40 protein-coding genes, 1 tRNA gene, 1 other RNA gene and 4 pseudogenes (2 of these 46 running past the window's edge) are annotated in these 57671 nt (G+C 61.9%); 29 read left to right on the forward strand and 17 right to left on the reverse strand.

Going from position 1 to position 57671, the window contains the following annotated elements:
• A protein-coding gene (locus tag ACUCCZ_RS09825) for an HAD hydrolase family protein (RefSeq protein ID WP_435917343.1) crosses the window boundary here: on the reverse strand, nt 1-654 show its 5' portion. The gene continues 147 nt to the left of window position 1, outside the view; only the first 654 of its 801 coding nucleotides appear in the window; the start codon lies at nt 652-654; its stop codon lies off the left edge, out of view.
• Nucleotides 655-1112: 458 nt separating this feature from the next.
• On the opposite strand from ACUCCZ_RS09825, the gene ACUCCZ_RS09830 reads away from it, so the two are divergent.
• On the forward strand, nt 1113-2579 hold the full coding sequence (locus ACUCCZ_RS09830) for a threonine/serine exporter family protein (RefSeq protein ID WP_435917404.1): 1467 nt from the start codon (nt 1113-1115) through the stop codon (nt 2577-2579).
• 21 nt (nt 2580-2600) lie between these two features.
• Here ACUCCZ_RS09830 and ACUCCZ_RS09835 read toward each other — a convergent pair whose 3' ends face one another.
• The 8 genes from ACUCCZ_RS09835 to ffs all read right to left on the reverse strand — a co-directional run bounded on the left by ACUCCZ_RS09835 (nt 2601) and on the right by ffs (nt 11059).
• Nucleotides 2601-5234 (reverse strand): ABC transporter permease, encoded by a 2634-nt coding sequence (locus ACUCCZ_RS09835; protein ID WP_435917344.1) that lies wholly within the window; start codon nt 5232-5234, stop codon nt 2601-2603.
• Entirely contained in the window at nt 5234-6016 is a 783-nt protein-coding gene (locus ACUCCZ_RS09840; protein ID WP_435917345.1) for an ABC transporter ATP-binding protein, read from the reverse strand. The genes ACUCCZ_RS09835 and ACUCCZ_RS09840 overlap by 1 nt, the downstream gene beginning before the upstream one ends.
• Before the next feature lie 5 nt (nt 6017-6021).
• The gene (locus ACUCCZ_RS09845; RefSeq protein ID WP_016666833.1) at nt 6022-6597 is read right to left on the reverse strand and encodes a PadR family transcriptional regulator; all 576 of its coding nucleotides are present in this window, start codon (nt 6595-6597) and stop codon (nt 6022-6024) included.
• Nucleotides 6598-6702: 105 nt separating this feature from the next.
• Nucleotides 6703-7302 (reverse strand): recombination mediator RecR, encoded by a 600-nt coding sequence (gene recR, locus ACUCCZ_RS09850; RefSeq protein WP_016666832.1) that lies wholly within the window; start codon nt 7300-7302, stop codon nt 6703-6705.
• A gap of 30 nt (nt 7303-7332) precedes the next feature.
• On the reverse strand, nt 7333-7656 hold the full coding sequence (locus ACUCCZ_RS09855; RefSeq protein WP_016666831.1) for a YbaB/EbfC family nucleoid-associated protein: 324 nt from the start codon (nt 7654-7656) through the stop codon (nt 7333-7335).
• Nucleotides 7657-7768: 112 nt separating this feature from the next.
• On the reverse strand, nt 7769-10441 hold the full coding sequence (locus tag ACUCCZ_RS09860; RefSeq protein WP_435917405.1) for a DNA polymerase III subunit gamma and tau: 2673 nt from the start codon (nt 10439-10441) through the stop codon (nt 7769-7771).
• A 106-nt stretch (nt 10442-10547) separates the two neighbouring features.
• Nucleotides 10548-10904: a hypothetical protein gene (locus tag ACUCCZ_RS09865; protein WP_435917346.1), complete on the reverse strand. Its 357-nt coding sequence runs from the start codon at nt 10902-10904 to the stop codon at nt 10548-10550.
• Between the two features lie 58 nt (nt 10905-10962).
• Nucleotides 10963-11059: signal recognition particle sRNA small type (gene ffs / locus ACUCCZ_RS09870), an RNA gene on the reverse strand.
• 127 nt (nt 11060-11186) lie between these two features.
• Here ffs and ACUCCZ_RS09875 point away from each other — a divergent pair.
• On the forward strand, nt 11187-11552 hold the full coding sequence (locus ACUCCZ_RS09875; protein WP_002549519.1) for an RNA-binding S4 domain-containing protein: 366 nt from the start codon (nt 11187-11189) through the stop codon (nt 11550-11552).
• Nucleotides 11553-11628: 76 nt separating this feature from the next.
• Nucleotides 11629-11713: transfer RNA gene (locus ACUCCZ_RS09880), tRNA-Ser, on the forward strand.
• Between the two features lie 239 nt (nt 11714-11952).
• Here ACUCCZ_RS09880 and ACUCCZ_RS09885 read toward each other — a convergent pair.
• On the reverse strand, nt 11953-12207 hold the full coding sequence (locus ACUCCZ_RS09885) for a hypothetical protein (RefSeq protein WP_042842900.1): 255 nt from the start codon (nt 12205-12207) through the stop codon (nt 11953-11955).
• Between the two features lie 114 nt (nt 12208-12321).
• Between ACUCCZ_RS09885 and ACUCCZ_RS09890 the strand changes: the two are divergent.
• From ACUCCZ_RS09890 to ACUCCZ_RS09905, 4 genes and pseudogenes are all read left to right on the forward strand, one after another.
• Nucleotides 12322-17515: pseudogene (locus tag ACUCCZ_RS09890) on the forward strand (DUF6531 domain-containing protein).
• Complete coding sequence (locus ACUCCZ_RS09895; protein ID WP_082863957.1) at nt 17497-17943, forward strand: hypothetical protein; 447 nt, start codon at nt 17497-17499, stop codon at nt 17941-17943. Before ACUCCZ_RS09890 ends, ACUCCZ_RS09895 begins: the two are co-directional and overlap by 19 nt.
• A gap of 54 nt (nt 17944-17997) precedes the next feature.
• Nucleotides 17998-18787: pseudogene (locus ACUCCZ_RS09900) on the forward strand (hypothetical protein); the annotation flags it as partial.
• Nucleotides 18769-19216 (forward strand): annotated as a pseudogene (locus ACUCCZ_RS09905) (hypothetical protein). The pseudogenes ACUCCZ_RS09900 and ACUCCZ_RS09905, both read left to right, overlap by 19 nt.
• A gap of 239 nt (nt 19217-19455) precedes the next feature.
• Here the strand turns inward: ACUCCZ_RS09905 and ACUCCZ_RS09910 are convergent.
• The 3 genes and pseudogenes from ACUCCZ_RS09910 to ACUCCZ_RS09920 all read right to left on the reverse strand — a co-directional run.
• Nucleotides 19456-20352 (reverse strand): LppM family (lipo)protein, encoded by an 897-nt coding sequence (locus tag ACUCCZ_RS09910; RefSeq protein WP_435933267.1) that lies wholly within the window; start codon nt 20350-20352, stop codon nt 19456-19458.
• 375 nt (nt 20353-20727) lie between these two features.
• Nucleotides 20728-21468 carry a hypothetical protein gene (locus tag ACUCCZ_RS09915; RefSeq protein ID WP_260320468.1) on the reverse strand — a complete coding sequence of 247 codons (741 nt, stop codon included), beginning with the start codon at nt 21466-21468 and terminating at the stop codon, nt 20728-20730.
• 507 nt (nt 21469-21975) lie between these two features.
• Nucleotides 21976-22392: pseudogene (locus tag ACUCCZ_RS09920) on the reverse strand (serine/threonine-protein kinase); the annotation flags it as partial.
• Between the two features lie 403 nt (nt 22393-22795).
• Here ACUCCZ_RS09920 and ACUCCZ_RS09925 point away from each other — a divergent pair.
• On the forward strand, nt 22796-26809 hold the full coding sequence (locus ACUCCZ_RS09925) for a DUF6531 domain-containing protein (protein ID WP_435917348.1): 4014 nt from the start codon (nt 22796-22798) through the stop codon (nt 26807-26809).
• A 93-nt stretch (nt 26810-26902) separates the two neighbouring features.
• Here ACUCCZ_RS09925 and ACUCCZ_RS09930 read toward each other — a convergent pair whose 3' ends face one another.
• On the reverse strand, nt 26903-27193 hold the full coding sequence (locus ACUCCZ_RS09930; RefSeq protein ID WP_435917408.1) for a hypothetical protein: 291 nt from the start codon (nt 27191-27193) through the stop codon (nt 26903-26905).
• Between ACUCCZ_RS09930 and ACUCCZ_RS09935 the strand changes: the two genes are divergently transcribed.
• From ACUCCZ_RS09935 to treZ, 6 genes are all read left to right on the forward strand, one after another.
• Nucleotides 27176-28303, forward strand: a complete 1128-nt coding sequence (locus ACUCCZ_RS09935; RefSeq protein ID WP_435917406.1) for an RHS repeat-associated core domain-containing protein — start codon at nt 27176-27178, stop codon at nt 28301-28303. The genes ACUCCZ_RS09930 and ACUCCZ_RS09935 overlap by 18 nt on opposite strands.
• A 2-nt stretch (nt 28304-28305) precedes the next feature.
• Nucleotides 28306-28995, forward strand: coding sequence for a hypothetical protein (locus ACUCCZ_RS09940; protein WP_435917349.1), 690 nt, complete (start codon nt 28306-28308; stop codon nt 28993-28995).
• Nucleotides 28996-29111: 116 nt separating this feature from the next.
• Nucleotides 29112-29714 (forward strand): hypothetical protein, encoded by a 603-nt coding sequence (locus ACUCCZ_RS09945; RefSeq protein WP_435917350.1) that lies wholly within the window; start codon nt 29112-29114, stop codon nt 29712-29714.
• Between the two features lie 184 nt (nt 29715-29898).
• Nucleotides 29899-30861: a phosphotransferase gene (locus tag ACUCCZ_RS09950; RefSeq protein ID WP_435917351.1), complete on the forward strand. Its 963-nt coding sequence runs from the start codon at nt 29899-29901 to the stop codon at nt 30859-30861.
• Between the two features lie 71 nt (nt 30862-30932).
• Entirely contained in the window at nt 30933-33464 is a 2532-nt protein-coding gene (gene treY / locus ACUCCZ_RS09955; protein WP_435917352.1) for a malto-oligosyltrehalose synthase, read from the forward strand.
• A complete protein-coding gene (gene treZ, locus ACUCCZ_RS09960) occupies nt 33461-35215 on the forward strand; it encodes a malto-oligosyltrehalose trehalohydrolase (protein ID WP_435917353.1) in 1755 nt (584 codons plus the stop codon). The genes treY and treZ overlap by 4 nt, the downstream gene beginning before the upstream one ends.
• A 209-nt stretch (nt 35216-35424) precedes the next feature.
• Here the strand turns inward: treZ and ACUCCZ_RS09965 are convergent, their stop codons facing one another.
• Nucleotides 35425-36171 (reverse strand): twin-arginine translocation signal domain-containing protein, encoded by a 747-nt coding sequence (locus ACUCCZ_RS09965; protein ID WP_435917354.1) that lies wholly within the window; start codon nt 36169-36171, stop codon nt 35425-35427.
• A 437-nt stretch (nt 36172-36608) separates the two neighbouring features.
• On the opposite strand from ACUCCZ_RS09965, the gene ACUCCZ_RS09970 reads away from it, so the two are divergent.
• From ACUCCZ_RS09970 to ACUCCZ_RS10025, 12 genes are all read left to right on the forward strand, one after another.
• On the forward strand, nt 36609-38102 hold the full coding sequence (locus ACUCCZ_RS09970) for a sugar transferase (RefSeq protein WP_435917355.1): 1494 nt from the start codon (nt 36609-36611) through the stop codon (nt 38100-38102).
• A 493-nt stretch (nt 38103-38595) separates the two neighbouring features.
• Nucleotides 38596-39669, forward strand: a complete 1074-nt coding sequence (locus ACUCCZ_RS09975) for an NAD-dependent epimerase/dehydratase family protein (RefSeq protein ID WP_435917356.1) — start codon at nt 38596-38598, stop codon at nt 39667-39669.
• Entirely contained in the window at nt 39666-40394 is a 729-nt protein-coding gene (locus ACUCCZ_RS09980; protein WP_435917357.1) for an acylneuraminate cytidylyltransferase family protein, read from the forward strand. The genes ACUCCZ_RS09975 and ACUCCZ_RS09980 overlap by 4 nt, the downstream gene beginning before the upstream one ends.
• On the forward strand, nt 40391-42655 hold the full coding sequence (locus ACUCCZ_RS09985; RefSeq protein ID WP_445439672.1) for an N-acetylneuraminate synthase family protein: 2265 nt from the start codon (nt 40391-40393) through the stop codon (nt 42653-42655). Before ACUCCZ_RS09980 ends, ACUCCZ_RS09985 begins: the two co-directional genes overlap by 4 nt.
• A gap of 155 nt (nt 42656-42810) precedes the next feature.
• Entirely contained in the window at nt 42811-43689 is an 879-nt protein-coding gene (locus ACUCCZ_RS09990) for a glycosyltransferase (protein WP_435918528.1), read from the forward strand.
• A complete protein-coding gene (locus ACUCCZ_RS09995; RefSeq protein ID WP_445439673.1) occupies nt 43682-44761 on the forward strand; it encodes a glycosyltransferase family 4 protein in 1080 nt (359 codons plus the stop codon). The genes ACUCCZ_RS09990 and ACUCCZ_RS09995 overlap by 8 nt, the downstream gene beginning before the upstream one ends.
• A gap of 1 nt (nt 44762) precedes the next feature.
• Complete coding sequence (locus ACUCCZ_RS10000) at nt 44763-46685, forward strand: hypothetical protein (protein WP_435918525.1); 1923 nt, start codon at nt 44763-44765, stop codon at nt 46683-46685.
• 134 nt (nt 46686-46819) lie between these two features.
• Nucleotides 46820-48970: a glycosyltransferase family 4 protein gene (locus tag ACUCCZ_RS10005; protein ID WP_445439674.1), complete on the forward strand. Its 2151-nt coding sequence runs from the start codon at nt 46820-46822 to the stop codon at nt 48968-48970.
• Nucleotide 48971: 1 nt separating this feature from the next.
• On the forward strand, nt 48972-49901 hold the full coding sequence (locus tag ACUCCZ_RS10010) for a glycosyltransferase family 2 protein (RefSeq protein WP_435918517.1): 930 nt from the start codon (nt 48972-48974) through the stop codon (nt 49899-49901).
• Nucleotides 49902-50132 carry a hypothetical protein gene (locus tag ACUCCZ_RS10015; protein WP_435918518.1) on the forward strand — a complete coding sequence of 77 codons (231 nt, stop codon included), beginning with the start codon at nt 49902-49904 and terminating at the stop codon, nt 50130-50132. It abuts the gene before it with no gap.
• Nucleotides 50129-51712, forward strand: coding sequence for an ABC transporter ATP-binding protein (locus ACUCCZ_RS10020; RefSeq protein ID WP_435918519.1), 1584 nt, complete (start codon nt 50129-50131; stop codon nt 51710-51712). Before ACUCCZ_RS10015 ends, ACUCCZ_RS10020 begins: the two co-directional genes overlap by 4 nt.
• On the forward strand, nt 51709-53394 hold the full coding sequence (locus tag ACUCCZ_RS10025; RefSeq protein ID WP_435918520.1) for a glycosyltransferase: 1686 nt from the start codon (nt 51709-51711) through the stop codon (nt 53392-53394). Before ACUCCZ_RS10020 ends, ACUCCZ_RS10025 begins: the two co-directional genes overlap by 4 nt.
• Here ACUCCZ_RS10025 and ACUCCZ_RS10030 read toward each other — a convergent pair.
• Nucleotides 53363-54220 (reverse strand): polysaccharide pyruvyl transferase family protein, encoded by an 858-nt coding sequence (locus ACUCCZ_RS10030; protein ID WP_435918521.1) that lies wholly within the window; start codon nt 54218-54220, stop codon nt 53363-53365. The genes ACUCCZ_RS10025 and ACUCCZ_RS10030 overlap by 32 nt on opposite strands.
• 16 nt (nt 54221-54236) lie before the next feature.
• The gene (locus tag ACUCCZ_RS10035) at nt 54237-54548 is read right to left on the reverse strand and encodes a glycosyltransferase (protein ID WP_435918522.1); all 312 of its coding nucleotides are present in this window, start codon (nt 54546-54548) and stop codon (nt 54237-54239) included.
• On the opposite strand from ACUCCZ_RS10035, the gene ACUCCZ_RS10040 reads away from it, so the two are divergent.
• The 3 genes in view from ACUCCZ_RS10040 to ACUCCZ_RS10050 are tightly spaced (at most 32 nt apart) and all read left to right on the forward strand, a layout consistent with a single transcriptional unit that may run on beyond the window.
• Nucleotides 54547-55185, forward strand: coding sequence for a sugar phosphate isomerase/epimerase family protein (locus ACUCCZ_RS10040; protein WP_445439675.1), 639 nt, complete (start codon nt 54547-54549; stop codon nt 55183-55185). The two genes, ACUCCZ_RS10035 and ACUCCZ_RS10040, sit on opposite strands and share 2 nt — an antisense overlap.
• A gap of 32 nt (nt 55186-55217) precedes the next feature.
• Complete coding sequence (locus ACUCCZ_RS10045; RefSeq protein ID WP_445439677.1) at nt 55218-56234, forward strand: glycosyltransferase family 4 protein; 1017 nt, start codon at nt 55218-55220, stop codon at nt 56232-56234.
• Nucleotides 56231-57671: the 5' portion of a glycosyltransferase family 4 protein gene (locus ACUCCZ_RS10050; protein WP_445439678.1), read on the forward strand. Its footprint extends 728 nt past the window's final position; 1441 of the gene's 2169 nt are visible here — the first part of the coding sequence; its start codon is at nt 56231-56233; the stop codon falls past the right edge of the window. The genes ACUCCZ_RS10045 and ACUCCZ_RS10050 overlap by 4 nt, the downstream gene beginning before the upstream one ends.

A 57671-nucleotide genomic window follows, 5' to 3' on the forward strand; every position in this document is an offset into this window, starting at 1 on the left:
ATTGGCGCCATCCCCCAAGGCGACAACGTCTGCGCGATCCTCCCCGAGGAGGTGGCAGATACGTTCGAGACCGCTCGCCTTCGTCACACCTGCCGGCCCGGCCTCAGCCACTGTGAACCCGGACCAGGTAGCATGAACTCCGGGTACCTGCAGACGCTGGGATGCCTGGTAGATGTCTTGAGCAGGCACTGTCGGGTGCACGACCATGAGTTTGACAGCCTCGGTGGAACATAGTTCCTCGCGACTGACGCGGACGTGCTCGGCAGGATCATTCTCGGACTCGAAGGCGGGGACGATGTCGTCGTACCCCTTCTCAACGAGAAACACCGACGAGTCCCCCACTTCCGCACAAAACACCGTCCCTGGAAGCTCGGCGGTCACCTGGTCGACGTAGGACTTCACGGTGTGGACCGGCATCGTCGCTGTGAAGAGTGTCTCGCCAGTGGACATGTCTACCCCGACGGCACCGTTACAGACCAAGGAATGCTGGTGAAAGACCGGCCCAATTATCCGCAGCCCGCCAATGGCACGCCCCGTCACCGGAACGACGCGAATACCCGCTGCCTCAGCGGCTTCTACAGCGACCCGGTTTCGAGGGGACACCGTGGCATCGAGGCTGAGGAACGTTCCGTCGAGATCGGTCGCAATGAGCACGCCGCCACCCTACCGAGAAGTCCAGAATCCGTCCTCGTTTGGGTACCGTCGGTGCGGGCGACCACAATGGTGTTGCAGGGCAATCCTGCGCGACGTGAGGAGGGTGTCAGATGGCGGAGAAGCGATCGGGTGCTCGTGGTGGACTCACGTCCCGAAACCATCCGCGCCCCTGGCGCAACGACGATCCCATCCCGCGAACTGCTGACGGGATCGACGCCCGGATCTTCCGCCCGGGCCAGCCTTCTGCGCAGCCCGCTACCCCTCCCGAACCCCCGGTCGAGGAGGACAACGCGACGCGTATGGCCTCATTACGCCACGCGTCGACGTCATGGCCGCTGACCCGCGCTGGTACGGTCACTCCACGAAACAGCAAGGCGAAATCCCACCATTCCAGGCCGCCCAAAGCACACCGGGCACGACACGTGCCGCTGGAGAAATTGTTCCGGGCCAAGACGCCGGTGGAGCCCACCCTGGCCCTCAATCTGGGCAACGCCGAGATGGCGGCCATGCAGGCCCGTCGTGTCGTCGACCTCGTCACCCGGATCGCAGTCATGGCGATCTCGGTGGGAGAATCCGCTTCTGAGGCCGTCGCAATGGCCCTCCGCATCACCGCAACCTACGGGGTGACCGTCCACATCGACATCACCAACACGTCGGTCATCGTCACCCAGCATCGCGGACTCGACGAGGACCCCATCACTGGGCTGCGGGTGGTCCGCTCCCGCAGCAGCGATTACCAGCGCCTCGGCGAGCTACAGCTACTCGTTGACGACATTTGCGACAAGACCGTTGACCTTGAGGAGGCCACTGACCGCCTGGCTGCCATTACGCGCAGCCCACGGCTGTACCGTCAGTGGTTTGTCACGATGAACATCGGTCTCATGGGGGCGGGACTGTCCACCCTGTTTGGCGGTAGTGCGCTGGACGGTGTGCTGAGCTTCTTCTCGACGTGCCTTGTCGACGCGACCGTCCAGGCGATGGCGCGCAAGAGGATCGCAAATTTCTTCGCCCAGGCAGCCGGTGGTGCTATCGCTACCGCATTCGCCCTTGTCGTCATGGTGTACATGGCAGCTGCCGATCACCCGCTGTCACTGTCTCCGTCTCTCATCGTCGCCGCTGGAATCGTCTCGTTGCTGGCAGGCGGTTCCTTCGTCGCGGCCTCCCAGGACGCCCTCGACGGCTACGTCGTCACAAGTTCCGGCCGATTCCTGGAGGGGTTTGTTCAAACCGGAGGCATCATTCTTGGCGTCATTACGGCGATGTGGATCGGGCTGAGACTCGGGGTGCCCGGGTACATCTCACCCTCCCTGGGATTCTCCACCAACCCGATCCTCCAGATGGTCGCTGCCGCAGTCATCGCTGTGACCTTCGGCATTTCCTCCCATGCCGGATACCGTACTCTGGCCATTTGCGCTGCCCTTGGCGCGATCGCCTGGGCAGGCTACCTGCTGGGGATGCACCTGACGACGTCGGTAGCGGCAGCCTCGGGGCTCGGCGCCATGGTTGCTGGCATCATCGCCGCCCTGGGGGCCCGACGTTGGAAGGTGCCGCAACTCGGTCTGGTGACGATCGCCATCGTCCCCCTGATGCCCGGTGTCATGATGTACCGAGCGCTGTACATGATCGTCAACGCCCGCAACGAGACCGGCGTCACCACGGACAACGGCTGGGCCCTCTTTCTGGAGGCCCTACTGGTGGGAGTGGCGCTGGCCGTGGGCGGCAGCTTCGGAGCCCTCATCACTCGCCCGTTCACCTTGCCGAAGGATCTGCGCTCCCGGCTGGCAACCCTGGCTTCCTGGGGTGCCGGCCAGGCCGTTCCGCGCGAACGGCGTCGCCGTCGGTCCCAGCCCCCGGCTGATCCGCGTCATCCGGCTCTCAACAATCCCGACAACGACCCGTCCATGACGGGAACCTGGGCGAGGTAGCGCGCCTGGCCGACGCCGTCCTCAGTCCACCCGGGTCATCCGGGCCTTGGGCACCGGGACACACCACCTGGCCACGAGCCCCAGCAGGACCGGCGGGACGACCACGATGAGTGCCAGCCAGCCGAGTGGCCATGCGACAGGCTGCACCGTGTCGGCACACGCAATCATGATGACGATGGGCACGAATCCCACGATCAACCCGAGCACCTGGCCGATACCTGTCGTGACGAAGGCCTGTGCCGCAACCATGCGTCGCAGCGTCGCGGTGGAGGCTCCCACCGATGCGATGGCAGTACGCGAGGCGTTAGAGTCCGACAAGGTCAGGGCAAGTACCACGGCTCCCACAAAGGTGGCCAGGAGCGCCCCGATGATCGCTGCCCAGCGCACGACGGTTCCCGAGATGTCCGCGTATCCCTCTTCCCAGAAAAAGTCGGAGGTGCTTCCGGTGATGTCCATCAGGGAGCGCTGCAGACGGTCCCCCTCCTCCGAGGTCGGGGGGTGTGGCAGACGAAGCCACGTGTCCGTCGTCTGGGTCTTCATGTCGTCGGGACTGACTCCCAGCACCTTGGCAGCAGTGTTGCGTCCGATGAGGGCTGGCATCTGGAGGCCGAGAGAGTTCTCGGGGGCCCTGATCGCCGTCACCTCGAGGTCATGGGCCCCATTCGGTCCACCGTCCTGGAAGACTGATTCCCGGGATCGTTCTCGCGCATCGGGTTGGAAGAGGATGATGCCCTCGTCAAGGGCCTTCATGACCTCATCATCGGCATCCTGCCCAGTCAGCAACTCGTAGAGGGTGCCATCGTCAATGACCACCGATGGGATGTACAGATTGCTCACATTCATATCGAGACTGTTGCTGCAGTTCTGTCCGTCCTTGTCGCAGGTGACAGGTTCCACCGCACGCTGGTACTTCACGGATGGCCCGAAGACTGCCTCAACCTGCTTGATCTCCTTGCTCATGCGTTTTCCAGAAACATGATGCCCACCGGTGTCGTCCCCAGCCAACACCGCCACGTTGGCGGCATAAGTCGGCTGGTAGTTGTTTCGCTCCTGGATGGCGATGCCGTCCGCCAACGTCACGAAGGCACATGCCAGGACGGTGATGGCCATCGACGCCGCTGCTCCGGCAACCGCCCTTCCCCGATTCCGGTTGAGATCGCGCAGCGCAAAGCGGAGCGACAGTCGCGAGGACGGCCGCCCAGACAGCCTGTCAACAAGCCGCGGCAGAGCCAAGATCGCGGCCAGATACAAGATGACGATGGTGACGACGATCCCGATGTTGAGAGGGATGACGTCGTCGGAGCCCGACACGTGGACGAGATCGTAGACGACGACACCGATCCCAACGAGCACTCCAACGATCGCCACGACGGTCGCTGCGATCGGACGACGTGCTGGAGGGGCAGCTGCCTCAGCATGTTGAACCCCCATGAGGACGTCCTGCCGAGCCACCTCCCGCGCCGGGAACCAACAGGCGACCACCGCTGCCAACAGACCGATGACCAGGCCGATGATTGCGTACTCCCAGTCGACGCTGTAGGTCAGGAGGTATCCGGGATTGGCTCGGCGTCCGATGGCCACGAACGCATTGGCCACTCCGATGCCGAGCACTACTCCGAGCACCGCGCCCATCGAGCCGAGCAACAGTCCTTGGCCGATCATCACACCCATGAGGTCTCGTCGGGCTGCACCGGTGGTTCCCAACAGAGCGAGCATGCGACGCTGCTGGCGAGCCCCGATGGAGAAGGCAGCAGCAGCGATGGTGGCGGTGACGATCGAGGAGAGAACGGCGGCAGCCAGGACCAGGGCGAAGATCTGGCCGGCGACGAGGCCGTCATCGTCAGAGGCACTGTCGGATTTCCGGTCCTCGACGCCCAGGCCCGACGCGTTGAGTTTCGCGATCTGTTCCTTGGCGAGCTGCGGACCTCTGACGTAATAGATGAGATCCCCATTCATGACGAGTGGATCCTCGGGTCCCACCCAGAAAGTCGGTTCGTAGCTGGACCGGTCCCGCGTCAGCCCTGTGATGGTACGTTGACGACCCTCGATGGTGACGTGTGAGCCGATGGACCAGCCATACGTCTTCGCGGCGTCCCCGGAGACCCAGACGCTGTTGCCACGAGGCATCGGGCCACTCGGGAACTCCATGCGATCAGGACGCATGGCGGTCACGTCCATCCCCTTGACGATGACCTCGAAGGTGGCAGATCGCCATGCCACGTCGACAGTCTGGGTCCGCAACGGATACAGCTCGTGGCCCGCGACGTGAAGGTTCTCCATCGCCTGCCTTTGACGAGCGTGCAACTCGGGAGTCGGCGATCCCTGGACGCCACAGTGAGCGGAATCCGGACCGTACTGGGAGCAATGACCATCCCAGTCCTCAATCGGCATGATGAGCATGTCGGCGTCGCCATACTTCGAGACGGCCTGGCCCTCCGTGGTGGTTCCATCGGCCTCGAAGATCGTGCCCAGCCCGGACATGATGGCCACGGGCAGGGCTATCAGCAGCACGATGAGCAGGGAACGCGCCTTGTGCTTGCGGATGTCCCGGACGGCCAACCGGGTGATGAGACGGCGGTGGGATCGTCCACGTGCGACGACCTCTCCGGAGAGTCGGACGGTGGCGCCGCTGTCGGGGGTGTTCTCGGTTCCCATCACCACTCCCCGCGCTTCGGGTTGTGGCTGAGGAGTTCCATGGGGTCGCTGACGACCTGGGACTCATCGACGAGTTGGCCGTCACGCAGGAAGACCACGCGGTCTGCCCAGGCTGCGTGGCGTGCCTCGTGGGTCACCAGGACGACGGCAACCCCCTCGTCGGCAAGCGCCCGGATGAGGGCCATGATGTCGTCACCCGTCGCAGAATCAAGGGCACCGGTGGGCTCGTCGGCGAGGAGTACCCGGCGGTCCCCGACAATGCCGCGCGCGATGGCGACCCGCTGGCGCTGTCCACCCGACATCTCCTCGATGTGACGATCAGCAAGGTCGGGCAGACCGACACGTTCCAGGGCGATCTCAGCCGCATTGCGGGCACGCTTGGCCGATGCCCCGTCGAGTTCAAGGGGCAGGGAGACATTCTCGACCGCGGTGAGGGTGGGGACGAGGTTGTAATCCTGGAAGACGAAGCCGAGCTGACGGCGTCGCACCCGTGCCAGGTCGTCACGGGACATGCCCCCCAGCGGCTCTCCACATACGGAAACCGTGCCGGAGGTGGGCTGATCCAGTCCGCCGGCGAGGCCGAGCAGGGTGGACTTGCCCGAGCCTGATGGCCCCATGACGGCTGCGAAGGTACCGGGATTGATGCCCAGACTGACGTCGATGATGGCGTCGACCCGTTGCTCGCCCTCACCGAAGGAACGACTCACGTGGTCCAGGGACAAGACGGTGCGAGGCGCCGGAAGGGTGATCTCGTCAGCGGCGCGCGGCGGGGTCGACGTCATGCGGTTCAGGCCTCCTGGGTGACCTTGGGCTCTTCGGTCACGGCCTCGACGGGCTCGTCATGGCGGCAGCGGGAGGTCTGGATGGCCTTGGATTCACAGTGGTCAAGCCAGCGGATCTCGGCCTCGGCGACGAAGATCATTCCGTCAACGAGGAGCTGGCCGGCGAGGTCTTCCTCGGCGACACCGCGGCGGGCCTGGCGGTATTCCTGCAACTGGTGCATGGTGGCGCGGCGCTGATCCTGGATGAGGGCAGCGACGTCGACCTCCTTCGAGGTGGCCGCAAGGGCAATCTTGATGGCCAGCTCGTTACGCGGCGGATTTGCCGGGGTGATCGGGGTGGCGAACCACTTGCGCACCTCTTCGCGACCCTCCGGGGTGATGGTGGCAATGACCCGGCCATCGGGGGTCTCGTCGCCCCGGAAGCACAGCCGATCACGCTCGAGGCGGTCCAAGGTTGTGTAAACCTGTCCAATATTGAGGGGCCAGGTGTGATTTGTACGGCGATCAAACTCATTTTTGATCTCATAGCCGTGACGGGGCTTCTCAGCCAGTAAAGCGAGGATGGCGAACCTGATGGACATGTGACCTCCGGGTGACGTGATGCAATCTTGGTCAAGAGTCGCATACGCGGTATCCATTAGTCAAGGAATCGCCGCTCCTGACCACTTGGTGAGACACATCGCGGATCAGGCGCCGACATGGAGACGTCCTTCGAAGGCACGCCCCAAGGTCACCTCATCAGCGTACTCCAGATCGCCGCCGACGGGCAGGCCGGAAGCCAGACGCGACACCGTCACACCCATGGGGCTGATGAGACGAGACAGGTAGGTCGCCGTCGCCTCCCCCTCGAGGTTCGGGTTCATGGCCAGGATGACCTCGGTCACCGTCTCGTCGGCCAGGCGCTGGCACAGCTCACGGATGTGAAGGTCAGCAGGACCCTTGCCATCCAGCGGGGAGATGGCCCCACCCAGGACGTGGTAGAGGCCACGAAACTGACGGGTGCGCTCCACGGCGATGACGTCCTTGGACTCCTCGACGACGCAGATCATTGACCGGTCCCGACGCGGGTCGCGGCAGTACTGGCACACCTCGTCGGAGGAGACGTTGAAGCAGATCTTGCAGAACTTAGCCTTCTCCTTGACCTCGCGCAGGGCGTCGGCCAGTTCGTTGACCTCCTCTGCCGGGGCGTCGAGGATGTGGAAGGCGATCCGCTGTGCACCCTTCGGCCCGATCCCGGGTAGCCGGGAAAGGGCGTCAATGAGTTCCTGCAGCGGACCGTCGTACATCAATTCTCCTGTCTGACGTGTGGGGGTGGATCAGAGCCCGAGGCCCGGCATCTGTGGCATGAGGGACTGCTGCATGGTGTGGGCCTGCTCGGTGGCGTCCTTGACGGCAGCCACGACGAGATCGGCGAGGATCTCGGCATCGGTGCCCTCGAGGGCCTCGGGAGTGATCGTCAGGGCATCGAGATCGCCAGTTCCGGTGACGGTGGCACGGACAAGTCCGCCGCCGGCAGTACCCTCGAAGCTGCTCTCCGCGAGCTGGTTCTGGGCCGCCTCGAGCTGGCCCTGGACGGACTGAGCCTGGGCGAGCAAGGCGCCCATGTCGATTCCGCTGAGGTCGAATCCTCCAGTGGTCATGGTGTCTCCCGTATGTGTGTGGCCCCTGGTCCTCGCTGGTGGGGCGGTGTCGTGACCCACAGTAGCCGTCCGGCGACGACAAGATCGCGAGCCGAAGCTGTTCGACCGCCATTCATCCAGCCGTCTCGCCGTCAGTGTCGATGACGACCCCGCCTAGCTCGCGCATGATGAGGTCAATAGGGCTTTCGGCGGACTCCTCCAACACGGTGTCGTCCCAATCCCCGTCGTCATCAGGCGGTTCTTCCATCTGGACCGGTTGCGACGTCGTCTCCAGGGACCGCACGCTTCCCTTGGCGCGCTCACTCCACCTAAGGGCGCCAGTCACGGGCCCCGATTCGACGACGTCATCGCGAACATCTCCGGACTGGTCCTCGGTCGTGGTGTCGGGGGCAGAGCCGTCCTCCCCTTGCTCGCTGGGATGGGAGCTGGTTCCCGGCGCCTCCCCAGGCGCGTCGTCAGAACTCGGCTGACGGTTGCCCTGTCGGCCCTGGGAATCCCGACCGGGACGGGTAGGGTCCGGCGGGCCATCGCCCCGATTCGGTCCTTGGCGGTGCGGCCCTTGCTCCCAGGGGCCATCATCGGGTGGTTCCTGAGCAACTGGCGGGACCTCCTGCAGATGGGCCTCGCCACGTTGCGGCTCGGGCCGGACGGCTGCCGGAGGCTCCCCGACGACTGCGGTGAAGGTCAAGTCCACACCCAATACCTTCACGACGGCGTCGTGCAAAATCTTCGGGTAATTACCGGAAGCGAAGTTTTCCCGGGCGCCCGTGTTGTTGAATCCCAACGTGGCTTGGTTACCGTGGACCTCGAGCACCTGAGCGTACCTGCTGAGGACCATCCATGCGACGCGCCCGCCATCCTTGACAGCCTCAAGTACCTGCGGCCACTCGCGACGCAGCATCGTGATGTCGATGGCGTTGTCAGCGCCACTTTCAGCCTGCTGGGGCTGAACTGGCGAGGAACCCTGGTGGTCGGCGAGTTGATGATCGGAGGGCTGATGGTCCTGCGCCTGAGGCTGCTGCTGACTAGGTGAGGGGCCAGTCTGCTGCTCTGGCCTCTGTGGCACCTGATTCTGCTGGCCTCGGTAGTGCTGCGGGGACGGCGGCTGATCCGTCGAGTGATTGCTGGGCCGGTAATCCTTACGGCTGGGTCGCGGACGCCCGGACTGACGCCTTCCAACCGCCGGGACGTCGCGGTGTTCCGGCTCGGACCGGCGCTCGGGGGTTGACGGGTTCTCCGCTTGTCGGTGCTGCGGAGAATCGTCCTGCAGCGACGTGTCCCGAGAGGCAGACTGGGCCGTGGTCTCGGCGGCTTCGGCAGTGTCGACGGGGCCAGAGACACCAATTCTCCGCTCCAACCGTTCCAACCGTGCATGGATGCCCCGACCATCGGTGTCGGCTCCCGGCAGCAGGATCCGCGAGCACATCAGCTCCAGGTGGAGCCTCGGGGCCGTGGTGCCTCGCATATGTGTCAGCCCCGTCGCCAGCACCTCAGCCGCGCGGGTGAGCTCGCCTGGGCCGAATCCGGCCACCTGATGGGTAAGTCGGGTGGCTTGCTCTGGTGACACGTCGATGAGTCCGCTCCGGCAGGCGTCGGGCACCGCGGAGATGATGACGAGGTCACGCATCCGCCGCAGCAGGTCCTCGCCGAAACGGCGGGGATCTTGACCCACCTCGATGACCTTGTCGATGGTCGCAAAGACCTGGTGGGCGTCCCCCGCGGCGAAAGCGTCGACGATCTCGTCGAGGAGAGCATCTGGGGTGTAGCCGAGTAGCGCCGCGGCTTGCTCGTAGCTGACATGGCCATCAGCGGCACCGCCGAGAAGCTGGTCAAGCACGGAAAGGCTGTCTCTCACGGACCCGCCGCCGGCGCGCACCACCAGCGGCAGGACGGCGTGGTCGACGTCGATGTCCTCCTTGCTGCACAGCCCAGCCAGATAATCGACGAGAACCTTCGGAGGCACCAGGCGGAACGGGTAATGGTGAGTCCGGGAGCGAATTGTCCCGATGACTTTTTCTGGTTCTGTCGTCGCAAAGATGAACTTAACGTGCGGCGGGGGCTCCTCAACGAGTTTCAGCAAGGCATTGAAGCCCTGCGGGGTGACCATGTGGGCCTCGTCGATGATGTAGATCTTGTAGCGCGAATGCACTGGGGCGAAAAAGGCGCGCTCCCTCAGGTCCCGAGCGTCATCCACGCCACCGTGAGAGGCCGCGTCAATCTCGATGACGTCAATGGATCCGGGGCCGCCGCAGGCCAGGTCGCGACAGGACTGACACTTTCCGCAAGGAGTCGGCGTCGGACCTTGTTCACAGTTCAGCGCTCGTGCAAGGATGCGAGCGGTGGTTGTCTTGCCACAGCCACGCGGTCCTGAGAACAGGTAGGCGTGATTGACACGATTGTTGGCGATGGCACGTTTGAGGGGCTCAATGACGTGGTCCTCACCGATGACCTCGTCGAAGACCTCGGGACGGTAACGCCGGTAGAGGGCCAGGGGAGGCTCTGGCAGATCGTCATCAACGATGGTCTCGGGGTCTTCCACCATGAGTTCCCGGACTCGCTCGTTGACGTCTACGCCATCCTCCTCATCCTCGTCGGTCTCGAGACCATCGGGTTCCTCAGGGGTCTCGGGACCGTCCAGCAACCCAGGGTCACGCGGGTCAGAGGGCAGGTCGTCGTCAGGGGTGGCTTCGTCAGGGGGCATGACGGGACGCGGCGACTCCTCGTCGCCGAAAAGATCGGGACCGTCTTGTTCGAAGGCCTCAGGCTCGACGGCCTCATCCTCCATGCCCGGCTCAGGCACCGTCTCATCCACAGGGGAAACCCTAGTTGACGACCACGACACAGCCTCATCGGTCCTGCGGGGAGGGCGCGAAACAGCCTCAGACAGCGACTCAACCAAAGAAGACCAGCACGAAACTCACCACTGCCACAACCGCAAAGGTGGTCCATGCGATCTGGACCGCAGAACGCACCGGGTGGCCGAGGCGCTTGGCTTTACGAGCGCATGACGTTGTCACCAGCGGGGGGATGAAGAAAGCTACGACGTCTATGCCGACGACTGTCCATGTGAGCCACATTGGCACCCCACTGTCGTGGAGTTGGGGGTAACCGAGATTGGCCGGAAGCATCGTCTGGGCCATCATTCCCAGGATGCCGGCGACGGCAAAGAGCAGCAGCGAGCACCAGGTGATGCCTGCCCATATCGAACCGGCACGATCGGTGGTGATGATGCGTCGCTGATCGTCCATGGCGACCCTCCTCCCGAGCCTTGATCGAAACCGTATGAGGCACGGCTGCCGCGGACATGAAAAGGGCTCCCCGCGCACCCGGTAGAGCCAACCTACCCTTGCTACCTCTCGGTCCTGGGGGAGTTCAGTCAGGTGCCGCCGCACGGGGAACCGAGTCCCACTCTAACCGACGCCCTATCCAGGGAACAACCCGTGGTAATGCTGCGCGCATCATCATCGGCTGCAACAACGCGTGGCTCGCCATAGCATTGCTGACACGTTTTCCACAGCAAGGGAGGCATGATGACGAGGATCGACGTGTGGCTATGGTCGGTGCGCGCTTACAAGTCCCGATCGTTGGCCACCGACGCCGTCAAAGGCGGCCATATTCGCCTCAATGGGGATCCAGTCAAGCCCTCCCACGACGTAAAACCCGGCGATACCGTCACCATTCACACCCCGGGATGGGACCGGGTTCTCAAGGTTGTCAACCCGATCGCCAAGCGGGTCGGCGCCAAACTCGCGGTCGAGGCCTACGAGGACCTGTCGGCTCCCCGACCCGCCTATCTGTCGGCTCCCCTTGCTCGCCGCGACCGTGGGGCTGGACGACCGACCAAGAAGGACCGTCGCGAGATTGATCGGCTCCGTGGTCGGGACTCCCATTACTAAGAGTCCATCGTCGGTCCCGGAGCACAACCCGCAGGCAAATTGGCGCCGCGCGCCGAACCCATGTATCTTACTCGGCGGAGGATTCGCCTAGAGGCCTATGGCGCTCGCTTGGAAAGCGGGTTGGGTTCACGCCCTCACGAGTTCGAATCTCGTATCCTCCGCGGTTAGCCCGCCCCTCGGTTCGCCAGGGGCGGGCTCGTTTTGTTTCGGGTTGGTGCGATGGGCGTGCGCACGGCCTGCTCGTCTTGGCTGGTGGTAATCTTTCGCCATCAGCTAAAGGACTTTTCGGATCAGCAAGGATCATGACGTGGTCGATTTCAGTATTTTCGGCGACTATCAGAATCCGGTGGAATTCAACTTCTCAACCGCCGAGGGGTTCTCGTCCCAGCTACGGTGGACTTCACAGCGGATAAATATCTTCCACGCGCGTACACCTCGTGTCGAATCCATTGCTGCAAGAGAATTCCGAGGTTTCTTCGCGACTGTCTTCGCGCAGAACATGCAGGTGTGCTCGGCGGATGCCGAGGCGTTGTCGGAGGCATTGACTGCCGCCGCTGACATAGTGGACTATCTTACCGAGCAGGCTCGACTCGAGAACGAGCGACGACAAAAGGTCCGCGACTTCGCGGCGCAGCATGACGATTTTGGCGATCATGTGCGGGATTTCTTCACAGGTGTGGATGTCCCGCCCAATCTCACGCCCGCCGAGCCTCCGCCGCCCCAGTTGCTCCGCCTGCCTTTGACACGCCAGCGTCAGCAAGATCGGTCGATCCGAGGCTCATCGGGTGGAGTATCTGCGGCGGACCCCAAGGATCTCACCAGTGCCGCACAGGTGTTGGGGGAAGCCGCAGCACAGGTACCCTCGGGATCAGTCCTGGCGGGCTGGTTCGACGACTTCACCTCCCAGTGCAAGTACGGCACCGTGGAGGTCGGGGATCTGTTCGTGCAGCTGGATCGGTGGCGGGGCCTCAATGACGGAGACGTCGAGTGGTTGCACGCGGTAGCCAAGGCGTTTCAAGCTGCTGGCTCTGGTGTTATTACTTTGCCTAACTCTGCCCTGCGAGCCGCCTTGAGAGCTGCTGGAACCCCTTTGTGGCGTACCGATCTCGACATCACATCCCCGGGGCTGTCGGGTATTGATCCGCGCACTGGGTACCTTGAGGATCCCATTAACTCGGCAACCGGGAATTTCATCGAGCCCGAGACCGATCTGGCCTTCGCGGCAGCGTCATCCCCCCTCGCCCTCAGCAGGATGTACAACTCTATCCAGGCTGTTCGGGGACAGGGTGGGGTTTTCGGCCCGGGGTGGGCCAGCATCCTTGACCAGTGCCTGCTCGTCAAGCCGGGGTGCGTCGAGTGGGTGCGTGAGGATGGCAGGCATATCGTCTTCGCGGTGGAGGCTGCACCGACAGCAGTCCTACCGACGACCAATCAGCTACCCAATCCGGCAGAGGAAGACGAAAAGCCTGTCGAACAGTGGCGAGCTCAGGGTGAGAATCTGTGGCTCAGTCGGGTCTCTGCTTCCCAACTTCCGGAGTTCCTTCGCGATCCGGCCACATCACAATGGGTGTGGGTGATCTCGGACAACCGGGGAGGTCGATGGGTTTTCACTGAAGGTGGCGCATGGGTGTGCAGCGGATCTTCGCAAAGAGACGTCGTGCATACCGTGCGGGAAGGCGATCGCGTGACCGCGATGGAAACGTCGTGGGGCTACAGGATCTCGGTGTCGTATGACGGCACCAAAGTGATGTCGGCTGTTTCCAGTGATGGCCGTCGCTGCCGGTACTCCTACGACGACCAAGAGCGACTCGTACAGGTGGTCAGGCCCGACGGTTCACGGCGTTACGAGTGGGATGACACGCTCATCACGACCGTGGTGGATGCATGTGGCAACGCGGAGTGCATCAACAGCTACGACGACCGGGGCCGGATCACGTCCCAACAAGCCGCTAACGGTCGTACTATCCGTTTCAGGTATCTGCCTGGGGGCGTCACCGCCGCCAGCGATGCGGATGGCACCAATGCCAATACCTGGATATGTGATGCTCACGGTCGCACCACGGGTGTGGTCGACGCCCATGGTGGCCAGGTTTCGATGGCCTACGATTCCTTCGGCAATATGGTGCGTTGTGTCGATCGGGCTGGAAACGTCACCTCACACCGCTATGACCAGCGGGGGCGACTGACGCACACGGACCTTCCTACTGGGGGCATGATCGACTGTTCGTGGGATGATCTGGACCGGCTTGTGAGCACAACCCTGGCCAATGGTGCCCAGACCACCTTCGAGTATGACGGCACCGAGCGTGATCCAGTGCGCGTCACGGATCCGTGCGGTGGCGTGACCGCTGCGGAGTGGAAGGATGGATTGCTTCTGCGCGCCACGAATCCTGTCGGGGTGAGCCTGAGGTTTTCCTATGACCATCATGCAGAATTGGTGCGCGTCGAGGATGCCCATGGGGAGGCTTCCCGCCTCATCCGTGACGAGGCGGGACGGATCGTCGAAACGATCTCGCCGGGTGGTGCCACGACGCGGTTCAGCTACGACGATGCTGGCCGCCTGGCTGCCGTGGTCACACCGGATGGCGCGACATGGGAGCATCGTTATGATGTGGCCGGTCATCTGATCGAGTTGGTTGCCCCCGATAGTGGGGTCACAAAGTGGGAGTATCACCCAGACGGTCAGATCTCCAGGGTCATTGATCCTCTCGGGCGCGTCATTGAACACTCCTACGACCACTTGGGGAACCTGGCGGGCATGCAGCTCCCCGACGGCAGCGCTTGGAGCTTCATCCATGACGCGCTATCGCGGTTGACGCAGGTGGTGGCACCGGACGAGGCCAGGTGGACGTATGCCTATGACGTTGATGGCAATCTTTCCGGCGTCACTGATCCAGCCGGTTTCGCCAGGGTCTTTATTGACGGTCTCACTGCCAGCACCGCCTCGGATAGTCACGGGCACCAACTCCACCGCGTCGATGCCGATCCCTACGGTCTTACTACTGCCGTCACCGATGTCACTGGCGCCCAGCAGATCGTCGCTCGTGATTTGTGTGGCCGACCGGTTGAGTTTCAGGACGAGTCTGGCGCGGTGACCCATGTGGAGCGCGATCTAGCGGGCCGCATTGTGGCCCTCGTCAGCCCCACCGGGCTGCGCACGAGTTACAGCTATGACGCGTGTGGGAGGATGGTTGATGTCACCGATCCCGCAGGCCGCGTGACGCGCTATTCCTACACCTCAGATTTCCAGGTGGCGACAGTAACTGATCCAACTGGCGAGACCGCGCGCTACGAGTATGACGCCATGGGACGTGTTGTGCTCAGTCATGTTCCTGGCGCTGGAGTGAGCCAGTACCGATATGACCCATGCGGCAGACTCGTGTTCAGTTGCGATCTAGTGTATGGACAGCGTCATTTCAGTTACGACCTTGCTGGCCAACTGGTGGCAGCGACTAACTCGGCTGGTGGCGTCTCGCAGTACGGCTACGACCGGTGTGGCCGACTCGTCACCCGCACCGATCCGGGTGGTGGCCTCACCACGTATCGGTATGACGAGTGTGGGCAGATAATCGCCGCCACCGACCCACTGGGGCGAATTACCGAATATACCTGGGACAAGTCCGGAGCCCTGGCCGCCATCACCCGCCCGGATGGCACGGTTGTCAGCCGTCGTCTCGGCCCTAAGGGCGTCGAGGAATACATTGATGACCAGCTGGTCAGTCGTATCCTCATCACGCCGACCACCCGCACGGTCACTATTGATGACTACACCGATCCTGCTTTCCCGTCGCGCCACCTGTTGGGGTACGACCCTCGTGGGCTGCTGTTGACCCACAGCGTCGTCCCCGTGCCGGGAGACGAATCGATTGTGGACGAGGGGCCACTCACCTCGTCCGAACAGTGGTGGTACGACGCCGAGGGGCGTCGGGTACGTCATCTCACGTTGACTGGTGATTCTATCGATTACGCATACACCAACACCGGTGTATTGGGGGTCGATTCGCCACTCTCGATTGGGTGAGGTGAGCTTGGAATGGGACGCGGTCGGTCGTCTCGCGAAGCTAGGCACTCCTCTGGATCAACAGCAGTGGGGGTATACTGGTGGTTTCGTCACTAGCCACACCTCCTCCCGCGGGTCCACGACCATCAGTCGCGACGAGATGGGCCGAGTACTCCGGGTGAGCGCACCATACGGGGATTTCCGGTACGGGTATGACGATTCCGGCTCGCTCACGTCCGCCGACGGCCTTGATGGATCGAGCCGCCGATGGGTTTATGACACGGCGGGACGGCTCGTCACCACGACGTGTCAGGACGCCGGCACCAGTCAAACCTGTCACTACAACTACGACCTCGCCGGCGAACTCGTCAGCACGGTGACGCAATTGGGGCCTGGTGACAGCACAGTAGAGACGCACTACCGATACGACCCATGCGGCCGACGAATCGAGGCTGCATCCTCGGCTGGGATGCGCGAGGAGTTCAGGTGGGATTCACGGGGCTGGCTGGCGGGAGTGATGACTTTCCGAGCAGGTCGCTCACAGGAATTTGCCACACATGTCGACGCTTTCGGATGCCTGACCGACGTGTCCGGTCCTGCCGGACGAACCCCGATTGCGTGGGATCTTGCGACCGGTGAACCTCAGCTAGTCCAGGTTGGCGGCATACCAGCACTGCCACTTCCCGACGGCAGTGTTCTGACACCAGTGAGCGCAGACAGCGATCAGGATGAGCCGTGGCGTCGCCCAGCCACCGATCCCCTCGACCCGTATACGTTGATCCAAGAACACCTGACGGCGGACATCAGTATGACGGGAGGTCATCTTGGTGTAGCTGGTTTGGCATGGATGGGAGCGCGCGTTTATGACTCCACCACGGCGAGTTTCCTGACCATTGACCCGCTTGCGGCGCCACCAGGATCCTTGTGGGAGGCCGCCAGCTACGGTTACGCCGCCACCAATCCCCTTGCGCTAGCCGATCCATTAGGCCTCAGACCCGTCACTGATGCCCAGATGCGCCAATTCGCTGGCACTATTGACACCCGAAACCTGTGGGACCGCCACATCCGCAACGTGTTCTCGTGGGAGACTCTCGGGGGTGTTAGTCTGGCTGCCCTCGGAGGAGTCCTGATGTGTTTTGGGGCTGAGGTGCCCGGGGCGATGCTGATCGGCGCCGGAGGCGACATGGTTTTCCAGCAAGTCGTACGCGGCCACGTCGACTATGGGGAGGTTGCCTTGTCCGGAGCGTTGGCACCTACGGGAGGCTCGGGACTCAGCGAAATCGCAGGTCTCGGAACTCGAACTCTCCTCACCCGCGGGATAGAAGCCGGCACGACCCAAGGCTACGTGATGGGCAACTACCACTGGGTAACATCACCCGGGCCCCACAACGCCGAAACCTACCTAGAGCAAGTAGGCGGAGAAACACTCAGCGGCGCCGCCTTCGGAGGCATCACCGCCAAGATGGGAGGAAAAGCATACGACGCCCTCCCAGACTCAATACCCACCGGACATTTTGGACCCCATAACACGATACTCCGCGTTGGTAAACAGCCCGAGACGTTCATTCGAAAATACCAAAGAAACGGCAAACTGGACTTCGGACAGGCAACCTCATTCCGTGGAGCCACATTCAAAAGCAAAATCGCCATAAAACCCATCACAACCTACCGTAGCTGGAGTAATCCAAACTACGAGGTCGGCGGCTACGTATCCCGGACACGACCAGCGGGACCCCTCCAAACCCAACTCGACCTAGCACTGGCCCCACAATGGGGCAACAAGGCTAACCACATCTCCGAATACGAGATACCACAATTCGCGCCATTCTACGAAGGTGCAGCCGGAGTGCAACCCGTCAAAGCCATCGAAGACTCAGACACCTTAGGCCAATTACCCGGAGGCGGAAACCAAATACTCATCATCGACAAGCAGGTACTAGACCGATGGAAATCCAAGAAGTAGAACGTCCCTTTCGAGAAATCGATATATCCCAAGTAGGACCCATTATTATAAACAGCTTGACACAGATAAATCTGGACACCGGATGCATAGGAAAGCCAGGAGACCTGTTTTTCTCTCCAATCAAGTATGACTATATTCCAAACACTCGACTTACGATAACGATGTCGGAGCCATTTATTCTAGATATAAAAAAGCCGCAATACGCAATACAAGCCGTTTGGTTCGTGCGGGTCTACGCCGCTGGTCCTATATCCCACTACGCCATGCATGAAGGACACAAGAGAAGCGAAATAACAGGAATCCACTACGTGGACATAGGGGATTATACAAAGCGGAGCCTCTTTAATGGCTGGTCGTGGGCGTTCAGTCATGAGCCTATAGAGCCTAGTTGGTGGCACCACCTCATTCCTGATAAATGGCTTTATTAGCATATAGTCGACACACTCAATGAAACAGTGCTGCTCTCTCACTGGATTGGTAACGCCGAAAGTGAAATGGTTTTCCAGCAGATTACACACGGCCACGTCGACTACGGAGAGGCTGTCTTATCGGGAGTCCTGGAACCCATCGCAGGCCCCATATCCGGCAAAATCGCAGGTCCCGGAACTCAAACTCTCCTCTCCCGCGGGATAGAAGCCGGCAACCCAAGGCTACGTGATGGGCAACTACCACTGGATAACATCACCCGGGCCCCACAACGCCGAAACCTACCTAGAGCAAGTAGGCGGAGAAACACTCAGCGGTGCCGCCTTCGGAGGCACCACCGCCACGATAGGAGGAAAAACATACGACACACTCCCAGACTCAATACCCACCGGACACTTCGGACCCCATAACACAACCCTTGGAGTTAGGAAAGAGCCAACAACCTTCCTCGCACGATACCACAGAAATGGCCAGTTAAACCTGAACGAGGCAACATCATTCCGTGGAGCCACATTCAAAAGCAAGATCGCCATAAAACCCATCACAACCTACCGTAGCTGGAGTAATCCAAACTACGAGGTCGGCGGCTACGTATCCCGGACACGACCAGCGGGACCCCTCCAAACCCAACTCGACCTAGCACTGGCCCCACAATGGGGCAACAAGGCTAACCACATCTCCGAATACGAGATACCACAATTCGCGCCATTCTACGAAGGTGCAGCCGGAGTGCAACCCGTCAAAGCCATCGAAGACTCAGACACCTTAGGCCAATTACCCGGAGGCGGAAACCAAATACTCATCACCGACAAGCAGGTGAAAAATCAATGGGAAACGAAGAAATAGAAGCACCGTACAGAATCATTAGCCTTTCAGAAATCGGACCGCTCGTTATAGGAAAATTGTCCGAAATTTACGTCGATTCTGAATGCATCGGAAGGCCAGGAGATCTGTCATTTAGGCCATCCAAATACGACTACATTCCGAATACACACCTGGAAATTCAGATGGTCGAGCCATTCCTCTTAAATATCCAAAAACCGATTTACGCAATACAGTCAGTAAAATTTGTGCGCATATACAAGCACTGAGACCATATCCTACACCCGCATAAATCATGTGGATGACACAAGCAGGATAACTGGATCAAACTATGTTGACATATTCGACTGCACGAATCGCACTATCCTCAATGATTGGTCGTGGGCCTTCAGCCACGAACCCGTCGTACCCAAGTGGTGGCACCACATCGTCCCCAAAACATGGCTACGTTAACAGTAAACCAAACATCAAACAGCGAAAGGAAGCTTCGCAAGCCGCGAGAAAAGCAAGATCCACCAAAAAATCGCAACAGGGCACGTCAACTACGCAGAGAATACCCTGCTAGATCCGCTATCACTGGTGGACGAACCCGAACCCTACTCACCTGCGGCATAGAAGCTGACACGACTCAACGATTCACCACAGGGAATTACCACAGACCACGCTGGGGCGAGCAACGCCCCGGTGCGCATCTATCTTGGATTGGGTTTCTCGTTAAACCCTGAAGTGTTCGTCGAATTTGCACTCCACGGGTCTCCGATGTAACGACCATCCTGCATATAAGGTTGGTTACCCCCGGAGCTCATCGATTCCCCATACTGGTGACCGTCCTGGCCCGGAGCCTGCCATTCTTGGGGCTGCGGTTGCCCATATCCCGGGTACTGAGTGGTCGCGGGAGCTCCGCCAGACTTCGCTCGCATCCTCTTCGCACGTCTCTTGTTACCAAAGTAGGAGGCAATACCCACGATGAGGCCAATGAGGCCCCCTCTGATGCCATGTCTCCCGTAGCCCCTCCAAAAAGACGAACCCGCCGCCGCACCGGCAGGTCGCTCGCTCACTGCCTTCAACCCCGATGTAGAGTCCTTGAAATCAGTCCACGTGACAGTATTGCCGTCAACACTGCTTGAACCCGAGTGGCTAATCACCTTACCAGGGAACGTTACCGAGACTTTAAAGTCACCTATCGTGCTTTTATCAAGCTCAACACCGTCGAAAAATTTCTTACCAATGGACAGTGACACCTTGTCCGCATCAAAAGTCAATCCCAATCCAACGCCCCGCGCGTCATCTGCAGTGGTGGTCACCGTGTATTTGCAGCCAATGTATTCCTCGTCCTCGACGAACTCAATTTTTGCGCCGCGTTGCTTGTCTGAGGCAGACACATCGAGCATCTTGTCGCAATCGGAGAAATCTGAGGGCTTCTTCCCTGCCTTCTCTACGTCTACTCTAGAGATACCGTAGACGAACGTGGAGCGGACGTGATCCTCGTCTCCAATCTCCATGCCATAGTTGAATTTCGCGGCACCCATGACGACAGGAGCAAGCAGAACCACCAAACAGCACCTCACCGGGCGCGGCAGATTGAACATAGCCCATATTATATCATGAACGGGAGACCTGTGCCTTCAGGTTTGAGCGTGGCGCTCACGGCTCAATCTGGCGAGCAGCGGGCATCAGTGATGGCAGTCTCATGACGTGCGAAGTAGCGATGACTCAGTTCCTCGACTGCACGGGGATATACCAACCGGCAGTCAAGGAGAATTCCTCGATATAGCACAATTCAAGATACCGCACAGAGCCTCGCACGGACTTGCGTCACATTTTGGCCGCAATCCCCCCAGCCGCTACGGAATCAGGTTCGGCCAGCTTCCCACAATCGCCACGGCTTCTCAGATCAATACCAACAACGATGCCCGTGGGAACCCTTCCCAAAAACCACAAACTTCATGTTTCGGCCGGCCTCGTTACGATCCACCAGCAACAATGGTGATCGGGCTCTCCTGCACCTGATAATTCCCGATCTCTGCACCGATGCTGCACGAAGCCGGATGCAGAGCACTCACGTCGTGGCCGTCCGGAGTGATGGACACTGCGCCCGAACAACGATCCGTGAGCCGAACGTTCTCCAACTTGCCTCCTGTGATGTCGGTGAGGATGCTCGTCGGATTTGAGTTGAAAGGCGTGGTGTAGATCGGCGTCATCTTATTTTCACCCGCCGGCCACGTTCCTAGAATCGTCACTGGTATCGCCGATCCTTCTTTGACTCGCGAAGGTATTTTGATCCTCATGGTCTGCAGCCGTTGCAAAGAGTACGAGGTCGAGGTGTCAGCGTCATCATTTAACGCCTTGTCGGTAGCTTGCTGCTGATCTTGGAGCCACGTCTGCAGGTTTTCCTGATTACTGATCGCGGCTTCCTTTGCCGAAAATTTCGCTGTGACCGTCACCGGCTCTTCCTGTGAAAGAGCCTCCAGCGTGATTGTCCACCCACATTTGGCGTCGATGGAAGTCAGGGCCGGGCTGTGTGACGCAACCTTGACAGTGTCGTCCCATGTTGCATCGGGGCATGAATGGGCTGAGCTGACCACCTCGAGCACATCTCCCCTCACGGGCTTCTTGATCGTGCGATAGGTGAGAGTGTACTTCACAGTCCCCTTGCTGACTGTCGCTGCTCGCGAAACATTCAGCCCAGACGGGTACGTTTGCATCGGCAACGAGGCGCTCAGTCCGTCAACCACTTTCGTCCCCTGCTTGTCGGCGTTTCCCGAGCCGCTGCCAGCCATCATCCATACGATGACCACTGCCGCGATGACGAGAATTACTGCGGCATAGATGATGATTCGGTGTATGCGGCTCGACCACCACGACTTCTCGGTCGCTTCTTCTACCGGCAGGTCATCAAGCGTCTCCCCATCTATCCCCGGACCGGCCTTGAGCACAGTGGCCGAGGCAGAAATACCAAGGGTGCGCAGATGCTCCAGATCGATGGGGGCTTGTCCATCGTCGAGCTTGGCGAGCGACTTCTCGTCACTCCCTGGAGTCGTCAGTGACGTCGCTTGCCGAAGCATGGTCATGGTATGGGGAGCCAATGTCCCCTCGGGCACAGCTAGCGGCGGCTGCCCCTCAACGTCGACAATGATGTCATCCACCAGGTTGACGACGTCATTGTCTGACAGGCGATCGACCGGATTCTTGGCGAGCATCCCTCTGACAAGGCCCCACACCTGGCCGTCTAGCCCCGGAATCACCGCCGGGGTGGAGTGCACATGGCGCTCAGCAACGGAGTACGGATTGTCATCGCCCGTGCCGAATGGCAACTGACCTGACACCATCTGGTAAAGCGTCACGCCCAAGGCATACACATCGGCACTCGGGCTCACCACATTGTCACTGATGAGTTCAGGCGCCAGGTAGTGCGCTGTTCCGACCAGGTGCGTAGCCGTCGATGACTCGCCAAGGATCTTCGCGATTCCGAAATCTGCAACCTTCACCCCAGGGTTCTGGATGCCGTCGGGATTGGTGAGAATGATGTTGTCCGGCTTGATGTCACGATGGACGACCCCACGCCCATGGGCGTAAGACAAGGCCTCAACCACCTGACGGGTCACCGCCAATGCAGCGCCGGGTGCCATTGATCCGGTCGTCACTAATCTGCCCCTGATGTGTGGGATGGCCCCTTGGCGGCCCAGTTCCGCGGTCAGGTGTGGCCTGAGACCCGGAGCGCTTTGGAGAAGGCGAAGGCTGAACTGGAGCAGCTGCGGGCAAACCTGCAGAAAATCGCAACGGACATTTTCACTGCTGGCGGCGGCCAGTAAGGATACTTTCACCCGGTGGCGAGATGATACGTCATCTCGCCACCATTCTCCGTACTATTGTCTCGTTTCTGTGCACAGTGATGCCACGCTATGCAACCGTCACATGGCGTCACGGTAAACTTTTCAAACTTTTGAGTGACGATTGTTACATCCGCGCCGTCCAGGGTTTGAGGCGCGGGATTATTTCCCAAACGTAGTGCGTCGGTAGTGTGAGGTTTCCGTGTCTGATACGAGTGATCTGGGTGACTACCAGAATCCTGTCACCTTCGACTTTGGGGTAGCGGCCGAATTCGCGACCAAGCTCCGCGCCGCTGCAGGCAAGGTGACCGTCTTCGACAGTGAACGTGGCCACGCCGAGTCTGTGGCGTCAACCGAATTCCGCGGGTTCTTCTCGCACCTGTTTCGACGGAACATGCAGGTGTGCTCGACGGACGCAGCCGAGTTCACACAGGCATTCAACCAGACCGCCATGGAGGTGGAGTACCTGGCTGAAGAGGCTCGCAAGGAGAACGCGCGACGGCAGCAAGTGCGTGACTACGTGACCGCCCACGCCGATGAGAACTGGTTCAAGCATGGACTGCATGCACTCGAAGACGCGGCTGCCGAAGCCGGACGCAAAGTAGAGCACCTCATGTTTGGGACTGGTGGTACTGCGCCTTTGCCGAAGCCAAATCCACCCGCTCCTCGGTGGGTGAACCCGCCTCAGACAGGCCAGCGCCACACCGATCAGGGGCTGCGTGGACCCTCGGGGGGTGTCTCGAGTGCGGTTCCGACGCACTTGACCAGTGGGGCCCGCCTCATTCATGGAGCAAATCGGGGGTTGCTGCCCGCGTCAGCCCTAGAAACTCTGTATGAACAGTTTTGCGCCAGTTGCCAGTATGGATCGTTGACGGTGGATGGCCTGTTCAGCCAGTACCAGCAATGGATAAGCCTCAACGATGCCGATGTCGCGTGGCTGGAGACCGTGGGGCGAGCGTTCGCCGCTGCTGGAGGCTCGGGAGCCGTGAAGCTAACCGATGTGGCTTTGGAGGCCGGTTTGAAGGCGGCCGGGGTAAGTGTGACTCGAGCGGATGTTCAGGTCTCCTCGCCAACCCTGGGTGGAATCGACCCTGCCACCGGGTACATCGAAGACCCAGTGAACTCGACGACCGGCAATTTCGTCCTCCCTGAGACAGATCTGGCGTATGGGGGACTGAGCCAGCGACTCGTGATGTCCCGGATGTACAACTCGACGCTGGCAGCCACCTACGATGGCTCTGCCCAGTGCGGGGTGCTGGGGCCTGGCTGGTCGACAATCCTGGATCAGCGCCTGCTCGTCGACGATGACCAGGCACGCTGGGTGCGTGATGATGGTCGCGAGATTGTGTTTTCTCTGACTCCTGGTAGCGCTGGCGAGGTCGCCGGAGCCAATGTCTGCCACGGCGACGAGAATGGGCCGTGGCGGGCAGTTCAGGACAATGTGTGGCTGTGGCGCAGCGACGCCGCCGATGTGGCTGTGGCTCAACCTGCAGGCGTGAGTGGGCCGGTGTGGATTGTCGGTAACAACGCCGGCGAGAAATGGGTCTTCACCGCTGCTGGCGCCTGGGTAGGTTCGGGCTCCGACACCAGTGATGGTGTTTGGGTTGAACGCCATGAGGGTGTGGCTGCCGCTTTGCATTCCGAGTGGGACCGATCAATAGATTTGCTCTACGAGCAGGGACGTCTGGTCAAGGCTGTGGCCAATGATGGTCGCAGCGTGGACTATGTCTATGACAACCATGGTCGATTGGTAGAGGCGACTCGCCCTGACGGGGTCTGCAGTTACCGATGGGATGGCTGGCTGCTGACCCAGGTCATCGATACATCTGGGGCGGCTCAATGCGTCAACACGTTTGATGACCTCGGGCGGATTCGCACCCAGCTGGATGCGACTGGACATCTGACACGGTTCACATACCTACCGGGTGGGGTGACGGTTGCCGATGACGGGCAGGGTCATCATTGCAATACCTGGATCAGTGATGGGCGGGGCCGTACCGTCGGAATCATTGATGCCGACGGGCAGCGCACCTCCATGCTGTATGACCGATACGGCAATCTTGTGGGGGCGACGGATCGGGCAGGCAAAGTGATCCGTCACGCCTACGATGAACGGGGCCATCGCACCCACACCACACTGCCCACAGGCGGGGTCATCGATTACACTTGGGATGAAGCTGATCGGCTGACCTCCGTCTCAAGCGGCGGTCAGTTGCGGGTGCGCCTCGGCTACGAGGGTAGCCACCCCACACCGGTACGTCTCGCTGATGCCCACGGCACCGTAATGACGATGACGTGGCGCCATGGTCTATTGAGAAGAGTCGTCGATGCTACGGGCACCAGCCTCGGTATCGACTATGACAAGTATGGCCAGGTCACGGCCATAACGAACGGGGTCGGCGCCACCTGGCACATCAGCCATGACCTGGCCGGATACGTCACCCAGATACTTACCCCACTGGGATATCGCACTCAGACAGCCCACGACCAGGCTGGACACCTGACCGAGCGTATCGCCCCCGATGGGGCATGCTGGTCTTACAGCTACGATGACGCCGGGCACCTCGAGACGGCCACAGCCCCCGATGGTGGGCGCACCTGCTACACGTGGGGTCCTGATGGCCAGATCACCACAATCACCGACCCCACCGGCGCCACGACCACCCTGTCGTATGACGAGGTCGGAGACCTGACAGGGATCGGACTGCCGGATGGGGCAGGGTGGGCATTCCTGCGCGACGCGATGGCGCGGTTGTGTGGGGTAACAGATCCTGCCGGGGGCACGTGGCGCGCTTCCTACACCGTCACCGGTGAGCTTGCCTCGCTGACCGACCCGACGGGGGCAAGTTTGCACGCCGCCACCACCGACCACCACACCCAGGTCACCAACGCGGCCGGTCGGGTGATCGCCTCCACTCAAGTCGACGACTACGGGCGTGTCGTCTCAGCCACTGATGTGTTCGGCGCCACCAGCCGCATCGACTACAACACTGCAGGCCTGCCTGCCGTGCTCACTGACTCTCTCGGTGCGGACATCCGGTTCGGCTACGACCGGGCCGGGCACCTAACAGCTGTCACGAGTCCCACCGGGTTGGAAGAGCAGTACTCTTATGACGAGGCTGGGCGTCTGGCGAGCACCACTGATCCGACCGGCGCGCTCACCTGCTACCGCTACGACGCAGATTCTCGCCTCGTTGAGGTGGTCGATCCAACCGGGGTGGCTACCACTTACACTTGGGATCCTGTCGGCCGTCTCGCCGAGACCCGAGTCGGCGGCCGCGTCACCTTCAGCGCCGACTATGACACCTGTGGACGGCCAATACGTACGTGGGATCCGGTTGCCGGAAAACGATCGTTCCGTTACGACCAGGCCGGACGGCTCATCAGCGCTGTTGATGCTGCTGGCCAGGTTCACCGCTACACCTGGGACAAGCGTGGTCGCCTCGTGACAGCAACCACCGGCACTGACGCTATCTCTACCTACCGGTACAACCAGCTCGACCAGATCATCGAATCCACCGATCCCGCTGGCGGAATCCATCGCTACACCTGGGACTCGGCCGGTCGCCTTGCCTCTCATACCGACCCTGCAGCCCCGCTTCATCACCTGATTGGCGTCGATGTACGCGGGCTGATCTGCGACCACACCACCACCGATGCCGAGGGCCAGGTCATCAGCCACCACCACTGGGACTGGGACCGTGAAGGTCGTCTGGTCCGGGCCGACGACACCCACACCAGCGTCTCGTATGCTTACCACGATGATGGACTGCCAGCCCGTATCACTCATTCCACACTGGGTACCGCGACGTTGACATGGGATGATGCAGGGCGCCTGACCGACATCACCACACCCGGCCACCACGACCACTGGGACCACGACAGCGGCCTGCTGTGCAGATACACCCATGATGGGCGCACGACCCGCATCACACGCGACGACCAGGGACGCGTAACCGGGCTGGATACGCCCGACGGCGTGTGGTCCTACAGCTACAACCAGGCGGGGTCACTGATGACAGCAATCGGGCCTCGCACCCATCACGCCTGGGCCCATGACGTCTACGGCCGGCTCACGAGCCACACCACTTCTGAAGGCGCTGCCCGGTGCGAAACGGTATTCAGCTGGGACGCTCACGGCCGTCTCATCGACACCCGCACCTGTGCACATGGCGACACCGCTACCACGCACTACGGCTACGACACGGCAGGATGACGCACCAGCGCCACAGGCGATAGCGGTGATCGACGATATTCCTGGGACACGAGGGGCTGGCTGTCCGGTGTCACCACCGACACCACCACCGTCTCAACCCACGTCGACGCACTCGGACATCCCAGCCGGGTCGCTACCCAGGACCAGCACGTGCATGTTGACTGGGACCTCGTCACCGGAGCTCCCACCTCCATTGATGGCCACCCCGTCTTGGCCCTGCCAGCAGGCCGCACCCTCGGCACCACACCCGTCGATGAGGTCGACCACTGGCGAGCCACCACACCCGTCAAGCCCCAAGACCCATACCAACCGGTCAGCGCCGCAATCGAGGGAGTCCCCGACACCATCAGACTCGCCGGGAACACTCTGGTCGTTGATGGCCATCCCTGGTGGGGAGCACGCCTCTACGACCCCGCCACCACCACCTTCCTGACCCCCGACCCAGAAACTCCGCCCGCCGGAGCGCTATGGGCCAACAATCCCTACGACTACGCCAACAACAACCCTCTTACCCTCACCGACCCTCTTGGCACCCACCCCGTCACAGATGACCAACTCGCAGGCCTCACCCACCCCGTGAGACACTGGTGGGCCACCCACAAACACCGCATCTTGTCCAAGCACTTCATCGGCGGAGCAATCCTCATCGGCATCGGTATCGGGTTGACGGCCACCGGCATCGGGGCTGGTACTGGATTCGCCCTCCTCGCAGCAGCATCCAGCGGCGCCTTGATCGGCGGAGGATCAACCATGGCCATCGAACAATATTCCACCGGCGACGTAAACTGGGCCGACGTGCGTAAACAAGCCGCTATTGGAGCTATCGCTGGTGCGGCGACCGCTGGTGCTGGAAATTTCGTCAATTCCCAAATGCTTAAACTGTCCGAAACAGCCAAAAGCGCGGTAACTCAATTCGGTAACATTGAGAAAATCAGCGATGCTGGTAATAGTCTTTGGGCTCAGCTCAATGGGGCATCAAAGATTCAGCGCGCGTTCAGCATGGCCGTCAATAAAGGTTGGGGTAAAGCCGTCTCGGAAAACATTTCCAATGAATTCATTGAAGATCTTGTGGCGCAACCACTAGGATCCGGCGTAGAATATATTTCTGATTCTGTCATCAACCACAAGAAGTTCACCGTGACCGGCCTCATGACAGCTAACACGGCAAGCGCTTTTTCGGCTCTTCTGCCGGGTTCTACACGGCTGGCTGTACGTCTCAGTGTTCCCACGCGAAGCACAGTGTCTACCGCCGCCCATCCTCAGCTTCACCGGTTCGCCCGGCATTTGGGGGAGGCGTCCCGCGAGGCAGCCTGGTCGGCAGCGGGCAACGTCACCAGAGACTGTCTGTCAAGCCTGATGGACCATGAAGACATTACCCCCAGTACCATTATTCAGAATGGCGCCGAAACAACTGGGGAGTCCATCAACGCCGGATTCTCCGGTGCACATGCCGAGAACTGGACCGTCCCCCACCTACACCACACAGGCCGATGAATATGAACGTCGAACCCCGCTACCTCGCAGCAGACATGGACAACCCACCCCTCCAATACGAGGAAAAAGGCATCTACGGCATCGCCCGCATGGAACGCCGCATGAGCCACAACCCACACCACCCCCGAGTCTTCTCCCTCGCCTACCTCATGCTCCCCGTATTCCTACCCCTGACAGCCGGCCTCACATGGTCATTCATTTCGATGCTGATCGACAACAGCGACGGCATCCGAGACAGCTTCTCCGGATGGGCCGTCGCAATCGGAGCCCTCACCGCAGCATACATACCCATATCCCAAGGACTCTGGCTCCACCCCGGAGTCGACCACGACAAAGTCTGGACCCGATTCGGACCCTTCCACCGCGAAATCCGATTCACCGACATCACCCGACTCGACATCGGCATAGAACACTACAAAATCTGGGCCGGAAAAACCAAAATTAACATCGGATACGACCGATTCGACTACGCCCTATTCCACATACGCCTCCTCGAAGAACTCCACCACCGCAAACTCCGACTCCCCGACGCCGACATCACCGACCCTGACTGGGAAGACCACGCCCAACAAAGACGCAACTTCCTCGCCGCCGACGTATGGCTCGACCACCGCGACTTCTACGACACCCACCCCCAACACCTCGCACAACTCAACACCCTCATCGGCCCACCCGACCACTACGATGACTAACAGATCTGTCACGCAGGAGGCGCCTTGCCTCGTACAAAAGGATGACCATGACCGCCGAACCCCTCACATTCTCCCAACCATGGGCCTCGCAGCCCTGGGGTCAGCCTGACACTTCCATGCCTGATGACACGTCGGCCCAGGATCCGGCCAGCCCCCAGCACCTGCGTCCCCCACGAAAATGGCTGAAGTGGGGACTCATCATCGCCGTCATCACCACGCCCTTCATGTGGCGCGTCATTGCCAAACCCATCAGTCACCCTATTCTCACAACCTGCTGTCAGTTAGCCGTCACGCTTCCCGGCTACATCATGATCTTCTACCGCCTGCTGTATCGGACCCACATCGATGACGACACCATCGCCGTTCACATCGGCATCTTCCGTCGCAAAGTCGACGCCCATCGCATCACGAAGCTGGCCATCACACCCAACTGCTACGTCATCACCGACGAATCGGGGCACCGGGTGCGTGTGAACCATCGAGCTCACGACGTCGACCGGGCAGTCCTCCACCTTCTGGTCACTCTCCACACCCGACCCATCGACCTTCCCGAAGGCTCCCCCGACCATCCCGATTGGCCCACCTGGGCCCAACACTGGCGCAACATCTTCGCGACCGCCATCTACGACAACCACACCAGCTACTACGCCACGCACCCTGACGCCTTGGCCCAGCTCAACACCCTCGTCCGACCACCGGCGCAAGGCTGGGCACACTGAGCTGAGGCAACCGGGGCCGCAGTGGCGATTCATTCGTCTCGCGCGCTGGCCTCGGTTGATGTCCGTGCCTTCTCAGTCGTCGTTTTTGTCGGCTGGCTGCCACCGCTCGACGCAGCTGTACCGTCACCTCCACAACGACCGCGCCGTGAACTACCGTAAGGGGCAGGGTCATGAGGAGGCGTCCATGAAACCGTCACGAGTCCGCTGGGATCAATTACCCGGCTCAGTTCACCACAGAGTCGCTGAAATCCTCGGGTCCCCAGTTTCCGTCGATACCCTCCAAACCCACGGCACCACCCCTGGGGTGGCATCGCGCGTCGTCACCGCTGACGGTTCCCACGCGTTCGTCAAGGTTGGTCACTGCGCCATCAATGAGGACATTCCCGGCCTCAACCGTCGCGAGGCCACCCTGCTGTCCCTGCTCCCCGACACTGCACCATCCCCGCGCCTACTCGGCCGCATCGACGTTGACGGCTGGGTAGGCCTGGTCACCTCAGACATCGAGGGCCCCCACCCCCAGCTTCCCTGGTCCGACGAGGACATCGACACCGCCTTGGCGAGCCTGTCCCGCTTGGCCGAGGTGACGGCTGGTTTCCTCCAGCCGTGGGAGTCGTTCTCGGCACGCCTGCACAACACACCATCTGTGTGGGAAGAATTCATGACCGACGCTCCAGCTGACCTCGACCCTTGGCTCATTGAGCGCCTGCCCGACCTCGCCGGGCGGGTCGAGCGACTCACCCGTCACACCAACGGCGACACCGTCATCCACGGTGCCGTCCGATCCGACAACGTGCTGCTACGCACTGACGGAGCAGTCCTCGTCGATTGGTCCCACGCTCTGATCGGCCCTGCGTGGGTCGATGCCGCTGGGCTCATCGTCGACATCATTCACACTGATCCCATCGACGCCCCGCGGTGGAATCGCGCCGATGCCCTCGTCAAACACGTCGCAGCCGAGTTCTCCCCGTCCACTCATGGCGAACCAGCCGTCGAACCCATCGTCGACCTTCTCGTCGCCGTCTTAGGGATCTCAGAGCGCGAATGCCGCAAGCCTGACCCCGCTGGAATGCCGCAACTTCGCGAATTCCAGCGCGAGCGGGCGAGCAGGCTGCGCGCCTGGTTGTGGGCCTCCGAACATCTCGCGTGATCGCCGAACAACCGCTCAGTTCAGAACACGGAAGGGCGCCGACCCGTGGGAGAGTCCCTTAAGGTGGGAACGTGACGACTTCCACTCCCCCGTCCGCCGCACCCGCCTCAACATACCGTCTGCAGTTCAACGAGGACTTCACCTTCGCTGACGCCATCGCTCAGCTTGACTACCTGGCAGCCTTGGGTGTCAGCCATCTGTTCTGCTCCCCCATTCTGCAGGCCGCGCCCGGATCCACCCACGGTTACGACGTCGTGGATCATTCCCGGATCTCACAGGAATGCGGTGGTGAGGAGGATTTCCATCGTCTCTGCGCCAAGGCCCATGATGTCGGACTCGGCATCATCGTTGACGTCGTCCCCAACCACATGGCGGTGCCGACGCCGCTGTGGCACAACTACGCGCTGTGGAGTGTACTGCGCGATGGCCCCTCCTCCCCGTACGCCACATGGTTCGACGTCGACGTCTCTGCATCCCTGTCGATTCTCATGGCGATCCTCGGCGACCGCATCGGCACGGAACTGACTGCCGGCACCATCCACGTCGAGACCCGGGACATCCCCGACTCCGACGGCACAACCCACGCCGAGCCCGTCGTCGTCTATTACGATCACGTCTTTCCGGTGCGTCCAGGTACCGAGTCGCTGCCGCTGGCTGAGCTGCTCGATCACCAGTGGTATCGGCTGGCATGTTGGAAGGTCGCAACTGAAGAACTCAACTATCGCCGCTTCTTCAATGTCGACACCCTGGCAGCCATCCGCGTCGAGGATGACGACGTTTTTGCCATCTCCCATGCCAAACTACTGCAACTCTACCGTGCCGGACTCATCGACGGGTTCCGCATCGATCACCCGGACGGCCTGGCCAATCCGCGCACATACCTGGCAGATCTGCAACGAGCCACCGACGGCGCGTGGGTCGTCATCGAGAAAATCCTGGACCCCTCCGAGACCCTCTCGGCCGAGCTTCCGTGCGCAGGCACCACGGGTTATGACTCCTTGCTGCGCGTTGACGGGCTGTTCATCGACTCGGCTGGATTGGCGCCTCTGGGCACCCTCTACGAACGTGTCTGCGCTGACGACGATTCGAAGGCATCCTTCCCTGCCGCGCTGGACACAGCCAAACGTGAGGTTTTAGACGACATGCTCGTCACCGAACTCAACCGGCTGGCAAATGTCGCTGTGGACATTTGCGCTTCCGACATCATGCTGCGTGACCACACCCGCCGCCAGCTGACAAGGGCCATCACCGAGCTCCTCGTCGCGATGGATCGGTACCGCGCCTACCTCGAGCCCGGTCGCGTTCCGGGGCCCGGCGAGGTCAAGGTCATCGAAACCGCAGCAAGCCTCGCCCGTCTAGAGCTACCAGAAGAGGAGCACGACACCCTCGAGCTGGTCGTGGACATGGTGTGTGGACGCCTCGGTCCCTCCACCGATCCGGTGGTGCAGGCCAGCCGCGACGAGTTCATGGTGCGCTTCGCCCAAACCTGTGGGCCGGTCATGGCGAAGGCGAAGGAGGACACCACGTTCTATCGCCATACCCGATTCACAGCGGTCAATGAAGTCGGCTGTGACCCTGAGGTGGCCGGGATTTCCGTTGATGACTTCCATGACTTCGCAAGCCATCTTGGCGAGAGCTTTCCGACAACCATGACGACCCTGTCAACCCATGACACGAAGAGGTCGACCGACGTCCGCGCCCGCCTGGCCAGCCTGACGGAATTCCCGCATGACTGGGATCACACCGTCGCCGCCTTGGAGGCGGCCACCACTGATCAACGTTCTGAGCTACTCGACGGTGCAGCGATCAACCTGCTGTGGCAGACATTGGCCGGAACCTGGCGCTTACCCGGGACGGCTGCGGGAGCCACGCCCATCACCGAGGACAGGCTCGTCGCCTACCTGACGAAGGCGGTTCGAGAGGCCAAATCTCACACCACCTGGACTGACCCGGACGAGGACTACGAGTCTGCGCTGATGGATCTGGCACGGTTCTGCCTGACCGACGATTCCGTCGCGCAGGCCCTTGATGGTTTCACCGAGACGACCAGCCTCGCGGTACGAGCTGCGATCCTCGGGCGAGCCCTGGTGCAGGTGACCATGCCCGGCGTACCCGACACCTACCAGGGCTGTGAGGTCGTCGACTTGTCGCTGGTGGATCCAGACAATCGCCGCCCGGTCGACCACCGTCGTTCCCACCGGCTCCTGCAAACCGTGGAGAACGGCCTCGATGCAGTAGCGCCAGAAGATCGTCTGGACGCGGAAAAGCTGCTTGTCGTCCACAGAGCTCTACAGGTGCGACGCCGACATCGCGACGCCTTCCGTGGCGATCACGCAAGCTACCGACCCGTTGCGACGACCACTGGTCACGCAGTGGCCTTCGCCCGCGGAATCGACGACGAACCTCCCACGGCCATCACCGTGGCCACCCGACTCGCCGGGGCGTTGGAGGGACGCAGTGGCTGGGCCGACCACCAGATCGTGCTGCCGGAAGGCACCTTCACTGACGTCATCACCGGAAAGACGCGGCGGGGAGGCACAGTCAAGCTTGCTGATCTCCTTGACCACATGCCCGTCGCCCTGCTGGCGAGGGAGAAACGATGATGACCAACCAGGTGACGGTCTGGGCCCCCACCCCCACGAACGTCCAGACGCTCCTTGACGGTGAACTCCTTGACATGACCAGGGACGGCGCATGGTGGACGCTTCCGCAGCCCGTCGTTGATGGCCAGCACTACCAGTTTGTCCTCGATGGCGGGGATCCGCTGCCTGATCCGCGCAGCCGCTATCAGCCTCAGGGCGTCCACGGGCCATCACAGGTGTACACGCCCCACAAGCCAGCCCCCTGGCAGGGTATTGACCTGAAAGGCCGGGTGCTCTACGAGATGCACATCGGCACCTTCACCGAACAGGGCACCTTCACCGCTGCCATCGACCACCTCGACGACCTCGTTGGGCTGGGCGTGGAGGCTGTTGAGGTGATGCCCGTCGCCCAGATTCCTGGTACCCGCGGCTGGGGTTATGACGGGGTCGGCCTCTACGCCACCCAGAACACGTACGGTGGTCCGGCGGCGTTCCAACAGTTCATTGACGCCGCCCACTCCAAGGGGCTTGGGGTCATTCTCGACGTCGTCTACAACCATCCGGGGCCAGAGGGGAACTACTTGGCACAGTTTGGCCCCTACTTCAACCATCACCACCCGACTCCTTGGGGTGACGCGGTGAATTTCGATGGCGACGACAACCTGCCCGTACGTCAATTCGTCATCGACAATGCCCACCAGTGGCTCGTCGAATATGGCATTGACGGGCTGCGGCTGGATGCCGTCCACACCCTCGTTGACACCTCCGACACCCACATCCTCGCCGAGTTGTCGACCCGAGTCGCTGAGTGGTCGCACGACGTGGCCCGTCCGCTAGCCCTCATCGCTGAATCGGACCTCAACCAGGCCGACATGGTCACTCCCGTCGGTGTCACCGCCGGGGCCCGCGGCATGACGATGCAGTGGGACGACGACATCCACCACTGTCTGCATGCCTTCTTCACACGGGAGACTGACGGCTATTACTCCGACTTCGGAAGCGCCGAGACGCTGGCCAAGGCCTTCACCAAAGTCTTCGTCCACGACGGCGACTGGTCGTCCTTCCGGGAGCAGAATTGGGGAGCCCCGGTTGACGTCAACAGCACTCACTACGACGCTTCGTCCTTCGTGAGCTTCATCCAGGATCACGATCAGATCGGCAACCGCGCCATCGGAGACCGTCTGGGCCACAACGGAGCCGACCCGAATCTTCAAGCGGCAGCCGCCGCACTGTACCTGCTGGGGCCTTTCACTCCCATGATCTTCATGGGCGAGGAATGGGCGGCCTCAACCCCATTCCCATTCTTCAGCGACCTGGGCCCTGATCTTGGCCCCTTGATCACTGCTGGACGCCGTCAAGAATTCCAGAAGATGGCGTGGCAGGGGGCCATCCCAGACCCTCAAGCCACGATGACCTTCCGGTCAGCGCGACTGAAGTGGGATGAGCGTCACGACCCAGAACACGCACGGATGCTCGACTGGTACCGCACTCTGCTAGGGATCCGCGCATCACTTCCACCCCACGTCGCTCATAGCCTGACGGCCACGACGATGACCGTGATCTCCCCCGATGCCGTCGTCATGAGGCGTCCCGGTGTCATCGTCGTGGCGAATCGAAGCGATGCTCCTGTCACGGTCGCGGGTCTGGTTGACGATCCAGCCCACACTGTGGCGATGGGAAACCACGACGTCAAGGACAGCTCGCTCACCCTGCGTGGCCCAGGGTGCGTCGTCCAGACTGATCTGGGGATCCATGCCCAGTGGGCAGTGTGAGCTCACCCTATGACGCCGAGACGCAGAACCACATCCCAGCTCAGCGGGCGAAGCCATCATCGCCATGCGCGAGCTTTACCTGTACTGAGCGAATCTCTTCAGCCGCAATGACAGGACAAAGACAGAAAGACGAGGGCATCCCTCGTCTTTCTGGCACCAATTCTCATATCCGGGGCCATCCCCGATCAATGATGTCGGCCCGATGCCTCTCACACCTCGCAGCCGCAGGGATCCTTCGACCAGCGGATGGTACTAAGAGCAATCTGCTGGTAATTGTGGACGGTATCCTCAAGAGTGTCCTCATTTAGGTACAGGATGGAGAAACGATTGATCGGGCCCTTGATCTTAATGAGCACAGTCCCCTTGGTGTCGCGGTCCATATTCCACTCATGCGATTTGTCAAGCAGCTTGTGCTCGAAAGGAGACTCAACCTTGACACGATTACTTCCATCGCCAGTGACGCGCAGGAAGTCTGGCTCAAGAGGCGACGCCGTGATCGGCGCACCATCAGTGGTAACGGTCACAGAATCCCGATAGTGATCTTTCTTGCCTGAGCCCTGTGAATCGATGTCATGAAGCAAGAATTGCACACAACTGGCTGGGCCAGAGAAGTCAACATGCAGCAAACTACCAGCAGTGCCGTCACCATTCTGAGCGATGGCAATCAGTTCGGAGACCCAAGGGTAATCACTCTTAACCTTGGCAAGCCCCCGCGGGTCAATGATGTCGCCATCCAAATTGGATGCATAGAGACCGCCGGTGGTGATTTTCGCACCCGGGCGTGCTTCCCTTCGTGCCACCAGCTCGGGGGTAACGAAGCTCTTCTCCCAATGCGCCCCCGTGTACACGCAGTCCTGGCTGGCAGCTACCGAGGGCAGCGCAGTCGAGGCAGTTACCGCAGGTACAGCCCACGCCGCACCCTTGACCACATTACGTCGACTCAGGTTGTTGTTCATTTCTCTCCCATGGATGCGAGATAACGCTGTCGAGAATCAAATTGGGGTCAGACGCAACGCGCCACATACCGCGTAAATCCTCACATGGTCATTCCATGACTGTCAAGTCACGTGCCCAGTGACAGCTGCTGGCCGCTAGCTTACTGCACACGAAACTGGTAGCCGAACTCTCCATCGGACCCCTCATGAGGGAACACCCCGTTGACACTATCACCCCTCAGACCAGCTACACACAGACCTGAAGCCTGGTCCTGATGCGCGCGGCGCACGGCCTCAGCCTTCAAGCAGAGTTGTGGAAAATCGACATATGATGATGATCAGCAGCCAGGTGATACTCTGCGCCTGAGAGGAATTGTGCTGCCAGCAGCACATGACACCCCGAACGGTGTGCCCATCACGAATCCCGTCCACAGCATCAGAGAGGAGATTCTTGGCTGATGTCATCACCGAGCCTCCTCCCTCCCAAACACGCAGTCGCTCCGCATCCAGCCGGTAGTCCCCGTCCACGACAGCGACACCACAGCCGAGACAATCTTGGTCAGTACCGGGTACGCATCGTCATCGCTGACTTCATCGTCATCGCCTTGGCATCGTTCATCGCGGTGCGAGCACGAACAGCAATGACCGTATTCCCAAAGAACACCGACGTTCAGGACAATGTCATTCCGTGGTCCGGAGGAATCATTGTCGCATGGTTGGTCGTCATGGGAATCGCCGGCGCGTACCGGACGAAATACTTGGACGCGGGCGCGGCGCAGTACCGCGCCGTTTTCGAGGCTTCTGCCATCACAGCTGCCCTGCTCGGGGTCTCAGCATACCTGTTCATGTATCCACTGCCCCGTGGCTTCTACTTCCTACTGTTCCTCTTCAGCATTCCCGCCCTACTCCTCGAACGGTTCTTCATGAGGCGCTGGTTGCACCACGAAAGACGCCGCGGCCGGTTCCGTAGCAGCGTCATCATCGCCGGCGACTGCACCCATATTGACGATCTGACCAAAGTACTCCAGCGTGAGAAATGGCTGGGATACGATATCGTTGGCGTGTTAACTCGCGGGCAAGAAAAGTGCCACAATGTCAACGTGCCAGTCCTAGGAGAACCTGAGGATGTCGTATCCGCCTGCCAATATACTCACGCCGCGGCCGTGATTTTCACAGAAGGATCTTTCTCGCGAGCCTATCAGTTCAATCGGTTGGCCCGCACTCTCGAGAACCACGACACCGAACTTATTATTATTCCCGCCCTCTCCGACATCTCCACACAGCGCATGCATATCCGCCCAGTAGCGGGCCTACCCCTGGTGCACATCGAGAAGCCCCAGGCCGAACGTGCCAGTGGCTGGCTCAAGAGGACCTTCGACATCATCGGATCGCTGCTCTTACTCATTCTCACCTCCCCAATCATCCTTCTCGCTGCTATCGCCATCAAACATGAGGATGGCGGTCCTGTGTTCTACAAGCAACGTCGAGTCGGACGCAAAGGCCGAGTCTTCGAGTGCTACAAACTGCGCTCGATGGTTGTCAACGCCGACGAGATCAAGGCCAAGCTGTTGGCCGACAAAAACGAGTCCGACGGTGTTCTGTTCAAGATGAAGGACGACCCTCGAATCACCAAGTGCGGAAAATTCCACCGACGCTACTCCATTGACGAGATTCCCCAGTTCTACAACGTGCTGCGTGGCGACATGTCGCTGGTGGGGCCGCGCCCCGCCCTCGAAGATGAGGTCGCCGCCTACGAATCCCACGTCCGCAGGCGCCTAGACGTCCGTCCCGGCGTCACCGGACTGTGGCAGGTGTCCGGCCGCTCCGACTTGTCCTGGGAGGACACCGTTAGACTGGACCTCTACTACGTCGACAACTGGTCAATCCTGCAGGATGTCAGTATTCTCGCGAAGACGTTCGGCGCAGTATTCACCTCCTCAGGGGCGTATTGATGGTCGCACGAATCCAGCAAGTTGCCCGGGCCCTGACGTGTCTTTACGTTGTCACTGTCGGCGTCGGAGTGCTTGTCCCGATGGGTACCCACATCGGGACCCTCAAGTGGCGCATCGGGAACAGACTGACCAGCGGCGTCGTTCCGATCAGCAACCGTCCACTCAGCGGAGAACAGGTCGCGGCAATCGGGGATCACGCCCTCAACGCGTTCATGCTCCTTCCCCTCACCTTTCTGGCAACTCTCGGGTGGCCACAGGTACATTGGTGGATATGGGGTATCGCTGCCACGATTATCGGGGCTGGCTCTGAATCAATTCAGTATGCCTTTTCCCAACTAGGTCGGCGCCCTCTGGTGTCGAACGCCGTCGAGAACGCCGCAGGCGGCTGGTTAGGGGCAGGCCTCGCCGCAGGTCTACAGCGGCGGCTCAGCCACCGACTGCACTCACCGTCTCATCCACCCCATCGCGAATCATCCGAGAGGTATACACACCAGTGAACATTGTCATCACGGGAGGGGCCGGGTTTATCGGCCAGTATGTGGCTCGTCGCCTGCACGGTCATGATCTCATCGCGCTCGATATTCTCGAGCCACAGACGCACACCGACGTTGACGCTGACCGGGAGCGTTTCCCCGGGCAGGTCGTTGAGGAAGACGTTTGCGAGCCCGAGACATGGAGCCGCCTGAGCCGTCCAGATCTCATCATCCACCTCGCGGCGGAAACCGGCACCGCACAGTCAATGTATCAGGTCGACCGGTACCGTCGAGTCAACGTCGACGGCACCCGGCTGGCCGCCGAATCGGCGCTCCGGTGGGGTTGTCCCATCATCATGACGAGTTCGCGGGCTGTTTATGGTGGTGGCCGTTGGCGTCTTCCTGACGGCACCGTCGAGTGTGGCACCCCCTCAAGCCCTGACGCGACCCCGGAGGACTCCTGTGAAACCGACTTGCACCGCCCCCTGAGTGTTTACGGCGAGACGAAGTCTGAGGCTGAGGCCATTTTGTCCGAGGTTGCCGATCGCATCCCTGTGACGATCTACCGGCCACAAAACGTCATTGGCCCTGGCCAAGCTCTACACAACCCGTATACTGGCGTGTTAGCTGCATGGCTGGCGATGCTGAAAGAAGACCGCCCCATTACGGTCTACGGTGAGGGCAACCAGACCCGCGACTTCATCCACGTTGACGATCTAGCTCGAATGATCGCCTGGTCGGTCGCCAATCCGCCACAATTGGGGTCCCCGCGGATTCTCAATGCGGGTTCCGGTGTACGCACGACCCTCACCGAGCTGGCGCAGTACTGCATTGATGGCGCTCCCGTTCATCGCGATTCTGGGATCAGTCACGTTGACGTGGTACGGGCCGGCGACATCGATCACGCCTGTGCAGACATGTCGTTGTCCCAGAGCCTGGGGGTTCCCCAGCCGACCTGGTCAACCCCGAATGCCGTCAAGGACTTCATCGTTGCCGGGTGGGACAAACCCGGAGCCAAAGCGTCGGCCTGGGACGACGCTCTTCACGAGCTGAGTGAGCACGGCATGACGAGCACCGCACAGGAGGACCAGTGAGTCCGACAACCCTCGCGATTATCCCTGCCAGGGGTGGGTCCAAAGGGATCCCCCGAAAGAACCTCAAGGACTTGGCCGGGAAACCCCTGTTGGCATGGACGATCGAGCAGGCCCTCGCCACCCCGGGCCTCGACGTCTACGTCTCGACCGAGGACGCCGAGATCGCCGAGGTGGCCCGGCGCGTGGGCGCCGGTGTCATTGACCGTCCCGCCGTGCTGGCCCAGGACACCACCGCAACCGAGCCGGTCGTCGAGCACGCGATCGAAGTCCTCACCGAGCAAGGCCACCGCCCGGACCAGGTGATGTTGCTGCAGGCCACCTCTCCGCTACGCCTGCCGACCACCATGAGGCGCGCCCTTGACGAATTCGTCGCATCCGGCGCCGACTCCATGGTCGGAGTGGTTCCCGAGCCGATCTTCATCTGGCAGAAGGAACCGAAGGTCGTCGCCCACTACTCGTATGAGAACCGTCCCCGTCGCCAGGACATGACGCCTGACCAGTTGCGTTACCGCGAGACCGGCTCACTCTACCTGACGAAAACCGAGGTCTACCAGAACACCCACAACCGTCTTGGTGGCCGCATCGAGTTGTTCGTGATGGATCCGATCGAGGGAATCGACATTGACTCCCCACATGATTTCGATGTCGCAGCCGTCGAGCTGCAACACTTTGCACGCCAAACCTCACCGATACCCAGCCCAAGAGAAGGTTATCCGCGCCCATGATCGTCAATCGTCAGACCACACCCTTCGCCGTCTTTGGTGAGGACACCATCCTCACCGCATTGACAAAGATCACCGACAACAAGTCGGGCATCGTCTTCTGCGTTGATGAACACGGCATTCTCACCGGGTCCTTCTCCGACGGCGACTTCCGTCGCTGGATCACCTCCGAACCAGACGGCGACATGACGACGCCGGTGCAGGTGGCTGCCAATCGTGACTGCACCCATGCACCTCTTGATGCCGATGCTTCGACCATCTCCCAACTCTTTCGGCCCGGCGTGGAGGTGATCCCCCTCGTTGACGAGCGTGGCCATCTCACGGCGGTCGCCACTGAGGGTGCCGCCGAGATGACCATCGGTCGTCACACCATTGGCGATGACCACCCTTGTCTTCTCATCGCTGAGATCGGCAACAACCACCAAGGTGACGTCGCGTTGGCCAAGCACCTCGTCGACCTCGCCAAGGAGGCCGGGGCCGACGCCGTCAAGTTCCAGCTGCGCGACATGAACGCTCTGTACCGTCAAGCCGACGGTGCCACCGCGGGCGAGGATCTCGGCGCTCAATACACCCTCAACCTCCTGTCCCGGTTCTCCCTGAACCCCGAGCAGATGATCGATGTCTTCGACCACTGCAAGGCCGTCGACATTGACGCTTTCTGCACGCCGTGGGACCTCCCCAGCCTCACAGTGCTGGCCGACTACGGCGTCCCGGCCCTCAAGATCGCCAGCGCCGACATGACCAACCATTCCCTGCTACGGGCCTGTGCCGCCGAGCACCTGCCAATGCTGGTGTCGACGGGTATGTCGACCGAGGACGAGATCCTCGGATCAGTCGACGTGTTGCGCAGCGTCGGCGCCCAGTTCGCTCTGCTGCAATGCCAGTCGACGTACCCGGCCCCGTTCAAGGACGTCAACCTGCGCTACATGGACCGCCTCGCTGCCCTGGGTAACTGCCCAGTGGGTTATTCCGGGCACGAACGTGGTTATCATGTGCCGATTGCCGCAGTAGCACGCGGTGCCCACATCATCGAGAAACACTTCACCATTGACAAGACCCTCGAGGGCAATGATCACCAGGTCTCGCTGCTCCCCGAGGAATTCTCCGAAATGGTGGCTCGCACCCGGGAGGTCGAGTTGGCCTTGGGCTCAGATCACGCTCGAGTCGTGTCAACCGGCGAAATGATGAACCGCGCCAACCTCGCCAAGTCCCTGGTGGCGACCCGGGCCCTGCACAACGGCGAGGTCATCACCCGTGACGCCGTGGCCGTCAAGTCCCCGGGCCGCGGCCTGCAACCCAACCACCTCGACGAGCTGGTCGGTCGCACCATGCGTCGCGACATCGACGCCGGTGACTTCTTCTACGACACCGACCTGACCGACGCCGTCGCCCAAGGCCGCAACTACACCTTCCGTCGCCCGTGGGGCCTGCCAGTGCGCTACCACGACGCCCGCAAGCTGCTGTCCCACTCCGAGACCAACCCGAACTTTCTGGAGTTCCACCTGTCCTACAAGGACGTGGAGATGACGGCCGAGCAGATCGCCGAGGCCTTCGAGAACCGCAAGTTCGAAGGGATGAGCTACACCGTCCACTGCCCCGACCTCTACGCCGGCGATTTCATCATCAACCTGGCCTCCCCCGACGCAGACATCTGGGAGCGCTCGATCGTCGAGGTCCAGAAGGTCATCCAGATCGCCCGTGACCTCGACACGTGGTTCGACGCCGAGGAGCCCCCGGTCGTCATCTGCACCATGGGCGGGTTCACCAAGGACGCCTTCGTGGCCCCCGAGGAGCGCCCGGCCATGTACGCCCGGATCGCCCAGGCCCTCGAGCGCATCGACGAGGACGGGGTCCGTCTGACCTCGCAGACCCTGCCGCCCTACCCGTGGCTCATGGGTGGCCAGCAGCACCACAACCTCTTCATGGGCCTCAACGACACCGTCGACTTCTGCAACCAGTACGGACGTCGTCTCACCCTCGACCTGTCCCACTCCAAGTTGGCCGCCAACTTCAACAAGATCCCGTTCAGCGAGTACATCGCCAAACTGGCACCGCTCAGCGACCACCTGCACATCGTCGACGCCGAAGGTGTCGACGGGGAGGGCCCGCAGATCGGTGAGGGCGAGATCGACTGGCCGATGACCGCCAAACAGCTCGACGAGCTGGCTCCAGGAGTCACATTCATCCCGGAGATCTGGCAGGGCCACGTCAACAATGGCGAGGGATTCTGGACGGCTCTCGAAAGGCTCGAACAATGGTTCTGAATACACCGCAAGTCTGGTGCGTCTTCCCCACCACTACGCCAACGGGATGGGCACCAGTCACCGAATTAGGACATCTCGTCGCCCAACTGTGGGAAACCGATCTGACGATCGTTTCCAGCGAGTCGGCAACGCCAATGTGGCGGCAGGCCTTGGCCATGTCACCACGACACCGAGGCAAGGATCCTCTCCTTGTCATCTGCGCCAACCCCGGAGACCTACTCTCTCTGGCTCGCTCAAAGGTTCTCGCCGGCCGATATGGAACGATTCATGGGTGGATCATTGACTCCTTTTGGGACCACCTACTACCCCGCTTCGCCCGCCAAGGACATATCCTCGACCACCTGTGGATCACAGATGGGGAACTGATTGACGACTACCAGACGAGAGTCAACATTCCGGTGTCCTGGGCGCCGTGGGGGACCGATGCACTGCGTTGGTCCAAGATCAAACCAAGGGATCGCGACATTGACGTGCTCCGTCTCGGGCGTCAGCCCAACGCCTGGAAGGACGACGACATTTCACGGGACGTCCTGAAAGCGGCAGGCCTGTCCTTTCAGGGGACGTTCCCCGGACAGCCGGACAGCGCGTCGAATGAAGCAGCCGTTACTTCCCATCTACTGCGATCAAAGATCGTCCTCGCATCTGGAAACATGTCCAGCCCAGCGAATTATACCCACCCGACTCGCGAATACATCTCGGCGCGATTCACCGACGCCGCTGCATGCGGCACCCTCGTGGCAGGAACCCCCCCGCATTGTCAAGCCGCTGAATTACTTCCTGAGGAAGGCCTCATCCGCATGCCGGTATCCTCGCGGGAGGAAGGCATCACCTTCCTCACCGACGCCGCTACGTCGTGGACTCCCACGCTGTCGCGTCGCCTGCAAGCCCATGCCCTGACACACCTGGACTGGCGCCACCGGATCGCTGACATTTCCACGTCCATGGGAGTCTCGACACCGACCCTTGAACGGGCGATGGCCGAACTCGACACGCAAATCACAACGATCCAGGGGGTGAGGCCCGTCCATGAATGACACGACAGCCTTGTGGGTCTGTCCGGTAAGCAATCTTGCCGGCGTAGCTCGCCATGTCCTTGACGTCGCCTCGGTTGGGATTCCCGGATGGCGCATGGTCATCACGTGCCCCGCTGGACCGTTGGCCAACCGGCTGCGCGACATGAACGTCGAGGTCGTTGATCTTCCCACTGAAAACAGCACCACAACTGCCGTGACCACCCTGCGCTCCACGATCTCGCGGCTCAAACCTGCAATCGTGCATTCCCACCTGGCCAAGGCCGATTTCCTGTCGGCAATGGCTTCGGTGGGCACCGGAGTCAAGCTGGTCTCGACCGAGCACACCATCCCGACGGACCGGTTCATGTATCACCCGAACCGGGCTTCGGCAGTCTTCATGGAGACAGCCCACCGTGTCCGGCTGCACCGATTCGCCCATGTCATCGCCGTGTCTCAGGCGACAGAACGGGAAATACGTCACCAGTGGCATGCGAAGGGGCCGATCACGGTCATGCTCAACGGCATCGACCGTCCCACCACCCCGCCGTCCCGCGAGCCTGGTCTGCGGTTGCTGTCCCTCGCGCGACTGTCGAAGGAGAAGAACATCTCCGCGACGATTCGTGCCTTCGAGCACATCACCCGTGAGCATCCGGAGGCGACCCTGACGGTGGCCGGGACCGGGAGTGAGGAAGCCTCTCTCAAGACCCTGACGCGCCGCTTGGGCCTCGAGGACAAGGCGAGCTTCCCCGGCTTCGTCCGTCCCGGCGAGGCGATGACCAACCATGACGTCATCGTTCAACCCTCAAAGTCGGACAACTGCTCCTACACCCTCCTCGACGCCCTCGCGCAGGGAATGGGCGTGGCCGCGAGCCCGGTCGGCGGCAACCCAGAGATCCTTCCTGCCCGGTGCATCGCCGAGGCCGATGACGTCGAAGCGCTGGCGGAAGTGGCCATCCGGCAGGGACTCCGCCTGGACAACCGCCCCACCCTGACCGACGCCATTCCCACCGTGGCGAACATGGTTGAGGGCATCTCGCGGGTTTACCAGCAGGTGATCGAGGGCTCCTCCCGGCGGTGGGGGAGGAGGAACTGACATGACCGTCGCCCTGCACATCATCACCGCCGCCCTGCTCTTGGGCGGCCTGTACGGCCTACTGTGCCTCATGGCCCGCATCTGGACGATAGCCCTGTCCGTCCCCATGACTTTCGCGGCGGCCGCGATACCCGCGATCGCAATCGGGGAGGGACTCTCGGCACTGCACATCCTCACCGAGGTGTGGCTCACAGTCATCGCGTCGGTGTTGTCGATCGCGGTCATCATCACCGCGGTGTTGACGCGCTCCTGGCGGCACCCCGAATACTTCCTCGCCGCCGTCGGCCGGCAGTGGCGTGGCTCGTCGTGGGTCGGACGCCTCGCCCTGCTGTTTATCGGCATCCTCGCGATCGTGACCTTCGTCACCGGGGTCGCGACGGCGCCGAACAACATCGACTCGCTGGCGTACCACTTACCTAAGGTGGAACAGGCGTTCCAGAACAGCACCCTCGGCGACTTCGCAACGCCCTACCCGGCCCAGTACTACCTGCCGGCCGGCGCGGAGATCATGACGGCCTGGCTGCTGGCGATCTTCGGATCCGACCACTTCATGTTCCTCGGGCAATGGACGGCAGGACTGGCCACCGCGCTGGCGATCTTCCGTGCGTCCCGCAACCTGGGGGCGTCGACGACGTCCTCGTGGGTGGCCGGGGCCTTTCTCCTGTCGGCCCCGCTGGTGATCGGCGAGTCCGCGACAACCCAGAATGACCTCGTCGCCACGGCCTTCGTGGCCCTGACGGTCGCCCTCGTCAGCCATCGGGCCGAGGATCACGGCCGCGCAGCTGCCCTAGCTGTTGCCCCGGCGACGGCGTGTGCGACCCTGGCTGTCAAGCCCACCGCGGCCCTCATCCTGGCCCCCGTGATCGTGTGGGCCGTGGCGAGGATCATCCGCCACGGCAAGGAGGCGATCATTGGGGCCCTCATCGTCTCGATCGTCTCGGTGGGAGCCCTCAACGTCGGCTGGGCGATTCGCAACGACGAGACCTTCGGACGCCTGACCGGGCCGGACCTCGGACTGACCGTAAGCGGGAACCCGGGACGCGCGCTGGCAGCCAACTCGATCAAGAATCTCGGCCCCAACCTCGCCCTACCGCTGCCGGAAGGCAAAGGGTCCGCCCTCGGATCGATCAACTCGTATCTCTCCGAAGGCTTGAAAGAGGCATCGGAGGCCGTCTCCGGGGTTGACGTTGACGATCCCCGATACTCCTTCACTCAGGGATACTCACTGGATTCCGAGCGTAACGAGGACCGAGCCGCGAACGTCGTTCAGTTCGTCGTCACGATCGTCATACTGTTCCTCGTCGCCCTCCATCCGAGATCCCGGCGACTGGCATGGATACCCGCGGTCCTGCTACTGGCCAGTTACGCGCTCTTCTCAGCCGTCGTGTGCTACCAGACTTGGATCGGGCGGCTGATGCTCCCGCTGCTGGCGCTCTCCTCCGTCGGTCTCGCCCTGGCCATAACACCCCTAAAGCCCAAGGTACGGGGAGTGCTTGCCCTCCTCGTGGTGGCCGGCTGTGCGCTCCAGTGCCTCCCTTGGCTGGTGGCACAGAAGTGGCGCCCGCTGGTCGGCGGAAGCTCCGTCATCAAAACCGATGACGCTCGGGAGCTCCTCGCGTCAGTTCCACCAGAGGAGAGAGCGGGCTGGATCGACACGGCCGCCCATGTCCGCTCCCACGCCCGGGAGGACAGCGTGGTCGCGCTGGCCGGCGAGCACTCATACGTCCACGAGTACTGGTGGTGGCGGATGGCCTGCCCCGACGAGACATGCCGGATCATCCACATCGACGTCGACAACGCCACCCGGAAGTACGAGGACCGGACCAAACCGGACTTCATCATCGCTCCGACGGACAAAATAAAGGTCCACGACGGGTACCAGGTCTCCAAGTTCGGGACGGTGACCCTTGAGAGGGCTCGATGACACCACCGGCGGGCGCCAAAACCTCCCGAGACCGCAATGGCGCCGTTCAACCAATGCCCTCCGGGTGGCCCCACACCGACACTCATCCACCGTCAACATCCTCATCTCGTACTTGTCTGGAGGTAACTGACACAGTGACCAGTTTCACCATCGCCTCGAACCAAGGCACGATGGGCGGCGGTGAGGTCATGATGCTCGCCATCGCCGAGGCCGCCCGTGAATTGGGACGCGACGTCACCATCATTGCACCCCAGACTCCCGGCGACGTTGTTGAGGAAGCCCGCAAGCGGGGTTTCCGGGTCATCGCCATCCACGGCGACACCACCGGGAAGTACCTGGAGAATCTGCGTCGCTGGGACGCGAGTGAGCGCACCGGGCTGCTGTGGTGCAACGGGCTGCGCCCGGCCTTCGCCACCTCGGGGCACCCCGACCGGGTCGTCCACCTGCACCAACGCCCACTCGGAAAGCTGCGCGCCCTGGCTGTCGTGGCCCGTCATGGGACCCTGGCAACGGTCGTCCCCTCGGCATCGATGGCAGAGGCGGTCTCCGACGCCCGGGTGATGTGGAATTGGAATCCCCCAGCACGCCACCGTGCTCCTCGCCCGGTGGAGGGCACCGTCACAGTCGGATTCCTCGGTCGACTGTCATCCGACAAGGGGGTCCCGCGACTGTGCGAGGCGATGGCCGAGTTGAAGCGCCGGCACCCTGGGCGATTCAGGCTACTGCTGGCCGGGGAATCCCGGTTCGTCGACCCGGCCGACGCCCAACTCGTCGCCCGTCGCATCGCGAGTCTGGGCGACCTCGTCGACCACCGCGGCTGGATGGACCGTGACGAGTTCTTCTCCTCAGTCGATCTCTCGGTCTTCCCATCTGTATGGCCCGAGCCCTTCGGCCTTGTCGTCTCCGAGGCAATGTCGGCGCGCTGCCCCTTCGTCCTCACCGATGCCGGGGCACTGCAGGAGGTCGCCGGCCCCGATCATCCCTTCGTGGCGCGAGCGGACGACGCCACCAGCCTGGCCGATGCCATCGAAAGGGCCGCCGAGGGCTACAACAAGGGTCTCCTGGACGCAGCTCACGACCGCTGGCAGGAGAACTTCTCCCCCGAGGCCGGACGCGCCCGTCTCGCGGAGATCCTGGCTGACGTCGATCCGGAGCCCGACCAGGGCGCCCCGCACGTCGCCATCGCCCACGACTACCTCACGCAACGAGGTGGTGCAGAACGTGTCGTCACCCAGTTCGCCAGAATGTTCCCGGAGGCCCCGATCATCACATCGGTGTATGAATCGGACCTCACCTACCCTGAGTTCTCCACTCATGAGGTCATCACCTCTCCGCTGAACAAGATCGGATGGCTCCGTCGCCACTTTCGAGCCGGTCTTCCGCTCTACGACTGGGCCTTCGACCACACCGAGGTGCCGACGGGGACGGACACCGTTCTCGTCTCGACAACCGGTTTCGCGCACGGGGTCAAGACCCCACCGAACTGCCGCAAGGTCGTCTACTGCCACTCCCCCGCCCGTTTCCTCTACCTGGCCGACGACTACCTCGGCGGACACTGGTGGCGATCTCCCAAGGGGATCGTCCTCAAGGTGCTCACCCCACCGCTACGACGTTGGGATCGCAGGGCCGCCGCGTCCGCGGACGAGTACCTGTGCAACTCGACAGTGGTTCGCGACCGTATCCGTGACGTGTACGGGATCGAGGCAGCAGTCGTGCATCCGCCGTACTCCCTGAATCCCACCGGCCCCCAGGAGCCACTACCGGGACTGGATCATCCCTCCTTCTTCCTGGTGGTCAGCCGCCTCATGCCCTACAAGAATGTCGACATCGTGCTGAATGCCTTCGTGGATCTGCCCGATGAGCATCTGGTCGTCGTCGGGTCAGGGCCATTGCGCGATGAATTGCACGATCTCGCCCCCGCCAACGTATCCTTCTTCGAAGGCATCAGTGACGCCCAGCTGCGTTGGGCCTACGCCCACGCGTCGGCGGTCATCGCGCCGAGCAAGGAGGACTTCGGGTTGACCCCCGTGGAGGGCTTCGCCTTCGGAACCCCCTGCCTGGGGCTACATGCCGGTGGCTACCTGGACACCGTCGTGGACGGCGTCTCCGGACGATTCTTCGACTCCGCAACCCCCGGAGCCGTGACGCAGGCCATCCGCCAGTTCCGCGAGAACCCTCTCGAGGAGCGCACCGTATTGGAGCACGCGGGGAAGTTCTCCCCAGAGACCTTCGCGAGGGCCATCGTGGCCCACGTCGAATTCTCCTCCGACAGCCAGAAGGATTGAGATGACCACTGCATCGATCATCATCCCGTCGTACCGGGGAGCTGACCGTCTCCCCCGGTTGCTGAGTGCCCTTGCGGCCCCGACCGACGACTGGGAGGCCATCGTCGTCATCGACGGTGACATGGATGGCTCCGAGGAAGTCGTGGCCAGGTACTCCCACCTGCCCATCCGCTCCGTGGTGTTCCCACGGAATCGCGGAAGGGTTGCGGCCCTCAACGCCGGCCACGAGGCCGCGATCGGGGATGTCCTCATCCGGTGCGACGACGATCTGGAGCCGGCTCCCAACTACGTCGAACGTCATGTGACCAGCCACACTGAGCAGGACCAAGGCACCATCGGCATCTGCCTCAATGTCCTTCCCGACACCCGATACACGACCGTCTACGGGGCCCAGGCGGACGAGCTGTTCCGTGCAGGTGCGTACAACGCCTCTGCGGACACCACATGGCGTTTCTGGGCGGGCAACGTCTCGGTGACGCGCGACATCTGGAACCGCATCGGCAGTTACGACACCCGGTACCAAGCCTACGGATGGGAGGACGTCGACTACGGTTGGCGACTCCGCGAGGCCGGCATTCCGGTGGTGATCGATCCCACCCTCGCGACACGGCATCACGCCGCCGCTGTCAGTACCGCATCCCGTGCTCCCCGTGCCTATCGTTCCGGCCAGGCGAGACAGCTCTTCGACCGGATCCATGGCGCGGAAGTCTCCGGACCCGGTCGCCCGACGGACGACTCAACGTGGAACCGTCTAGTGGGATGGACCGCCGATCACCTGAGCTATGACAGAACCCGGGCCCTGGCCAAGGCCCTCGACACCGCCCTTCCCGTCTTGCCGGTCCCGGTGGCCCGCAAGGCCATCGCCCTGCTCGTGGAATCCTCGGGCATCGCCGGCCACGAATCCAGCGAGACCGCCGAAAGGGACTTCTGAATGACCGAGCCAAAAGAATCCTTTTCCAAGCAGCTTCGCTTCCTGATAAGCACCTTCCCCGACGACACCAAACCGCAACTCGTCGCATCTGTCATCGGGCAGGCAGCGATAGCACTGATGGACTTCGCCGGTATCGCGCTGATCCTCCCGGTCGCCCAGATCCTCATGGGTGCTCCCACTGATCAGGGGTACATCGGCGTCGCGGCGTCGATCTTCGGGAATCCCTCGTGAAGGCGGTTGGAACCATCCTGCTGAACTGGTGGCAAACAGGTTTGGTGACCCGTCTCATGGCGGGAACCTCAGCGAACCTTCTCAAGGTTTACCTCAATGAGGACTACCTCGATCACAAGAAGAGGGACGTACCAGAACTCATCCGCGCCGTCGGCCCCTCCGTCACCGCGGCCCACATGCAGGTCGTCGGGGGCGTGCTCATACTGACTGGCCAGTTGACGTCGGTCCTCGCAATCCTGATCCTGCTCTTCCTCATCACCCCGGCTGCAACCCTCGGTGCCATCGTCTTCTTCGGCGTGTCGATGTTCTTCCTGCAACGCTTCCTGAGTCCGGTCAACTCGACCGCTGGCCGCAAGGCACAGGAGACGGCGTGGACGGTGAGCAAGCGACTCATCGAGCCCATGGACGGGTTCCGCGAGGTGTCGATGCACGACTCCCAGCCGTATTTCGTCGATCGGTACCACCGTGCAGTCCTGGACAATGCGGAAACCGTCCGCAAGGCGAACTTCTACACGGGGCTTCCCAAGTCCATCCTCGAGGTCATCACCATCATTTTCCTGTCGGTGATCCTCGTCTTCATCGCGAATGCCCCCAACCCGCCGGCCCTCATGGCAACGTTCTCAGTATTCATTGCCGCAGCCATCAAACTGCTGCCGTCCATGTCCGCCATCAACGCCACGATGGGAACCATCAACTACGGCAAGACCGGTCTCGAGATCACGGTCAACACCCTGCGCCCCCTCATCGCGTCCCACCAGATCGACACCTCGGCAGAGTGTGACTACCCGTCGGCTGATCTGCCCCCGGAGTACGAGAAGCACCCGCACACCATCGAGGTGCGTGACATCACCTTCAGCTATCCGGACGGGGACCGGCCCGTCCTCAACGATGTGAGCTTCACGATCCCTCCGGGCACTTCCCTCGCGTTGTGCGGTGTTTCCGGATCGGGAAAGACCACCTTGGTCAACATCATGCTCGGCCTCATCAAGCCGAACGGCGGAAGCGTGGCCTTCGGTGGCATGAACATCGTCACCAACGAAACCCAGTGGCACGAGAACATCGCCTACGTCCCACAAGATGTTTTTCTCATCAACGACTCGGTACGAGCGAACATTGCTTTCGGCATACCTGAGTCCGAATGGGACGACGACCGCATCAACGCGTGCATCGACGCCGCCCAACTCAGGGACATCGTCGACGAGCTGCCCGAAGGCCTGAACACCGGCATCGGCCCCAAGGGCGCGCGGCTGTCGGGCGGTCAGCGTCAGCGAATCGGTATCGCCCGTGCCCTGTACCGGGACCCCCAGGTGCTGGTCCTCGACGAGGCGACGTCGGCCCTAGACAATGCCACCGAGGCCAAGATCACCAAGACGATCAATGGCCTTCAGGGAAAGGTGACCACGATCATCGTCGCCCACCGACTGTCGACCGTTCGCGACGTCGATCAACTCCTGTTCCTCGAGAACGGGGAGATCACCGCTCGTGGAACGTTCGCGCAGGTCGAGCAGCAATCGCCGTCGTTCGCGCGACTGGTGGAGCTCGGTGATCTCGACTCCCGTACGAAGGCCCACCCCTCATGACCCGACGCGTGGAGGTGTGCTGGGTTCCGTCTGGCATCCCTGAACAGGATGAACGGTGCGAGAAGGCAGCCGCCCTCGCCGCACGTTTGTGGGAGGTCCCCAGCCCCACCGTGCTGCAACCCGAGTCATCCGGCCGCGCTAATGCGCTCCTGGCAGGTGCGCGGCGACGAATCACCCTGGTGGTTGCCACAAGTCTCCCCGACCTGGCAGCCGCCATCCGGGCACGTCATGGCCAGGTGTTCGGCTGGGTCATCCGCGACTCGGACCATGTGATGTCCGTTTCCGAGCACGATCTCGAGCGCATAGGACATGTGTGGGTGACCCGTTCGGTCCCTTCCGATGACCTCACCCATGACCTGCGCCACACGTTCGCAAGGATCTCGAACCGACTGAGCGTCTGGACGCCGACGCTTCGAACCGAGATGACCGCACTCCAGCGGCAGGTCCGTGAGCAGGAGCAGCGACTCAACCCTGGTGATGACATCCCTGATCTTGTCAACCTCCCCGACCAGATCCACCGAGTCGTCTTCCTCGCTCCTCGGGTGCCCGAGATGAGCGGCGGGTCGACCGCCGTCATGAACCTCTCCGAGGCGTTGGTGGACCGTGGAATCGAGGTGAGGCACCTGTCGGTCAAACCGGGCACCGGTGTCTCCCCGGTCCCGACCAGGACCATCATCCGGGATCCTGAGCTCCACCGAGGACCGACCCTGCGCAACGGTGGAGGTCACAGCATCATGCGTAGCCTCCTCAAGGTGGCGCTCAAGCGAGTCGATCACCTTGCCGACATTTTGAGGCTCAGGCTGACAGTGCCACTCCTCGGCGGTCACGACGTGCTCGTCACCAGTCACGCACTCGCCGCCCAAGCACTTCAGCAGCATCACTTCCCCACCGACGGCGCCCGCCTGCACATCGGTCAGCACCATTCCCAGTACGAGAGCCTCACCGGAGAACCCTGGCTGTACGAGGCGATACCCGCACAGTTCTCGTCCGTCGACGGTTTCACAGCCCTCACCGATGCTGACGCGCAGAAATTCCATACCTTGGTCGGCTGCCCCTGCTTCGGACTGCCGAACGCCCTTCCGAGCGACCTCATCGACCCACCACAGTCATCGCTGACGTCACGCCGGGCAGTCGTTCTGGCGCGATTCAGTCCGGAGAAGCAACTGCCGCTCATGGTTCGCGCGTTCGCCAAAGCGGCCGCCAGCGGTCAGTACGGCGGCTGGACCCTGCACATCCATGGCGCGGGCCCCGAGGAGGACGCCATCCGTACGGCCATCCGCGACTGTCGGGCCGAGGACCGTGTGGTCGTCGAGCCGCCGACGAGGAGCATCTCCGAGGTTTACCAAGGGGCGGCCCTCAACCTGTTGGCATCCTCCTCGGAGGGATTCGGCATGACCATCATCGAGGCAGCCGCTCACGGTGTCCCTTCGCTGGCCTTCGACGTCTCCCCCGGGGTTCACGGGCTGCTGTCCGACGGTGCCGGCTGGCTCGTTGAGGAAGTCAGCGAGGGTGCCTACTGCGAGGCTCTTCAGCGGGTACTCGGCTCACCTGAGGAACTTCACCGTGCCGGCCGGACGGCACGGTCGACAATTGCCCGAGCTCACGAACCGCAACGCATTGCGGACGCGTTCGCGGGAATCGTCAACGAGCTCATTGACGGTGAATCGGGAAAGCCTTCATGAGTCCCGTCTCGATGGCTGCCTGATGGGGCAACGGATGCCACGACGAGACGACATGGTCGGCCTCACGCACCATCTCGACCGGATCGACGGGGTCACGCTTAACACTGAAGGCCGAGTAGTAGTAGTCGAACTTGTACCGACCACCTGTGATATCCGGCCCCGGCTCGATCCACTGATTCGGGACGCCGAAGGAGTCGGACACGATGAGGCCGTGCAGGCTGGAGGACAACACCAGCCTGCACTGAAGGATCTCGGACACCACAGCCTCGACCGGTGCACAGACGTCGATCAGCTTCACCGCCGGGTGAGAAGCGATTTCTCGGCTCCTCTCGCTGTCTCGCTCGGTGAAGTGCGGCACAAAACCAATCCTGTCGGAGGGCTGCCACTGCAGATGCGGTAGCGCCCGACGCACAAGGATGCCTGGATCACCCAGCGGTACTTCGGAGTGCCCGGCCTCTATGAACCGTTCCATGCTGAGGGCGCCGCGCAAGGCCAGCACCTTGATATCAGGCCCGTTCCACGAGGCACCGGGCTCGACGAAGCCACTGCCCCAGATCCATGGACAAGTTTCGGCCAAGTTCTGGATCCCCTCGAGGATCGAGCCCACGGCGACCATGTCCGCAGCACCGATACCCGAGTACTTGACCTCCGCGCCGAAGAGGTTTCGGATCAGCAGCGGACTGAGTTGATCCCCGAAATTGGCATTGGCGTCGTTGCTCCCGGCCCAGTACAGCCTGATCGGCGCGACACGCCACATGAGCGATTTCGGCGCATACTTGCGCACTAGGGCCTTGGCTCCCCCAATGGCCTCAGAAAGGGTCGTCATTCTCTGCTCGTTCCTGTCAACGTCGGGGACTTCGGTTCGTCCTGATGTCCATCAGGACGATGTCGGCAAGCCGTTCCTTGAAGTGGTCAGGGTCGTAGACGCACGCTCTGTCGACACACCGCGCGGACAGCTCATGACGGTCCTGCGGAGTCATTGACGCGATCCTTCGAGTCTGCGCCTGCAGCTCCTCAGGGGTCGACCAACGTCCAGCCCCATCCACCGGAAGTACGACCTCGCGCGGCCCCGCAGTGTCAATGACAACGGGGATGCAGCCGGCCGACATCGCCTCGACAGTGGTGATCCCGAAATGCTCCTGGGTCTGGGGCATGACGGTGGCGTCGGATCCGTACCCCTGGGAGCGCTCGATCGTCGAGGTCCAGAAGGTCATCCAGATCGCCCGTGACCTCGACACGTGGTTCGACGCCGAGGAGCCCCCGGTCGTCATCTGCACCATGGGCGGGTTCACCAAGGACGCCTTCGTGGCCCCCGAGGAGCGCCCGGCCATGTACGCCCGGATCGCCCAGGCCCTCGAGCGCATCGACGAGGACGGGGTCCGTCTGACCTCGCAGACCCTGCCGCCCTACCCGTGGCTCATGGGTGGCCAGCAGCACCACAACCTCTTCATGGGCCTCAACGACACCGTCGACTTCTGCAACCAGTACGGACGTCGTCTCACCCTCGACCTGTCCCACTCCAAGTTGGCCGCCAACTTCAACAAGATCCCGTTCAGCGAGTACATCGCCAAACTGGCACCGCTCAGCGACCACCTGCACATCGTCGACGCCGAAGGTGTCGACGGGGAGGGCCCGCAGATCGGTGAGGGCGAGATCGACTGGCCGATGACCGCCAAACAGCTCGACGAGCTGGCTCCAGGAGTCACATTCATCCCGGAGATCTGGCAGGGCCACGTCAACAACGGTGAGGGATTCTGGACGGCCCTCGAGCGCCTGGAGCAGTGGTTTTGATGAACCAGCCGACTGCCCTATGGATATCCCCGGTGAGCAACCTCGCCGGGGTGGCCCGACATATCCTCGACGTCGCTCAGGTCGGGATCCCCAATTGGCGGATGGTCGTCTCATGCCCCTCCGGCCCTCTCGCCGACAAGCTCCGGGAGATGGACGTCAAGGTCGTCGACCTTCCCGTCGAGACCGGAACCGGAACCGCGGTCCGATCCTTGCGTGCAACGGTTCAGCAACTCGGGCCTGACATCATCCACTCCCACCTGGCCAAGGCCGATTTCCTGTCGGCAATGGCTTCGGTGGGCACCGGAGTCAAGCTGGTCTCGACCGAGCACACCATCCCGTCCGACCGGTTCATGTATCACCCGAACCGGGCTTCGGCAGTCTTCATGGAGACAGCCCACCGTGTCCGGCTGCACCGATTCGCCCATGTCATCGCCGTGTCTCAGGCGACAGAACGGGAAATACGTCACCAGTGGCATGCGAAGGGGCCGATCACGGTCATGCTCAACGGCATCGACCGTCCCACCACCCCGCCGTCCCGCGAGCCTGGTCTGCGGTTGCTGTCCCTCGCGCGACTGTCGAAGGAGAAGAACATCTCCGCGACGATTCGTGCCTTCGAGCACATCACCCGTGAGCATCCGGAGGCGACCCTGACGGTGGCCGGGACCGGGAGTGAGGAAGCCTCTCTCAAGACCCTGACGCGCCGCTTGGGCCTCGAGGACAAGGCGAGCTTCCCCGGCTTCGTCCGTCCCGGCGAGGCGATGACCAACCATGACGTCATCGTTCAACCCTCAAAGTCGGACAACTGCTCCTACACCCTCCTCGACGCCCTCGCGCAGGGAATGGGCGTGGCCGCGAGCCCGGTCGGCGGCAACCCAGAGATCCTTCCTGCCCGGTGCATCGCCGAGGCCGATGACGTCGAAGCGCTGGCGGAAGTGGCCATCCGGCAGGGACTCCATCTGGACAACCGCCCCACCCTGACCGACGCCATTCCCACCGTGGCGAACATGGTTGAGAGCATCTGCGGGGTCTATCGAAAGGTTGTGGCATGACCAGTTTCACCATCGCCTCGAACCAAGGCACGATGGGCGGCGGTGAGGTCATGATGCTCGCCATCGCCGAGGCCGCCCGTGAATTGGGACGCGACGTCACCATCATTGCACCCCAGACTCCCGGCGACGTTGTTGAGGAAGCCCGCAAGCGGGGTTTCCGGGTCATCGCCATCCACGGCGACACCACCGGGAAGTACCTGGAGAATCTGCGTCGCTGGGACGCGAGTGAGCGCACCGGGCTGCTGTGGTGCAACGGGCTGCGCCCGGCCTTCGCCACCTCGGGGCACCCCGACCGGGTCGTCCACCTGCACCAACGCCCACTCGGAAAGCTGCGCGCCCTGGCTGTCGTGGCCCGTCATGGGACCCTGGCAACGGTCGTCCCCTCGGCATCGATGGCAGAGGCGGTCTCCGACGCCCGGGTGATGTGGAATTGGAATCCCCCAGCACGCCACCGTGCTCCTCGCCCGGTGGAGGGCACCGTCACAGTCGGATTCCTCGGTCGACTGTCATCCGACAAGGGGGTCCCGCGACTGTGCGAGGCGATGGCCGAGTTGAAGCGCCGGCACCCTGGGCGATTCAGGCTACTGCTGGCCGGGGAATCCCGGTTCGTCGACCCGGCCGACGCCCAACTCGTCGCCCGTCGCATCGCGAGTCTGGGCGACCTCGTCGACCACCGCGGCTGGATGGACCGTGACGAGTTCTTCTCCTCAGTCGATCTCTCGGTCTTCCCATCTGTATGGCCCGAGCCCTTCGGCCTTGTCGTCTCCGAGGCAATGTCGGCGCGCTGCCCCTTCGTCCTCACCGATGCCGGGGCACTGCAGGAGGTCGCCGGCCCCGATCATCCCTTCGTGGCGCGAGCGGACGACGCCACCAGCCTGGCCGATGCCATCGAAAGGGCCGCCGAGGGCTACAACAAGGGTCTCCTGGACGCAGCTCACGACCGCTGGCAGGAGAACTTCTCCCCCGAGGCCGGACGCGCCCGTCTCGCGGAGATCCTGGCTGACGTCGATCCGGAGCCCGACCAGGGCGCCCCGCACGTCGCCATCGCCCACGACTACCTCACGCAACGAGGTGGTGCAGAACGTGTCGTCACCCAGTTCGCCAGAATGTTCCCGGAGGCCCCGATCATCACATCGGTGTATGAATCGGACCTCACCTACCCTGAGTTCTCCACTCATGAGGTCATCACCTCTCCGCTGAACAAGATCGGATGGCTCCGTCGCCACTTTCGAGCCGGTCTTCCGCTCTACGACTGGGCCTTCGACCACACCGAGGTGCCGACGGGGACGGACACCGTTCTCGTCTCGACAACCGGTTTCGCGCACGGGGTCAAGACCCCACCGAACTGCCGCAAGGTCGTCTACTGCCACTCCCCCGCCCGTTTCCTCTACCTGGCCGACGACTACCTCGGCGGACACTGGTGGCGATCTCCCAAGG

This window comes from Cutibacterium nasicola (assembly GCF_052654715.2).

Coding starts and splice junctions, on each gene's coding strand:
- ACUCCZ_RS09835 (WP_435917344.1), bottom strand. CDS start 5,234: ATGGGAACCGAGAACACCCCCGACAGCGGCGCCACCGTCCGACTCTCC.
- ACUCCZ_RS09840 (WP_435917345.1), bottom strand. CDS start 6,016: ATGACGTCGACCCCGCCGCGCGCCGCTGACGAGATCACCCTTCCGGCG.
- ACUCCZ_RS09845 (WP_016666833.1), bottom strand. CDS start 6,597: ATGTCCATCAGGTTCGCCATCCTCGCTTTACTGGCTGAGAAGCCCCGT.
- recR (WP_016666832.1), bottom strand. CDS start 7,302: ATGTACGACGGTCCGCTGCAGGAACTCATTGACGCCCTTTCCCGGCTA.
- ACUCCZ_RS09855 (WP_016666831.1), bottom strand. CDS start 7,656: ATGACCACTGGAGGATTCGACCTCAGCGGAATCGACATGGGCGCCTTG.
- ACUCCZ_RS09860 (WP_435917405.1), bottom strand. CDS start 10,441: ATGGAGGATGAGGCCGTCGAGCCTGAGGCCTTCGAACAAGACGGTCCC.
- ACUCCZ_RS09865 (WP_435917346.1), bottom strand. CDS start 10,904: ATGGACGATCAGCGACGCATCATCACCACCGATCGTGCCGGTTCGATA.
- ACUCCZ_RS09875 (WP_002549519.1), top strand. CDS start 11,187: ATGACGAGGATCGACGTGTGGCTATGGTCGGTGCGCGCTTACAAGTCC.
- ACUCCZ_RS09885 (WP_042842900.1), bottom strand. CDS start 12,207: ATGATCGCCAAAATCGTCATGCTGCGCCGCGAAGTCGCGGACCTTTTG.
- ACUCCZ_RS09895 (WP_082863957.1), top strand. CDS start 17,497: ATGGAAATCCAAGAAGTAGAACGTCCCTTTCGAGAAATCGATATATCC.
- ACUCCZ_RS09910 (WP_435933267.1), bottom strand. CDS start 20,352: ATGTTCAATCTGCCGCGCCCGGTGAGGTGCTGTTTGGTGGTTCTGCTT.
- ACUCCZ_RS09915 (WP_260320468.1), bottom strand. CDS start 21,468: ATGCAAACGTACCCGTCTGGGCTGAATGTTTCGCGAGCAGCGACAGTC.
- ACUCCZ_RS09930 (WP_435917408.1), bottom strand. CDS start 27,193: ATGGCCATCAACGACCAGAGTGTTCCCGGCGAGTCTGATGGTGTCGGG.
- ACUCCZ_RS09940 (WP_435917349.1), top strand. CDS start 28,306: ATGAACGTCGAACCCCGCTACCTCGCAGCAGACATGGACAACCCACCC.
- ACUCCZ_RS09945 (WP_435917350.1), top strand. CDS start 29,112: ATGCCTGATGACACGTCGGCCCAGGATCCGGCCAGCCCCCAGCACCTG.
- ACUCCZ_RS09950 (WP_435917351.1), top strand. CDS start 29,899: ATGAAACCGTCACGAGTCCGCTGGGATCAATTACCCGGCTCAGTTCAC.
- treZ (WP_435917353.1), top strand. CDS start 33,461: ATGATGACCAACCAGGTGACGGTCTGGGCCCCCACCCCCACGAACGTC.
- ACUCCZ_RS09965 (WP_435917354.1), bottom strand. CDS start 36,171: ATGAACAACAACCTGAGTCGACGTAATGTGGTCAAGGGTGCGGCGTGG.
- ACUCCZ_RS09970 (WP_435917355.1), top strand. CDS start 36,609: ATGTCATCACCGAGCCTCCTCCCTCCCAAACACGCAGTCGCTCCGCAT.
- ACUCCZ_RS09985 (WP_445439672.1), top strand. CDS start 40,391: ATGATCGTCAATCGTCAGACCACACCCTTCGCCGTCTTTGGTGAGGAC.
- ACUCCZ_RS09990 (WP_435918528.1), top strand. CDS start 42,811: ATGTCACCACGACACCGAGGCAAGGATCCTCTCCTTGTCATCTGCGCC.
- ACUCCZ_RS09995 (WP_445439673.1), top strand. CDS start 43,682: ATGAATGACACGACAGCCTTGTGGGTCTGTCCGGTAAGCAATCTTGCC.
- ACUCCZ_RS10000 (WP_435918525.1), top strand. CDS start 44,763: ATGACCGTCGCCCTGCACATCATCACCGCCGCCCTGCTCTTGGGCGGC.
- ACUCCZ_RS10010 (WP_435918517.1), top strand. CDS start 48,972: ATGACCACTGCATCGATCATCATCCCGTCGTACCGGGGAGCTGACCGT.
- ACUCCZ_RS10015 (WP_435918518.1), top strand. CDS start 49,902: ATGACCGAGCCAAAAGAATCCTTTTCCAAGCAGCTTCGCTTCCTGATA.
- ACUCCZ_RS10025 (WP_435918520.1), top strand. CDS start 51,709: ATGACCCGACGCGTGGAGGTGTGCTGGGTTCCGTCTGGCATCCCTGAA.
- ACUCCZ_RS10030 (WP_435918521.1), bottom strand. CDS start 54,220: ATGACGACCCTTTCTGAGGCCATTGGGGGAGCCAAGGCCCTAGTGCGC.
- ACUCCZ_RS10040 (WP_445439675.1), top strand. CDS start 54,547: ATGACGGTGGCGTCGGATCCGTACCCCTGGGAGCGCTCGATCGTCGAG.
- ACUCCZ_RS10035 (WP_435918522.1), bottom strand. CDS start 54,548: ATGCCCCAGACCCAGGAGCATTTCGGGATCACCACTGTCGAGGCGATG.